Source organism: Brevibacillus sp. HB1.3 (assembly GCF_013186635.1).
GTDB lineage: Bacteria > Bacillota > Bacilli > Brevibacillales > Brevibacillaceae > Brevibacillus > Brevibacillus brevis_D.
Map to the genome: position 1 here is coordinate 403,700 of NZ_JABMIT010000002.1, position 57,671 is coordinate 461,370.

Below are 57,671 nucleotides of genomic sequence, written 5' to 3' on the forward strand. Positions count from 1 at the left end.
CGAGATTCGCTACCAACAGTCCAAGGAAGGTAATCGGTCCAACAAGCGCTGTCGCAATCGATACGAGAATGGCAATGATGACGAGGAAGCGTTTGATGACAAAATCGTACGGAATCCCCAAATTGATTGCCTGATCCCGACCGAGTGATAACACATCCAAGTACTTGATGTATCGCCAGAAGTAAATCATGATTCCGATGACTAGAACAAAGCTCGTAATCAACAGGTCTGTTTTTACATTGTTGAAGCTGGCGAACATTCGGTCTTGCACAACCAGAAACTCATTCGGATCAATCAACACTTGCATGAACGTGGACAAACTGCTGAACAATGTGCCCAAGATCAATCCGATGAGAAGCAGGAAGTAAATGTTTTGCCCTTCCCTCTTAAACAGGAATTTGTAGAGCAAGCCTGCGAAAAGCACCATCCCACCTGTCGAGATCAGAAAGTTCACGTTGTTGTTCATCAAGGTGAAATGGGTGGAGCCAAAAACAAAGATCACAAATGTTTGGATGAACATATAGAGCGAATCCAAGCCGATGATGCTAGGCGTCAAGATTCGGTTGTTCGTGATGGTCTGGAAGATCATCGTAGAGAAGGCGATGATGCAACCGGTTAAAATAATGGCAAGAATTTTTTTAGCCCGCCGAGGAAGGACGTAATCCCAGTTGCCACCGGCGTCAATCATCATAAAAATGGCTATCAAAGCAATGGCCACAATTGACAGGGCAGCTATCTTTGCTTTCATTGTTCATATGCCTTTCTTCTCATGAGTAAGTACACGAATATCCCGCTTCCTATGACTCCAACCATCAAGCCGATGGAAATCTCGTATGGGAAGATGATGAGGCGTCCCAGGATATCACACGCAAGTACAAACACCGCGCCAAGCAAAGCGGTATGAGATAAGCTTTTTTTCAGGTTATCTCCCAGGTAGATCGTAACCAGGTTAGGAATGATCAGCCCCAAAAACGGGATTGTCCCTACTGTGAGAATAACTACCGAAGTCACACAAGCGACAATGACCAGTCCAATGTTGACGACATGCTTGTAGTTCAACCCGAGGTTGATGGCAAACTCTTCACCCATTCCGGCAATAGTGAACTTGTTCGCATACAAGTAAGCGATAATCACCAGCGGAATGCTTATGTACAAAAGTTCGTAGCTGCCTTTCATAATGGTGGAGAAATCTCCATGCAACCAAGCAGACATGTTTTGCATCAGGTCATGCTTATAAGCGAAAAACGTCGTGATGGATCCGACGATGTTTCCAAACATCAGTCCCACTAACGGGATGAAAATGGAGTCTTTAAATTTGATTCTTTCGAGAATCTTCATAAAGACAAAGGTTCCCAAGAGAGCAAATGCAAAAGCAACGAGTAGCTTCACCCAAGAGCTCGCATCAGCGAATACCAAGAGTGAAACCAATATTCCGAAGCGAACGGAGTCCTCTGTCCCTGCTGTCGTCGGAGAAACGAACTTGTTTCGGGTCAGCTGCTGCATGATCAATCCGGCGATACTCATGCTGACCCCTGCGATGATAATACTAATCAAACGCGGAATTCGGCTAATCCACAGCACTTGCACTTTGTCATCTGTGAGATTAAACAGATCCCACGGAGATATATCTTTTACGCCAATAAAAAGTGAAACGAACGATAGCAAAATAAGTGCTACAACCAAATATCTCTTTTTCATCGCGTCCCTACTCTTCTTACTTTTTCATGGAGTAATGTTCCGTATTGACTCGAGCATTTACCGGAGAGAATAATTCTCATAATCATTAATAAAGAGATTCATTCTCAATTAGAACTACATTTGTTATAGTAGCACTTCTTTATCGGAAGGGAAAGCTTTTTTTCATTAGTCGGCTAATTTTTTCCTCAGCCTGTCAAAATACCGCCACAACAAGAAAACCGCCAGGGCAAAAACCCTGACGGTCCTGATTATTTGGATGTGTACGAGCCTGTTACGTTTTGAACGAACCGATCTCCGCTCCCGTCACTCTCAATCAGCACATTTCCTTCGATTGTATCAATGACGATATCACCGCTTTCGTCCGATATCGTAACATCACCTTTATGCTTTCTAATATACATATCACCGGATTGATCGTGAATCGCTACGTTTCCACCCGTATTTTCCATAACGATCTCACCTGAATCGTCTTCGATCAGTTTGATGGCTGACGCGTCCTTGATCTTGATATCACCGGACTGGTCACGAATCTCTACCTCTCCGTTCGTATTCGTTAATCGAATATCACCAGAATCATCCTCAATCGTGAGCTTTCCTGTTAGATTCGTCATGTCAATATCTCCTGATCCATCGGTAAGGGCTATCGGCAGCTTGGCAGGAACGATTACCGTTATCGTCATATCCACATAGTTAAAACCGATATCTGTGTTCACGTTGGATCGTAGTGTTGCGTTATTCCCTTCCTTCTCGAGTGTAAGGATGATTTCTTCGGGTTTGACATTTTTCGATTTGATTTCAGCCTCTACATGAATCGCGGTGGCTTTTTCATCACCTTTGACGACCAAATCGCCCGAATCCGTCACAATATTCAATGCCTCTATGGACTCCGCAGCCAATTCAAGCTGTCTTTTTTCTTCTTCAATCTTGATCACGTTATTGTTGATCGTGCAGCCGGCCACGCCGATTCCCACAGCAATTAGGCCAACCCCTATCCACCGCTTTATTTGTTTCATCTGTTTCCCCTCGATACTTGGTTATTTTTACAAGATAAGTTCTTTTAACATCGTAGCAAAACAGCGTAGAAGAGAAATCAGGCTACAGGGTTGTTCTCTCGTCAGTCCGCAGACGGATATTTCATTGTAGAGATCGCATCTTTTCCCTACACTACAAGTAAGCATATTTCTCTAATTGAGTTGTCGCGGAGGGTAAAACAATGGACTTGAATCGAATCCAACTTGTGACGGATGCTTTTCCGTGCTTTTCCCTTGTTCCGGAAACCGCATGGCGCCATCCTGACATAACAGTGGAACGCTTTTCTCCCCAGCTTACGATGCAGCAGGGTCATCTGTTTGCCCATGCCGCTTTTGTATTGTCAGGCAAGGTCCGCATCTATATCATCAGCGAGTCAGGACGTGAGGTTACGTTATATCGGGTACAACGCGGGGGAGTCTGCGTCCTCATGATGGCCAGTATTTTAGGTGAGACGGGCTATGAAGCATCCGCACAGCTAGAAGAGGAAACCGAGCTGCTGCTTTTGCCTGTAGATGTTTTCAAAGACTGGATGGATCACTATAAGGACTTGCGTCAGTTTATTTACCGGAACATGATCAACCGAATGGTCTCCGTCACATCTCTGGTCGAGGATATCGCGTTTAAACCGATCAACGCCCGCATCGCCGAATTATTGCTCTGTCGTACCACAGATTCTCACAATCATCTTTCCATCACCCATGAAGCGATTGCCATAGAACTCGGAACTGCCCGAGAGGTAATCAGTCGGTCACTCAAGGAGTTTGAAAAAGCCGGGTGGCTTCAGTTAGGCCGTGGCCGAATCACAGCTATTCGCCGAGATGCCCTCCAGGAAAAACTTTTTCCTAGTGATTGGTGAGATTGGTGAGCAAGTTACAGAAACAACCATTTTCTCTCTCTACAATAAAGTCGTAGTGACTACCCATGAAAAGGGAGAGGATGTTTCATGTCAAAAGCACGTTCGTATTATGAATCAGCAAATTTGTCACATATCCCAGAATTGATGAAATTGGCGCCTGACGCTGCCGCTTCTTATTTTTCTTTCGAGCGGCAAATCTACCAGCAATCCCACCAGCTTCCGGTCAAAACGAAAGAGTTGATTGCCATTGTGGTCGCTCACGTGACTGGCTGCCCTTATTGCATCGATGTTCACGTCAAAAAGTATAAAGAACTTGGCGGCACCATGGAGGAAATTATGGAGGCTCTACTCGTTGCCGCAGTGACACGTTCCGGTGCTATCTTAAGTCATGGGGTCAATGCCTTGCTCGCCTATCATGATGCTCCTGGCAAGCCAGATTGCTTTTGCTAACCGAATACATGACCCATCTGGAAAAGCTAAACAAACGAATCCAGTTTCATCAAAAGCTGGAATTCGTTTGTTTTTTTGTATGTTTGTACACTTTTTATGATCAAATGATTGCGACATTTTTCCTATAAGTGTTATGGTAAATGTAGACTGCTCACTTACTAAGGTTAACTAACCGTTTCGAAACAGGAGGCTTTATGGCTCGTATACTGATAGCAGACGACTCCCTTGTAGTACGAGATTACATGAAAATCATTTTGGAACGGGCGGGCCATCAAGTCATAGCAGAAGCGACGAATGGATTGGACGCCTATCAAAAATATACAGACCACCTCCCCGATGTGGTGACGATGGATATCAATATGCCAGGAATGAATGGCATAGAAACTGTCAAAAAAATCATCGGCACCTTCCCCGACGCCAACATCATTATGGTCAGCACCAACGGATTAAAGCCGCTCGTTTTTGAAGCAATCAACGCTGGAGCGCGCCATTACATTCTAAAACCGATCGATGAAGAACGGCTTTTGGCTTCCATTACGAATTCTCTTTAGTCGATCAAACAAAAAACTGAGGCACTGTCGCCTCAGTTTTTCTATGGATCTAGCGAATTTCTTCCAACGGGATTCGGAAGGTAAAGCGGGTCCCTTCTCCTTTCTGGGTATGAACCTGGAGGGTTCCTCCCAACTGCTCAACCTCTTGTTTGACAATGGACAGGCCAATTCCTCTGCCCGATACGAGACTTGCATGTTCTTGTACCGTGACATCCTCAGCCAATGCCAGCTTCAGCTTTTCCCTATCTCCGCCACGCCCATCATCACGAATCGTGACGCACAGGGAAGTATCCTCTTGCCAAATGCGGCATTGAATCTTGCCGCTGCGTTCTTTTCCGCATGCTAATCGTTCTTGCTCTTCTTCCATTCCATGATCAATGGCATTGTTGAATACGTGAACCAGGCTCCTCGCAAAATTCTCGAATCGCTCCGTATCGACCAGTACTTCTTCTGCATCCCATTCGACCGGATCGATGGTCTTATTCAGACGGATAGCGAGCGCGCTTACATAGTCTTCATAACGGGACAACATGTCCTTCATGGGACGATAACGCAGCTTGCGGATGCGGTGGAGCAGCTCCTGCTGAGCTTCCCCCTGTACCAGACTGGTAATCTCGTGCTCGAAGCTTTCCCATCGCTCTTTTGCAATGGTGTGCACATGCTCGTTATGATCCAGGAATCCGACCCCGAGCTTGTGCTGCATGATCGACAAATCCTGTTGCATCGCAGCCTGAACCTCTGCGAATGACTGCTGGGCACGCACATCCTCGTCGGACAGGCGTTCTTCGGACTTTGCCCATTGAATCAACCACGACTCCAAATCATGCAGCTTTTGTGGTGTATGAATCAGGTGTAATTGGCTGAAGTCACCTTTAAACTGATGAATCTGAGCGACCAATTTGAATAGCTTCTCGGATTCCGCCATCGCTCCTCCGAGGATCTGCTTCCACCCCTCCTCAAAGAAAGCGTTAAAAGCTCGCAGTACCTTTTGGAAGAGCGGGAGACTAATCGCTACCGTTACGACCATATTCAACCTTTGCCATTCTCGCTCCATCTTTGATTTGAGCGCCTGCTGCTCACTCATATCAGTAAGAATCAGCATCAAGCCCTCTGGCGAATCTCGCCGATCTTCATAAATCGGCTTACATGCCAGCTTCAACGGCATTTGATTGATCTGGACTTCCGTAGGAAAGAGGCTGAGATACAGCTCTTTTTGCCCTTGGTCTTTTGCTTCAAAGTACTTTTCCAAAAGAGATTCAATGAACACTCTGTCCTCTGGACGATCTGGGTATAGTAGCTCTGCAACCGATATTCCAGCTAGTTCTCTCCCAAAAATCCGCAGACATTCCCGACTGTATTCGGAATGGACCAGCAGGTTTTTAGAAAAAGAAAGGAAGCCTTGTCCCGCATTGTTTAACAGATTTTTATTCGCCTGCAAAAGTGCCTGAATCTCATTGGTACGCTCTGTCACAATCTTTTCCAAGGATTGATTCCATTGCTCCAATTGATGATACAGTCTCGCATTTTCAATAAAGATTGCAATTTGCGAGAAGATCAGTCTGAGCGGCTCTGAGCGCTTTTCGTTGAACACATGTGTCGTCTCGTTGTTCTCCAAATAAATGACACCGATCATTTTCCCTTGCTGCCATAGCGGGGAGCATAAAATCGATTTCGGCTGGTGCTTCGCAATGTACGTATCGCGGAAAAAGACGCCTTCAACCGAAGCGTTGTGGAGCACCAGCATCTCTTCTGTGCGAATCGTGTAATTCACGACAGCGACAGAGAGCATCCCACTATGCTCATACGGGACAGACTGCATGATCTCCACGTCCAAATCGACAGAGCCTGCTGCTTCTATGAGCCAGTCACCATCTTTTTTCAGCAGGAGAATTCCTTTCTCCGCACCTGCATTGCTCATCACCGTGCGCAGCATCGTCGCCAACAGCATTTCCAAGCGGAGCTCGCTAGCAATCGTTTGCGACGCTTTGATGACACTCATTAAATCGACGAGGTCTGCTGTCTGGTCAGTCGTGGCAATCTCAGCGGAAGCCCCCAAGCTTCTTACTCGTTGCAAAAGATAAGGGTACCGTTCCCCAATCTCTCGTGCCTTGGCGACCGCTCCCCATAGCATGTAAACCTCGTGCGCCTCCGTCATGTACGCCTTCGCAATCGTTTCCATTCCAAGTGCCAAGTAATGCTGGGCAGCCAATTCATTTGCCATTGCCTCGTTTTGCAAGAAAACATCCTTTTTGGCGAGTTGAACCGCCTGTTCATAAAAAGGACCCGCTTCTTGTTTATGCTCTGTGACACGGAGCCACTCAGCATGCATCAGCAACCACTTGTGCTGAAAATTTTCCGGGCATTCCTTTGCCCACACCTTCATCTTTTTGATATTTGCAGTGATTTTTTTCCCATACTTCGATTTTTCCTGTCGGTTGGCGTTCTCATAGAGCCCCGTCAATGCCAGTGTTTGCATAAAAACATGCTGGCTGACAAGCACTTGTCCGCTTACTGAATCCATCCATTGCTCCGCTTCAGCCAGCAGCTCGGCAGCCTCCAGGTGGTTCCCGTACATGAGATGAACCATCGATTTATAGTAGTGGTACATGTACCGCTTGTAGCTGTTTCCTTCTTTTTGCAGGTTGCTTACATAGGTGACTTCGTCAAAGCCATCTTGGCAAAACGCCGTTCGTTCATCGTCCGTCCACCGTGTAAAAGTATGCAGCGCCTGACGCAATAACAGGAGCCGATCATCGTGATCAACGACCTTGATTTGTTGAATCATATCGCTGTATTCCTCGATTTGCTGCTCCAATTCTTCTACTGGCACACCACAATAGAGCATGGCCTCCAAAAGCCCATGGGCATTGTAGGCAGCATATATGTTGCCTCCGCCGTCCAAGCCGAGCTGAATCGCTTTTTTCAGGAGAGGGATGTTCGTCCGCGCATGCTCGCACCAGTGATTGATCAGTAAGGCAAACGCGCCATACGCCTTCGTCATGGCAATCGGATCGGCGAAGCTATCTGCTACACGGCAAGCCAATTGTCCAAATTCATAAGCCTCTCGATATTTTCCGAATTGAGCAGCTTGTACGATCCCGTAACCGGTATAACCATTCGCCGAAGCTACTGCGTTTCCATGCACGAGTGATAGATGAAGGGCACGCAAAATCGTTAAAGCAAACCAATTGAGATTGACATAGTAAGCAGATGGCCCGGCATAGCTGATGATGCTCATCGCCATCTGATAATTTTCATCGGGAACATCCGGCAAATATAGCAACTCATCTATTTTTCTGCCTTTGAGGCGTCGCTTGATATGAAACATTTCCTTAATGATATCGAGCTTGCCAGGCTTTTTCGGAATCGGTACGCCCAATAACCCCAAGGCTTCGCTTGCGATCTCCATGACACGCGGAAATTCAGCCAGTCGTGTATACATGCGAATTTCCATTTCTAAAATGCGAACGCGTTCCCGGTCTGTTTTGGCATGCTGCATCCCGCGTTCAAACAATTGTTTTGCCTCATCCAATTGGTTACACAGGTACGTCGTCTCCGCAGACAACGCACACAACTCCATGGTCAGATCATGATTGTGCTGCCAGCCCTCTTCCCCCACCAGCTCGAGACCGCGTTGGAAATACTGCAAGGCCGACTCAAATGCCGCAGAGGATTTCGCTTTTTGTCCAGCGAGCAAATGACAATGCGCCACATGCATGCGCTCCGCTTGATCCTCCAGTATCTCTTTGCCCCGATACATATGATCGCAAATTTCGAACAGAGAGCCAGATTCGCTCCCTTGGGACATTTCCCACATCATTCTGCCCAGCTTGACGTGAGTCTGTCCGCGCTCTGCCTCTTCTAACAACGAATAGGCGGCCTGTTGAATTCGATCATGCACAAAACGGAAACGAATCCTCATCTGAGACGCCACTTCTTCTTCCACGAGCGCAGCGTATGTCAGATATTCCGCTCCTTCAATCGGATAAATGAGACCTTCCTCAATCGCAGGCGATATATGCTGAATGGCTTCTGACTCCGTTTGATTCCGTGACTTGGCTATCAAATGAAGCAAAAACGAATTGCCCAGACAAGCAGCATAAGCGAGCTGCTGCTGAGTAGAAACAGGCAGTCTTCTCATTTTTTCTACGAGAAGATCGGCCACATTTTCCGTTGTACCCAGCTTCTCGATTTCGGCCAAGTCCCATTGCCAGTTCCGTTCTTCTCTCCCATACCACACCAAGTTCCGATCATACAGCGTCTTAATGAATTCCCTTACATAAAACGGATTCCCGGCTGTTTTTTGCATGATAATCGTAACCAGCGGCTTCGTCATTTCCGTATCGCTATGCAATGTATCCGCTACTAACGCATTGAATTCATGTTCTCGAAGCGGCAATAACGTCAATTGGCGCAAAATGCGGCCCTTGATACCTGTCTCTGTCAAAATGGCAATCAACGGATTCATCATACTGCCATCATGCTCACGATAAGCGCAAATCAATAGAAAATGACTGATCTGCCTGTCTGCAATCAACTCTCGGATCAGGAAAAGCGAAGAAGAATCTGCCCACTGCAAATCATCCAGGAACAAGACGAGCGGATGCTCTGGACGCGCCCAAATCCGAATAAAGCGTTGCATCACCCATTGAAAGCGATTTTTAGCTTCTGCTGCAGGCAGCTCAGGTACGGCAGGCTGCTTGCCGATGACTGCCTCAAGCTGTGGAATGACATCCACGATCACTTGACCAAGACCTTGTACGGCGTCAAGGATCATCTCTCGCCAAGCGAGCAGCTCGCGTTCGTGGCCTGCCAATAACTGCTTGATCAAATCCTGAAAGATTTGAATGAGGGCCGAATACGGAACGGCCTGATTATATTGCTCGAACTTTCCTGAAACAAAACGTCCCCGGCCTCTCAAAAACGCTTTTTGCGCTTCCAGCACGAGAGCAGACTTACCCACCCCTGCAGATCCACTGAGGAGAACCATCCTCGTAGCGCCGTTCGTGACTTGCTCAAATGCATCGATGAGCATCTGGATTTCTTGCTCACGTCCATACAGCCTCTCTGGAATCCGCAAGTGATCAGCACGATCTTCTAAAGCAAGCGGAAAAGGCGTAATCAAACCGTTTTGTTCAAGCTGGTCATAGCAGCGCTGCAGGTCTGCCAGTAAGCCAGACATGCTAAAGTAGCGATCCTCTGTATTTTTAGACAGACACTTCATCACAATGTCCGATAGAATCTCTGGAACGGATGGTTTTACACTGGAGGGAGCGAGCGGCTTTCTCGCCATATGAGCATGTATGAGTTCAAGCATGTCCGAAGTTAAAAAGGGCAGCTTTCCCGTCAATAACTCGTAGAGCGTGACACCAAAAGAATAAATATCGGAACGGTAATCGACGGTTCGATTCATTCTCCCCGTCTGCTCCGGCGACACGTAGCGAAGATTTCCCTTCCATTCTTTTGGATTCATCACACTTTGGTATTCTTGGTGGGATTTCGTCGCCAACCCAAAGCTACCAAGCTTTACCTCATAGGTTTCAGGATGAACCAGGATATGGTCGGGATTTACATCCTTATGAATGATTCCGTGCTGATGGATTTCCTTCAAACAGGAAGCCATGCGGACTGCAAGGAAGAGCATCTCCTTCAGCGACAGTCCTTTCATTTTCATCAGCAAGGAGAGCGGCACTCCCCCGAAATCTTCCGTAATCATTACCGTCTCACGGTTGTGATTAACAAGTTCGATGATCGTTTCCACTGCATGGGATTCCAATGATTGAAGAATGCGATATTCATGCTTCAGTTTCCACAGAGATTCCTTATGGGAAGGCCCTTCCATCGGTACTTTGAATAAGACAGGGAGATTGTCGTTATTTCTGTAACCCCGATAAATTCCCAATTTTGAATGAGTGGAAAGAAACTCTGCCACCCTATAACCTGGAATCACGATCATGCCGCTCATACTATCCACTCCATCTTTAGGTAGAACATCCTATCTTTCTAATTGTTGACCCGGAACAAATAATCTATATTTAATCTATATTCTGTCTTAATGTAATCTCTTTTTACTATTTTTCAAGGAGGTATAGTTTTGTCAAATCTAAGTCGCAGTGTAAGCAACCCGCACAATAACGAAGTGGTCACCTTTTTAAAGACAACGGAAGAAACGAATGGCGAATATTTATTATTTCGTACCGATCTCCCACCGGATAATGGGATTTTTCTACACTATCATACAAAACTTGTCGAAACCTTTGAAGGTGTAATTGGAAATTTAGAGGTAACCATCGATGGAAAAAAAGTAATCCTGAAGCCGGGAGAGAAGCTAAACATACCGACGGACAAGGTTCATGGGTTCCACAATCCCTCTAACGAATTCGTCAGCTTCCATGTCGAAATCCGTCCGGCAGGTACTTTTGAAGCATTTGTCCGCTGTGGATACGGGCTCGACACAGACGGGCGCAGCTTTTATTTGCCGTTTATCAAACAAAATATCCCGAAAAATATTCTCCTTTTGGGAACGATCTTTCAGATGGGAGAGTTTTACCTCCCAATCATTCCGCGCTTCCTGCAAAAAGGCATGTTTGCTGTGCTCGCTGCATTCGCTCGTTGGACAGGTTCAGATAAATCGCTGGAGAAATACTACAAAACCTCTCCAGATGCACCAGCCTCCCATTCCGAGGTCGAGCAAACAGCGCAAAAGACGTTACAAGGATAAAATGAGAAAGACACCATAGGGATTACTCCAGCTCTGGTGTCCTCCACGCTTCTTATATCTACATATTCCAACCTAGATCAGTTGTTTTTAACGTGCAGGATTAGGTAACTACTTCACCGTAGCAGAGCATACAGCTGCTCTTGCACGTTGTTTTGACACATGCCTCCATGATAACAAATGATACTAGTAATTTCCAAGTTCTCGAACTTTTTTAATGAGTTTACTGCCAATTCCATATCGAGCGTGTTTTGCGGAATCGGTCCTCGCAGTGCTTCGTTCATGTACACCATAGCATCGCCTGCTATCAAGGTCTTGCTATCTTGTACATATAAGCTGATATGCCCCGGCGTATGTCCGGGAGTATGAATGATACGGATTCCCCCACAATACGGCAGAATCTCTGCGTCTGCCAGTGTCTTGTGCACCATTGCCTTGGGCGGATTTTCGCAAAGCCATTGCAAGTACTCGCGCTCTTTTTCAGGCAGCATCGCAAGTAAAGGAGCCATGGTTTTGGGGTTTGCTTTGAGGAGTGGGTGTTTGCCTTCGATGTACGGCTGATCTAGCTCATGCGCGTATATTTCAACCTGTCCGCCAAGCTCACGAACAATTTCTGGAAGACTGCCGATATGATCAAGGTCCTGATGTGTCAAAATGATAGCCTGTAAACGCTCAAGTGGTATGCCAGCGCGGCTCATCTCCTGACGAATGATCTCCCACGAACCCGGCATTCCTGTATCTACCAATACCGCTCGGTCATCATCCCAAAGCAAGGTGGGGTAGATCACTATCGGCTTGCCAAATGCCTCTCCTTGTAGCGGAATCATTTTCACACCTGTGTTCGCTTTCATACCCTATTCCTCCTCACACCTTTTTATCGCACAACTACTTTTTATCACGGAGCGAGGAGTTTTATCAACGGAAAAATATTTAATTATAACACAAATAAAAATATTTGTCAACAAATATTTTAGACATCTCTTTGACAGCAATTACACCTGAATGACGCGGTCGCTCCTACTAGGGCAGACCGCGTTGGCGTTATTATCACCTTAGGGTGTCGTTGTTTGAACAGGCTGCCCACCCGTGGGTGCATCTTGGCTTCGCTCCCCAAGAACACCATGGACAGGTTGGATGTCAGGCTCGTCCAACATCAACCGATAAGCCGGTACGAACACAGCCGGTGGGCGAGTCGGTTCTGGCTGTGCTTCAGGTGGCTGTACGTGCGTACTCGTACCTCCCCAGACCATATAGCCTCCCCACGCTCCGGCACCTAGCAAGACAACCGCGCTGGTTATCACCGTAGCTTTGTGCCGAAACAGCTTCACAAGCGGATTGGCTGTTGCGCTGCGTACCTCGTCCAAAAGCTTGCGGAAATCAGCATTTCGGATCGCATACCACCGTTTTCGCCATTCTTTATCCCGCAATCTCTTGCCTTTCTCTTCAAGGAAAAAGACATTCAATGCTTGTCTGTATGCAGGCAACAAATACTTCCCTTCGAAAAACATCCGCTGGCTCATTGTCCATTGGATAAACGACAATGTAACGGCTTCCCCACCATTTTGCTGAACATACCCTAGCAATTCTGCAAACTGGAATCCTTCCTGACCAAAATGATCTTCCCTGTAAAAGACCAGTGGAACCTGTGGGAACTCGTCTGCATGGAGCGGTTTACTCAACATATTCTGGATCATTCTTTGTTGCACAGAAATCGCTTCCCGATCCCATTTTCGGAAAAACTCTGCCGGATGTGTCGTGCTTCTCTCTTCATGCAGCTTCGCCAGATTCATGAGCATTTCTTGCTTGTGGCGACTCTCCATATCCAGCGTTCCGAAAAAGCTCTGTGGCTTCTCCTCTAAGAGGGCGATGAGAACCTGGAAATCATCCTTGGATAGCGTGTCTAGCGCGACGAGCTTCATCAAGGACTTGTCCAGCTCATCCAACAGCTCATCGGCATAGCCGCGTGCCCCATCGATGTTTTCAAAGAACTGGTGGATGGTAATGGCGGCAGCGAGCTTTTGACGTTCCCGCGCAAAGAGACGCAAAACTTTTTCTGTTGTCGTAGCAATGAAGACGGCATTGCGCATCGCTTGCGGTTCTGTTTCTGACCAAAACCGGATTTCCTTTAGCATCTGGTCCAAACCGGTCACGGCGGATACCCGCTCAGTCATATAATCCTCAAAAAGCGGCTTCACCAACTGCGGATAGCCGAAAATCGTCCGCATCATGAAGCCAAACAGCTCCCGGTTGCTGGACAAATGCTTGTACACCTCTGCCACGTAGCTGCTCTGTCTTGCGGTCTTGGCCTTCATCAACACGTCCATCAGGAAGCGGATCAAATCCATTTGCAAGCGTTCCTGCTTGGTGACCCGGTAGGATTCAATTATTTGCTTGATCGTCTCGCCGTCGGGCAGCCGTTTGGACGAAAGCGCCTCTATTTCGATCCGCATCAGCATTTCCTGAAGCTCGATCAGCCGTTTCTTGCGGGTCAAGCTACTGTGCCCCAAATAGCTGTTCAACGCCTGCCAAACGCCCGCCCGCTTGCTCTCATACACGGACGTTCGTCCCTTTTCAATCAAATACAGTGCGCACAGCTCATAGTACGTGCGAAGGTTCAAGGCTAGTGCATGGTCTGCTCCAGCCAGCACTTCCTCACAAAATTCGTGAAAGGCATCCAGATTCCGTGGCTCATTGACATACTCCCAGGCAAAGTCGAGGTATTCGTGTCCTCCGTCCTGCAAATCGACGTTTTGAGCGCGACCAAGGGAGAAGTCGAACAAAAAGTCTTTGTCGCTGTGCCCCCCGCCTGGGCGTATGCTTCCTTTTTCTACGAACGTGACGTGGATATGCTTCTTGCTCTGCGGCTCATTGCTAAAAGTGAGAAAACCAAAATGTCTGCGCATCTCATAAGGCAGACAACTGTACAGAATCTCCAACAAGTGAGCAGCGTTCTTGGATGAGGCACTAATATCCACATTCAGGCTGATGAACACCTTCTTTTTCGCTGAGAGCGAGGACATCACCGCAAAGAGGAGCTGTTTGAATAAACGCTCATCGACGCCCAACTGTCCAAGTAGCTGCTTTCGGTCTTGCGGCAAGCCTTTTTCTGAAGGGATGTCATCGACGGTAGGAAGCTCCTTGCCCGCTGCATCGTCGTGTCGATCTGCAAAAGTACGCACTCCGAAGATCTTGCTCGGATTCTTGATAAACTCATCTCGACGCTCTACCGGAATGACATAGTTGTGGCTGAAAAACGTATTGCGCTGCCCGGTAAAGTCCGCTCCGACAAATACACTTCTACCGAGAACCATCTCTCCTGATTCGGCTTGGAAGCTGACAAGTGCTTCCGGAAAGAGCGCCAGATTGCTTTCCGCCCGCTCTTGAAGCTGTCGCGGCGCGTCGTACACGCAAAACGGATGGAGCGTCTTCTTGATGAATTGGTTATCCAGCCCTGGCGTTTTGGCGACAGTATCGTATCCTTCGTTCGAACGGAAAACCCCTTGTCGCCCGCGGGTGTAGTACTGCTGCAAAATGGGCTGACGGTTGCTCACTACCGCTCCCTCCCCTCGATGTAATCAAGCTGGTGCATCAACCAAATAAACGGTTCGTCGACGCGAATCGGCGTCACTACACCGCTCACCCTTTGATTGACTGGATTGCTCCCCAGCGCAGATACAGCGAAATAGGCCGTATTCGTAAAGTAAACATCCAACGCGTCTTTAAACGGTCTATCCACCTTTTCGATGAATCGGCGGATTTCTCCATCGATGTTCTCAAATTCAGCCGTATTTAAATATTGTTCATGGACAAAATTGCGGAAAACATTGCTGTTCGACTTGATGTATTCACCATCGTCTTCCTTGATCAGATGCAGCATGTCGCTCTTCGTCAACACGACAGCGGTCGGAATATGGGTCTTGCTCTGCTCCTGATAGCCGATGAAGTTCTCAAACAGCGTAATGACAACTTCACGCGGCTCGTCGTATCTCGCCGTGAATTCCCCTGGCTCATCCCCAGCTTGCAGCATGACCCGATCGCGAATGGTCTTGATTTGTAGCGGATCGACCAGGAACAGGATGCCAGATGAGTTTTTCACATGCGCCGCATATAGCTCCAAATACTCACGGTCGACCATTCCCTCGCCTGCTACGTCGAAAAACACCAGGATCAATGGTGCCTTGTCGCTATCCTTGAAAATGAATTGGAAGATGAATGGCTCCTGACGCTTTTCTTTTTGCGTGGAATCAAGCAGCTGTCCGCGTTCAAACAAGGGTGCCTCATAGTTCTCCCGGAACTTGCGGCTAATCTGCGCATTGAGCGGCATACACGCGGCATCAAAGTGATTCGCTGTCGTGTTTTGCAAGGTATGGATCAGTGAGGTCATGTAAACCGACTTCCCGACCTGGGACGCCCCGACAATCGAAATAATGTTGCTCGGTGCTTTCCCCGCCGTAATCGGCAGCTCATTGTGGCATTTCGGGCAGAGTCTGCGCTTGGAAACCATGCCATACCGGTCGGTCACACCTGCGAGGACGTTATCGACGTACAAATGGTTTTCCGACGGTATGGATTCCGGATCGATCACCGCTTCCAGCTCGTCGATAGCATCCAGTCCAAATTTATCCCGATACGCATTGAGAATCTCATCCTCCTGCAACGCGTAGTCTTCGTCGTCCTGGCGATGATGCGTGGCACGAAAGACAACTTCGTCCGGTCCGTATTTGGCGAAGCAGTACGGGCAGACAATATCGTAAAAAGGAAGCCGTTCCTTGACCTGCGGCTTCTTCTCAAACATGTTTTTCAAAAACGACAGCATGGCGCATCCCCTCCTATTCAGGAATCAGTTCGTACATTTCTCCGTATTTTTTCCCGTCCGTAAAAAACAGGCGGACGACGTCTTTTTTCCTGACCTCGATCTCCGGCATCAGATTGACACCGGGCTCGAGATCACGAATGAAATTGTATCGGGTACCGTCATCCTTGTGGGCGGGAGGAGAGCCTTCTTTTTTTACGTAGCAGAGTACGTCCCGCTCGATCGGAATCTCTGAAAAAATGCGAATCTGCAACGATTGATACTTGCTGAACCAGCTTCCGCCCCGTTTGAATGAGTAGTAGATTTTGGCCTTTCCTGTGCTGACGTGGATCACATGGGCATCCCCGCCTGGCATGAGCAGTAGTGGCTTGCCATTTTCCAATCGGCAAGGAAAGATGCGGTATGTGTACCTGCCGATGCCGTCTGTTTTTTCCCGCAGCCCTTTGTGGACTTTGTATTCCTCTCGGGTATACAGCTTGAACTGACGATCATCCAGCTCGCTTATGTCAAAAGGGGCGCCAAACTGCGACTTGTGTACGTACACGCACGGAATATCCTGCGCCCAATGCCAATTGAGCACGTATTCGCTCCCTTGATGCTGGCAGGTGACGTCCTTGATGAAGGTTTCAGTTGTTTCCTCCCGATTAATCATGATTCATCATGCTCCCTTTACTCAAACCGCTTGCTGCTTTGGTTCCCGGCGTCCAACGCACGAGGGTTTTGTCTGTTGTTCAGTCTGCGCTTTGCAAAAGACGATCCGCCACTCGTGGAAGCTGGCACAAAGAGAGTGAACAATGTCAGGATGACGGCGAGCAAGGAGCACGCCAGCAAACGTACCACCATATCGAGCAAGTCGATCGACGACAGACCCATTTCCAAAACGAGTCCAGCTAACAGTCCTGATACCGCCCCGCCAATCGTGAAGCTTTTGGCCAGATGGCGATTGTCAAAAATCAGACCCAGCCCCAAGCCGAGCAAAGCACCGAGGATCAGAACACTGACCACACGGGTAATGGCGTAAAACATGCTATCTTCTGTCGCTCCTGTCCGCTCGGAAACTATATTGCGGTCTGTTCGGCTCATATCGTAAATCTGACCAAAGATTCCTGTCATTTGGTCAGCGTGTTCTACATTGAAGTAGCTACCGCCAGTCTCAGCAGCAATCTTTTGAAGCAGCGCCGTTCCGTCTGCATCGATTTGGCTCATGCCTACCGTATGGACAATCACTTGGTTTTGCTTGTAGGGTGCCAGTGCGGCAGGGATATCCAGATCACTATAGCCATCTGACATCAGCACGACCGTACTGTTCGCCATTTGATTGGCTTGCAGCTGGTCCAGCCCCGCTTGCAGTGCCAAATCGATCCGCGTGCCTCCATCCGTGCGCGGGAATTGGAGCAGCTTCTTCACAACCTCATCCTTCACAGACTGGCTACTTAGCTTGGTGAGGGGTTGCAGCACATTCGTTTGATCGTGAAACGTAACCACTGCTATGTTCATGTCACTGTCCATGCGCTGCACCATGTCGGCCGCTGCTTTAAACAATTGGTTATCCGGGTCAGACGACTGCATGCTGCCTGACGTATCCAGAACCATGACAATATTGTTGGCCCCACTGGCCTGTTGAAACGATGACCCGTACAGCAGCTGAAGCAAGAGCGCCGCTACTCCCACCATCAAAAATGTGCTGGGCACGAGCATTTTCCAAGAAAAGCCCAGATAGCGCTGCTTCCAGCCGACTCCATTCAATCGTGGCGAGATCATTTCCGCAATGAGGCACATCAATCCTACGAAAAAGGCATATTGACCAAAATAAAGTCCCATTAACAACCATTGCGGTATTTCTCCGGACAGCTTGCCGAGCATGACTTCCCCGACCAAAAATCCGATCACGCCACCTACCAGACTACACACCAGCATGAGTAAGCTTACTCTTCTCTGACTCATGACGACTCATCTCCTCCCACGCGGCGAAAGACAAACCCGCTATCCTCATAGGAAGCATGGTATTTCTTGTTATTGCGGTAAAACATCAACTCTTCCATGCCGAATCCACCCATCAGGTTCATTTTTTCTATCCCGCTTTTTTGTTCCTCGTGGATGCAGCCCAGCTTGTAGGTTCGTGTGTTCTCATCCTTGTGCAGCGCATACTGGACGAAGTCGTTGTGAATATCGGCAAACAAGTACTTCTCCTCATAGCGATGCTTTTGCAAGAAATGGAACACTTCGATGTGAACCGCTGCCCGCTCTTCCAGCACCAATGCCAGATCGAGGAATAAATCTTCCTTTGTTAGCACGGTTCGGTTACCATAAGCAGCCCCGACGTTGGCACGAGCCAGCAGCTCCGCCTCAAAAGATAAAGCAAATGGCGCACGGGTGAGAATCTCGTTCCGGCAAAACTGACACAGCCGCTCCACGAGTCCGGCGAGTCGATTCCCGCTGAGCAGAGCGCCGCTGCCAATATACCGTTGTTCCATGTAAAAATCACTGCCGCGTGAAGCTTCCAATGACCGGATCGTTTCATGGACGACCGATTCGTAATATTCATCCACGTTTTTACCCAAGTAATCAGTCGCTTCCCGAACGCTCGTCTGGGCGATTTCCCGCAGTTGCTTATGCAGAGCTCCCAACTGCTCGACTTGCTCACCTAACTGCCGGTGAATCTGCTCTGCCTGTTTCTCATAGCTCACAAGGATGGAGAGCATCATCTCCCAATCCAACAGCTCCAGCTTTTTGCCGTAAACAGCGTCCAGCAAATGGCGAATGAAGGTCCGCACACGCTCCTTATCCCGTGTGAAAAACCCTCCTACGCGAATGTCCTGCCGATCCACCCGCTCTTGGTAGAGGTCGACCAGCTCGGCTTTCAACTGTTCAACCTGTCGAGATGTCTCGCGAATGCCTGTGCGCAGTTCATCCAGCAGGTTTGCTCCATTGGCGTGTTCGGCTGTGAGATAGTAAGCCGCATACAGCCCAAGCCGTTCATCCTCGATAACTACTTTCTGAATCAAATCAGCCAAGGACTCCTGAGACAGCATGTGCTCCAGACGTTTACGCGCACCGGAAGCGACATTCGCCTCAAAAAAGGCTTGGCTGCTGCCGTCAAACAAAGCCAGCTCCGCTTCGCGCATATTCATACTGCAAAGCTCGCTGTAGCTGATGCCAGAGGTCATGAGCCCCGTCATTTCATCCAAGATGTGATCCTCAGGAAGAATACCAGCCAATTTTCGCTGCAAATCATGCGCAGTCAATCCGAGCTTCTCTCTTGCTTTTGTTTTCGGCAAAACCTCGCCGTCCTGGAGTCGCTCCCAATAGCGGTCAAATACTGCGGACAGCACCGTCAATGCAATCGCATGAGTCGGTCGCTTTACTTTGGATAGACCAGCAGACGCGAACTTGGTCTGCCCGTGTTCAACCGAGATGCTGCGCATAAATTGCAGCTTGTTATAGCCGTCATTGCTTTCATGGAACTCCGGCTCTACCTTTTTGTTGTTCAAAAGCACCAGCTTGCTGATCAGCTCGTAATTTTCTTGCATGCCGCCTTCGATAAACAAGCCATGCTCTGTCTTGTCACTCAATAGGTACGCCAGCGAAAATAAGGGAGCGTTCACATGCTCCACAGGCAGCTTCACGAGATCTTCTGTTACCAAAAGATTAGCTCGATAGCTGTAGTCACTCCGCTGATAGCCATTGACCTCTTCCAAAAAGCTGATCGAGAGCGCTGTCGAGAACCCGAATGCTTCCCCGTTGTTCTTTTCCTGTAACAGGACGTACAGGTCGACGGATACGTTTTTAAACAGCTCATTGAGGTAGCTCTTGAGTAGCAGCGTCAGCTCTGGCAAAAGGATCGTGGCAGGGTCGTCTGCCCTTGCCACGACGGCAATATTGACTTGCTGAAAAGCAGTGAACAACTTGCCCATTTCCGCTACCCGCACGCTTGCCAGCTTCATTACCTTGTTCAGTTCCATGGTGACAGCTTCATCGAGCAAAAAACGCTCGTGGATCGAGGTACGCATCTTTTTCTTGTCGTCATCTGCCTGCGGCAAGCGGCAGCCGATTACTTGCGGATGCTCCCACGTTTTATCCTGATACGCATGGACATAAAGCACACCGTGACCATTTTGCCAACTGCGTTCGTTGTGGGCACGAACAGCTTGCAGTGCCTCTACGCTCTTATCCCCGAGAAAAAGGAAGAGCACGGGGTTTTGAATACTTCGCTGTCCGTTTCCGCTATCCAGTTGTCTTTCCAATTCCGTAACGTATTGGGTCGCGAACTCTCCTATCAAATCCCGCATGCGTCCTCCTTGGTTATCAAACGATCCTGATTGTTTATTGCAGCGTCTTGCGCATATCGTTTACTTTTGACCAAACCTTTTTGTAGAACTGGAACAGCTCTTCACCATTTACGTATTCATCGCGGTCGTATTCCAGATCGTTTTTCGTTTCTTGGAAAGAAGTTGCGATTTCTTCGAGTTTTGCCAACAATTGCTGCGTATCCTCTGCGGAAGTCATCGCGTCACTGCGTTTTGCAGCCTTGCGCTGGATGGTTGCCATGCTCTTGTAATCCAATGCGCGGAATTTTTCATAGATAGCGAATTCGACGTGCTTGTTGACCTTCATCAGATTGATGAATGGCTCCCACGCATCTTCTTCCTCATCCTTGTCGTAGACGTACAGCGCACCGCGCTTGCAGATGGTGCCTGTGTAAAGGGCTTCGATAAATCGGGTCACCAGCTCTTCTTCGTCCTTGATGGCACCTACGATCTGCTCCAGCTCCTGGATTTTTGCCTCGATTTCTTCGTATTTGCGCACTTCTTGTTCGATCAGGCGAATCTGCTCTGGATAGCGAATCAGGTTTTCTTTTGCCATCTCTTCATTGATACTGCCGAACACGTCACGTGTAAATTCTTGCTCCAGACCCTCTCTCATGAAGCCTTTGAGCTCAACCAATACACGCTTGATCTCGCCAGGGCTCAGCTTGGTCGCGTCTCCTTGCGCTTGGTGCTTCGCCAGGAAGTTGGCAAGCAAGAACGGTTTCGTCACGATGGATTCATAACGGTTGCTGGTCTGGCTGTCACTGCCTTTTTCGCGGATGGCTCCGTAGCGCACAGCACGGTCAAACAGTTCGCGTACTTTGGCGTTATACGCTTTGATCCGCCCGTTTTGGTACGTATCTCCCCACGATTTTTCCGGAATAGGGGATGGGAGGTACGCCCAGTTGTTCTTTTCCGTTTGAACGAGGTGGCGTCCGATACCCTCTCTGTCCAGAATTGTACGTTCGTAGCTTTCCTCGTAGACCTTCAACGGTGTGTAAGCGAACAGTGGAACACCGTTTTTCGTATTCAGCCAGAAGATGCGGTTTTTGACTTCACTTTCTTTGACGGTGAAGCGCGATCCGCTAATCGCTGTATTTTGATAGTTTTTAATCCCCTTCAAGATCGATGGTGCTTTCAGTGGCACGGATACAAAGCCCCAGGAAGGGAAGTGCATATTGCCGAGATTGTTGCTCAGATGGAAGACCGGAATCGCCTCTTCATCCAGCTTGCTGGCAATCTTGCGCTCTACGATGCGATCAAGTGTCTCGTCCTGACCGTATTTGATCACGAGGAATTCTTCCATCGACTTGGTGATCACCTCACCGAACTTCTCCGAGAGGAATTCGGAAATCGAGCTGACGATATCCAGCTCCTGCTCTTTGACCCACTGATCGGAGTGTCGCAGCAGCTCGCTGGTGAAGTCGCGGATCAGGTCATCCGCATCCTTTTGCTCCAGGATGTTGCTGACGACCTTGGAGATATCCGGCACACTGACGATGTTCCAGTAGTACGTTTTGTTGCCAGTGCGGTCGCTCTCTTCTCCACCGTTGATCAGGATGTCGCCGTTTTGCTCGAAAATTTGATTGAGTGCGTTCAAAATCTCAGTAAATACGTTATAAATGCGGTTGTTTTCTGCATTCAACAAACGGTGCAGCTCTTCGTAGAATTCGATCATTTGCTCCAGCTTTTCCTGATCAGCCAGGAGCTGGTATTCGTTGATCTTTGCTTCGATGTAGCTGTTTTTCTTCTTCTCCTTGGAGATAAAAGCACTGCGGGCGTCACCCAGTTTTTCTTTCGCATTTTCGCGCGCACCCTCAATCTCAGGCGGGAAGCTCTCCAAATTCGCCTTGAGGCTCTCGATGTAGGAAAGGATCATTTTCATCAGGCAGTAGCCTTTATCCGAATGAATCAGACGGGACGCATAGAATGGTCCTTGCTGCGGGTGCAGGAATACACGCGTGATCATTTCGCCAAAAACAGAGATCATGTCGCCTGGCATCTGCTTTTTGGACTTGATGTACGCTTCCCGCGCTTTGGCGAGATAGCCTTGCTCCAGCTCGTGGTCGATGCTCACGACTTGCTGGGTAATGACGTTGCTGTAGTTCAAACGCTCGCTGTTTTCATAGCCTGGCAACGGTTCTGGAACGCGCTCCTCGAACTTGCGGGATATCGAGTCGATGTCGATTCCGAGCTTGCGGGCGAATTTCTCTGCATCTTCTTGCGTTGGTGCTACCGTGAACATTTTTTCCATCTTTTTAAACAAGCGATAGGCCAGGTACGTTGTCATCTCTTCGATCGGCAAGACAGCAGAGGAAGCACCGATGACGTTGTACTGGTAGTTGGCTGCGTAGGCTTTTGGCATCTGGTTGATGTTCGTACGGATGTTGCTGATATAGTCGTGGATTGCAAACTCTTCACCCGAGCGCTTTTCTTCGCTCGCCATGAAGTTCGTAATGTTCTCCGCGGTCACGTTCATGCAGTAATCGTAGGCGTTTTCCAATGCTTTGCCTTCCAGATTGGTCGCAGAAATCAAATGGCACAGGTTGAATGGCGGCATCGGCGATTGCACGGTGAGCACATTGCCGTATTGCTGGCGGAAACGCTCATTTCGCTCGTCCGCATTCATCCAGTAGTCCAGCTCTTTTAATGCCGCATAACCGTTTTTCATGATGTAGTCGCGAGTGTGCGAGCTGAGACTCTTGTTCGACAGGTTGACGTCAGGCGTGAACAGGTAGCCCAGCGTATTCACCTTGTCTACTCCCGCACTTCCGAAGTCGCGCTCTAAAATGCCGCGAACGATATAGGCAATGTCGAGGAAGCAACCGCTCCCCGTTCCCCCGGACAAACCACTCAAGAGGAATACAGTCAGCTTTTTGTTCGTACCCTCACACAGCATCTTGACCTTTTTCTCAATGGTTTGGACGACTTGTGTAATTTTCGTAAAGAGGAGAAGTCGCCCTGCCTGGCGTACACCGGATGCGCCGCTGATTCCGTCTGTAATTGTCAGCTCTGGTGAAAGCCAGTCCGTGATGTACGGCTCCAGAATGCTACGATTCTGCAACACACCGCCGATCTCAGGATTGGACAGGAGTACGAACTCCGTCACTGGATCGAGTCCGATGCCTTTGTACTTTTTGTTGCGGTCATGCTCATTCGTTTCAAACGCGATGAATTCAATATTGTCCGGCTTTTCCTTGCGCTTCTTGGAAAGCTGATCTACTGGCAGCTTGAAGCGTCTGTTCACTTGGTATTTCAGGCGCAAAAGCGCATCAATTCCTGTACCGCCTAGACCGATGACGAGCATCGGGTTATCAATGGTATCTACACGAATCTTGTCACTGACGATTCCCCCGCCGAGGGATACGTCCAATTGTTGAATGTGTTCTCTCACAACTGCTTTCATATTCGACTCACTCCTAGACGATGTAATCTACATATAAGGACTTGTTCACATTCGTTAACGAAATTTTGATGCGATCGTTTTTCTTCAGCTCTTTGCCTTTGCTTGCATCGAGGACACGTCCTGCCTTTTCGATTCGGCAGCTCGAACGGTTTTCGATGATCAGCGTATCGTTTTTTCCTGGTAAAAAGATGACCTTCTCTGTCTCCGCAAACTCAGGGGCGAGCTGCAAGAGCTGGTGCAGCTTTACTTTTCCTTTGAACGCGTTCAGTTTCTTGTACTGCGGATTGGACTTTTCCCCTGTATCCTCATCCACGATCTCGATGGCGATTTGGCCCGCGAAGCCCTTGTTCGCCTTGCGATAGATCGATAGTGCGTACAAGCCTGCACCGATCAACAGGAGGAGAACCACGGTACCTCCTACTACGGTCAGCCATGGAAATGGTTTCGATTCTGCCGCAGGATCAGTGGTTGTGCTCGGCTTGCTCGTTCCAGAGCCTGCCGTTTTCGCAGCATCTACAAGGAGCGGCTTTGTCTCCCGGTAAAAGCTGGTGTCTTCTGCCTTGATTTTTATTTCATAGGTATGGTCCGCCGGGATTGTGAAGCTGCCTTCGAACCCGCTGCCCGTATTGTTCAGGATGACCTCGTTTGTCTTATTGTCCGTCTTGTCATTGACGATCAGTGTCGCCTTCATTTGCTTGTACAGATCAGGACTCGCTACCTTCTGTCCGTTTGAAACAAGAGCAGCCTTGATCGGTACGACATCGCCAGCCTTGAAGCTCTTCGCTGTGACTGGCTCCATCTCCAATTGCAGATCGTAGTTGAAGATGAGGTTAATATCGATTTTTTCCTTCGGGACACCTTTTACCTGTAGCTTCCAATCGCCCTGCTGTGGCTTGACCAGCTTGATCATCGTGTACGCATTGGACTTCGACAGTCTGACCTGGTTGGAAGGGATTTTTACTTCCTTGCCTGCTGGGTCATACAGCTTCACTTCCACTGCTTTTTGCGACATGATCGAAATGTTGGCTTCCATGACGCTGCCATTCGGGATGGGGATCGGAATCTCCTGAGCTTGGCCGTTTGCGACGAAGCTTTTAACCGGGACAACCTTCAGCTTCAGGTGATTCGCAAAGATTTCGCTCAAGATTTGCGGGAGCTTGTCCGCTGTGCTCGTTTCAAAAAATTTACCATTTGTCTCCGCAGCAATCTGCTGAAGTGTCGTGCGATTAAGCTGACCGTCTGCGTTCAAGCCAATCGTGTAGACCGGATAGCCTTTGTCTTTGGCCTCTTTCACTGCTTGCTGCAGCTCTTGATCAGACTTTGCTTGGGTACGGTTTGATGCTTTGTTCAAATAGTTGTTTCCGTCTGCCAGCAGCACGATGATCGGCGCATTGTTTGGATTGCGTCCCGCATCAAGGATTTTTACTGCTTCCGTTACCCCGACAGCGATATCGGTGTAGGCTCCTTTTTGCAAGCTGTCGATGAAGGCTTTGATATCGTTTTTGTCTTCTTCGGAATTAATCTCAAGCAGTGCTTTTTCCCGCTCGATCTTGTCGGTATAGGCGACGACACCAACCTTGTTCGCTTGGATCGACGTCATGTCGACGAACATTTTCATTGCTTCGTTGCTGACTTTGTTCTTATCGCTTTGGGTCATGGAGTTGCTGACGTCCACGACCAGGACAGCGTCCATATTATTTCCACTCGTTTGCGCAAAACCTGGGTGAGTAACAGAGAGGACACTGACCAAGAGCAGGGCAAGACATGCTACGTATCGACATAACATTCGGAATCGTATTATTTGCATAAGAGCTCCTTTTCTTGTTCGTTACAAAGAATTTGTGAGGTGTTGCAAAGAAAGTAAGACTATGACACTATTACCACTAGATTCAAGCAGTAGAAGACAGATGATAAAAAAGTACTAGAATGATTGCCCCTTACTCGTAATACGATACGACATGATTCTTTGTTACAGATTTCGACAACTTCGTTAGGAGAAATTTTATGTTAACTTACTTTCTTTTGTTTGCGGCTTTTTTGCTGCTAGCGGTCCGATTCCTCAAGCTGCTGCGACTGAAACGGCGCAACCTCTCCAACGCCGAAATCGATCAGCATCTTCATGCCTTACTGAATGAGAAGAGGGATTCACCATGAGAAAACGAATCGGCGTACAATTTCGCAAAACCCGTAAAACCACTCATACGTACGAAAGAATTCAAGCGTGCACGCGATGCCATACGTACCACGTCCTGTGGGAGACGCATTGTGAGACCTGCGGGAGAGCCTACACACCAATCCGTCAGGTATCCCATACGGTGACACGCCGCTATGTGCAGACGCGATTTTTGCTCTTGGGCTTGTTCGTCTGTCTAGCTCTCCTTTCAGCAGAGACGCTTTTGCAATTGGCTCTCGCAGGAGGTATTGGCTGTGTGTTGTTCGTCTTGTTTTTCGTGATACAGAAAAAATACGGTACTTATCAAAGAGACGTACAATTCCAACACTTTTTAACCCGGGAAATGGAGACGCTCAAGAAGTCACTCCTCCGTCATTTGGAGGAAGTGGGCAACGACGTCAAAGAAGGGCATCTCAAGGAAGCTTATGAAAAAACGAGAGAGATCGGGCATTTCATCGATTCCGATACGATCAAGATACGCAAGATCATGTTCCTCAATCATTACGTCCTGCGCAAAGATATGGAGCTAGAGCTCGAAACGCTCATCCCGTCTATGTACGACAAGGACTTCATGGAATATGTGCGCGAGGTCATCAAGGTCCAGCCTTCACTCGTCAAAAAATCCGTCCTCACCTATGTTAGACGTTATAAAAATCAAATATTGTTGCTGGAAAACGGGGATCAGCTCATCGGTCAAGTGGCAGGTGCAGCGCTCCGCATGAAGTCTTATGTGGACGAATATCAGGATCTGATTATCGAATTCATCGATTTTTTGCCTCGCGAGCGCCTTCTGCGATTGGCAAAAATGGTACAAACCCATAAGGATGAAGGCTGGGAACAACTATATCATTCTACCAAAAACAGGGTGGATACGCATTACGCGTTTGACCCGGATTTCAAAGGCTTACTGTGAAGGAGGAGCCTTTTATGTTGCCTATCTCTCCCTATCATAGGTCCCTCTGGGTCCGTAATATTTTTCTCGGACTCTTTGCCTTGGGTTTGATCGCTGTTCTGTTCAAGCTTGGATTCGGGTACAAGCAGATTACGTTGTATAAACAAGCAAAGGCGTTTTATGAACAAAAGAACCTGCTGCAAGCCGAGGAAACCTTTTCGCGTGCGCATGATATGGCCGTCCTGTCCTACGGGGATGACGAATGGAACGCTATCATGTTCCAACTGACTTGTATCCGTACTGAGCTGGAGGGGCTTCAACAGCAATCGCGCGCGGCCATTTCGGAAAAGAAGGTCGCAGAAATCGGCGCGGTCTATGAACAATATCAAGCTGTCAAAAAGAATTACCAGAATCAAAAGGACGTACCAGCAATGTTTTTCCAGCAATTGTCCGCTCGCTTGGGTATGGATAAGAGCTTTTCCGATTATTACTTGAATGCCTTACAAACAGCCAAGGCTCAGGCACAATCGAATCTCGAAAAGGAAAACTACCAGGACGAATCTTTCATCGAAACACTCCTTGTCATTCCGGCTGAATACTACAGCGGCAAAAAGAAGAAGCAGGCTGAGCTCACAGCCTTGTTCCAGGACTACGAAAAGACGAAGCTGCGGAAATTGACCGCTTCTGCTCCTTTTGAAGAAGTCATCACCAAAACGGCTACTAGCATACGCCATTACGAAAAGCTGGGTATCGAGACAGATTGGTTAGTGGGTCAGTTGGAAAAGTATGCGCTAGCTGAAATCAAGGAAGTCATTCGTTCAAAGGATTTGAGTGCCTTCGTTGACATGGCAGCCGCCTATCGCAAAATCGAGGATGTGCTTTCCAGTGATTCACCTGTCCTCGATTCGATCACCCGCTATCTGGAAGGCAAGCTCAAGCAGGCAGAACAATACATCAAGTCATTTGAGTTCACCAAAGCGCGTGAATTATACGAACAGTTAAATCCGCTCCAGGATACGGCTACACTCCTTTCCGATCTGAATAAACTCTGGTTGGAATACGATCCAGCACGTTTATTGCAAGTGAGATATCCAGACAGAACGTTCACCGACATACTCTCCGGCACAGATCGCTGGGGAGCAAAGCTTTACGCATTTGGACTCTCTGGGGCAGATCAACGTCTTTACTTCGCAGCGGAAATGCCGAATGACTCGGTCCTCTATCTGGATCAGTCACTGGATGTGGACGTAAAAACGGCAAAGGCTAAGATCGACGATAAGCTCGGAAGTAAAGAAAAGCCTGTGATTATCGTAAGTGCTTCCGGCAAGGAGCGTGCTAACGCCTACGCGGCACTCTCTCCGAATTTGACAAAAGAGTCACTCGAGAAGCGTTTTTCGGTTGAGGCAGATGAATTCAGCGTAGAAGACTCCGAGCATGTGATCCTGAAAAATGCGGTGGGGAAAGGGGAAAACGAAATCGCTTTGTTCAAGCTCGAGGACAATGGCTTGGCTTACATCGAAAAGCTGGCTGACTTGGAGGAGAGCTCCGAAGAAACGACCGAGGGAACTGGGTCAGGAGAAGAGCCTTCCCCTGCTGACAGCTCAACAGAAGCGACGGATCAACCTTCCCCTGCCACTCAAAAAACCGATGTCTTTGCAGGTCCCGGTGAAGAATATGAGAAGATCGGTCAGGTAGCAGCAGATGGTTCCTTCCAAGTCATCGCAGATCTGAATGGCTGGTACCAGATTGTGTTTGATGGAAAAGAAGGCTGGATACGCGCTACCGAATCAACGCCGTAATCAGTCTGCTTGAATAATAGGCTCCTCTGGCGATCATGGCACACACCCTTGATCTGCGTCAGGAGCTTTTCCTCATTTTTCGCATTGCGCCAGCTGTCTGATTATTCTATAATTTATTGTTGGTTTATAGACAGATGAGGAGTGAGAAGAGATGTTTGGAATTGTTCATTATGAAGCATTTCTGATGACCGCAATCATGTTGAACCTGATACCCGGCTCAGACACAATGTACATCATCACCCGCAGCATTTCGCAAGGAAAACAGGCAGGTATTCTTTCGGTTCTCGGCATTTTGACAGGCTCACTCATTCACACGCTCTTGGCTGCTTTCGGCTTGTCGCTCCTTTTGGCGCAATCCATCGTGCTTTTTAACATCGTCAAAATATTGGGGGTCGCCTATCTTGTCTATTTGGGCATTCGCATGCTCATGACGAAGGAATCACCAGCTTTTGACTCAGCCGATTCCAAGAAGTTAAAGGGTGAAAAGGTCTATCTGCAAGCGATTCTGACAAGTGTCACGAATCCAAAGGTTGCTCTGTTTTTCATCGCCTTCCTCCCGCAATTTGTTAGCGCGACGGAAGCCGGACCACTCCCTTTCCTTATTCTCGGCCTTACTTTTACCGTTACAGGTGGCATCTGGTGTAGTCTCCTCGCCCTGTTTGCTTCCTTCGCTACGCAAAAATTGCGTAATAATCAGAAGTTCTCTGTCATTCTCAACAAGCTGACGGGGATTGTTTTTATCGGGATGGGGTTGAATCTGTTGCGGGCGAAAGCGAATCCTTAGGAGGTTGTCTATGAAAGAGATTATTTCTGTACTTGCACTCATTCTTTGCTTTGCTTTTTTCCCTGTTCAAATGATTGAGGCGCATCCAGGCAGAACAGATGCAAATGGTGGACACACCTGTAGAACAAACTGTGAAAAATGGGGATTACAGTATGGAGAATATCACTATCACAACGGCGGCGGTGGTTCTTCCAACAGCCAAGTGAAAAAATCGGCCCCTCCAAAACCAGCGGCCCCCCGTACACAACCGAAAATACTCCCTTCGAAAACAATTGTAGCCGTAGACAATGCTAACGTTTATTCTGCTCCATCCCTTGACTCTGTCGTTGCTGCAACCCTTTGGTATGGTTTTGAAATCAAAGCATCCGGTACACAGCCGGAGTTTATCTCCATCGATCAAGGTTACATTTCTAAAACAGTGGTCACCTCGTATACACCGATTACTCCTAAGACTGTCAAAATTCAAGGAGAGAAAGGCTACTTCTTCTCGACCTCTTCCGCAGAAAGTCCAGGCAGGGGCTACGCTGTCAGAGATGCACTTGTTCAAGTTGTCGGTGAACATGGAGATTGGTATTACGGCTCCACCATTGATGCAAACGGGAAGGTTTTAGTTGGATTTGTTTCGAAAAGCGTCGCCTATTAACCATAGAATGAAGACCGAAAAAGCCAGAAAGGAGATTCTTTCTCCTCTGGCTTTTTTCATGTTCAGAAATTGTATAGGTCGAAAGGTTACGATACCTCTAGGCATTTTTTCATAATTGGAACAGCAGGTGAATCTGTTGTTCTCGACTAGCAAGACTTGTACAACGAAGGATGCCCTTGCCGAACATAGTTAACGAAAAATTGGGACAAGGGGGGAAAGATGAATTGAGTTAACGGTGCGAAAAGGGAGTTGAAGAATGTGCGAGTGCTGTTAAGTGCCGGGTTTATCCTGGCAGGCTTATTCCTCCTTTTCTATCCTCAATGGGAAACGGCGGTATCTGCACAAAAGCAGGAACAGCTCATCGAAGCGTTCGAACAACTGAGCAACGTCAGCGAGCAAATAGAAACAGCTACATCAGAGGACCCACAAGCTCCTCAGATACAAGAGCCGCTCGCTATGTTGGAAGGTGCCAGAGGCGTGATTCGGATTCCCAAAATTGATCTGGAAATGATGATTTTTGAAGGCGCGGACAAGCATGCCTTGAGTAAAGGTGTTGGCCTGATCGAGCCAGACAAGGAATTCGGCGTGAACAATGTTGGACTGGCAGGTCATCGCGGGATTACTCACGGTAAGCAATTCAATCGCTTGGACGAACTAGCACCTAACGATGAGATTGAGATCAAGACGAAAACGGCAACCTACCAATTCGTTGTCGTGAAAGCCTTTATCGTAGATCGTACACAAGTAGAAGTTCTAGAGGATCAAAAGAAGCCCTTGATCACCTTGGTCACATGCACCCCTGTTGGAGCAAAGGATCCGAAGGACAGACTGATCGTTCAAGCTGAATGGAAACAAACGACTTCATCTCAGCCCTAACACGTCCTAGTGAAAGACGGAATGAGCTAGTTTTATTTAGTACAGGAGGAGCATATGCAAAGGAAATCTTGGATCGTTGTGGTGGCACTTTTGCTCATCATCCAAAACTTTTTCGGTTTCACGACAACCACGTATGCCCAAACACAAGGTGAGGTTGTCGTAGAGAATAGTGGGGAGCCGGGAACGGGCAACCCTACTGATCCGGGCACTGGGACTCCTACCGATCCGGGCACTGGGACCCCTACCGATCCGGGTACTGGAACTCCTACCGATCCGGGTACAGGGACTCCTACTGATCCCGGTACTGGGACTCCTACCGATCCGGGCACTGGGACTCCTACCGAACCGGGTACAGGTAACCCTACCGATCCGGGTACTGGAACTCCTACCAATCCGGGCACTGGAACTCCTACCGATCCGGGCACTGGAACTCCTACCGATCCGGGCACTGGGACTCCTACCGATCCGGGCACAGGGACTCCTACCGATCCGGGTACAGGGACTCCGACTACGCCGCCTGTTGAACAACCAGTTCCTCTACCAGATGTACCGGTACCAGTTCAAGACCCTGATGACAACATCGTCAAAGACAACATCGTCACTAGCGTAGTCATGAAGGACAAAGACGGAAACAACATTGAAGACATCCGCCCCGATCAGGGCTCGCGTGTTCAAGTTGATTTCACCTGGAAAATCCCTGCCGGACATCCTTACTCAGAAGGTGCCACCTTTACCTTCCCCCTCCCAGATAAGTTTCGAACCGATCGCGTTTTGACCGGAGATCTGGATGGAGGCTACGGCACCTATGAAGTGACAACCGACGGCACCGTCACCTTCACTTTTAGCGATACCATCAATGATGGCGCTGAGATCAATGACGGAACGTTCTATGTGTGGCGGGAATTCGATGAGAAAAAGTTTGAGGGCGGCACGAGACAGGAAATCGATTTCAAACTCGATGGCATCGCTCCTATCTCTGTCCATTTCAAAGGCAAAAACAACAATGAAATCGACAAGAACGGAAAAGCAAACAAGGGAATGAATCCTAGCTATCTCGACTGGACCGTCGATTTTAACTTAGGTGAAAATCCGATTAAAGGCGCTGTCTTTACGGATGAGCTTCCAAGCGGTCTGGATATCGACATGAGCTCGATTAAGGTTTTCCCATTAGACGTTCAGTTGAATGGCTCTGTTATTCCAAAGGCTGAGGTAACTACCTTCACTCCTGAGAAATTGACAGAAGGAAATGGGTTCAAAATGAACTTTGGCGACATCGACGGTGCTTATCGCGTCACGTACAAAGCCAACGTCACCGGTACGACAGATACAACCTACACAAATAAAGCCACTGTCACAGGAACGAACCTTCCAAAGGATTTAATCGATTCCGCAAATGTCTCTGTCCGATTCAGCCAGCCTCTGAACAAAAAAGCGATTAGCTATGATTACACCAAACAGACGATCACCTGGGCTATTCAGTACAACTACAATGAAAAACTAATCAAGCAAGGTGATGCATGGCTCGAGGATCGCTTTGATACCAGTCATCAAGAGCTCGTGAATAGTTCTTTTACCATTCATAAAATGACCATCGACGACAACGGAAACGGAACAAAAGACGGGGCTGCCATCACAGGGTACAACGTAACCGAGTCGACTGCCGGCTTCCGCTTGGAGTTTGATCATGACGTTTCGGCAGCTTACGAAATCACCTACCAAACCAAAGCTAAAAATCGGGTCCACCAAGATAGCTACCTCGTGAAAAATGAAGTAGAGATCTACGACGGAACCAAAAAAGATGCATCCAAAGAGATCACGCAAGCAATCTTCTGGAAAAACGCAAAGAAAGAAAAAGTTGATTACCTGAATAAAACGATTGAATGGACGCTGAGTCTAAACGAGGACAATCAGGTGATGGATGAAGTCGTCATTACCGACAGTTATGCAGGTCAAGGGCTGACACTTTTTCCTGACAAAGTAAACATCAACGATTGGACAAAGGATTTGGAAGAAGGTCCTGACAAAGACTACACCATCTCTCCGAATCCAAAGTACGAGGATGGATTCAAGATTACCTTCCACAAACCAGTCACAAAAGCCCTTGTAATTACGTACCAGACGAAGTTTGATCCTACTTCCAAGGATCGTCCATCCGCGTACAAAAACAAGGCTGAACTGAACTGGAAGGAAAACGGGAAACCACAAGACCCTATCACGAAATCCGCTACTGTTAAACCAGACAGCTACACCAGCAATAACGGCAACAAAACAGGTAAATACGACGCCCGCACAAAAGAAATCACGTGGACAATCGATGTGAACTATAACCTTCACAAGATTAACAACGCGATCATTCGGGATTTTTATACCGGGGAACAAACTTTTGTGAAGGACTCGTTACGCGTGCATAAGTTGCTGCTTACAGGCGGAGCAGACGGTGTGAAAGTGGTCGAAGGACCAGTTGTTCCTATCAAATTCGACCCATTAACCAACGGTTTTGAGCTGCATCTTGGCGAAATCGACTCGGCCTATCGCATCACGTACACAACCAGTTTGGCTGATCTGCCTGTCGTTGAAGTGTACGAAAACAATGCCACTATGCATGATAGTGACATAACTGGCACTCCACTCTATAAAGGCAAGACGACCGTCAGACCGACATACGGTGGGCAGTACGTCCTCAAAACAGGCGCACAAGGTACAGGAGCAGATTCAGAGTATGCAACGTGGACAGTAAAAATCAATCCGAGCCAGTCGTACATTTCGGCAGGTGCTGCATTGACCGATACGCTGTCCAGCAATCAAATTCTGATGAAAGACTCCTTCAAGCTCTTTACGACAAACGTCTCTGAATCCGGTGCCCTGACTATCGGAAAAGAAGTGACCTCTGAGGACTACACATTAGAAGTAGTCGGCAACACCTTTAAACTCACTTTCAAAAATGACCTGCACACTGCCTACATCCTGGAGTACCGCTCCTTTATCAATGCTGATCATGGAGACGTCATCAAAAACGAAGCCTCTTTTGCAGGGAAAACAGTTGTAGGTAAAGGGAAAGATGGACAAGAAGGTGTCAAAGTCAGCTTGTCCGGTGCTGGTGGCGGAGCCGGCACGCCTGGTAAAGGCGACTTGAAAATCATCAAAACAGACGCAGATACGAAAAAAGCATTGGCAGGCGCCACGTTTGGTCTGTACGACAAGGCAGGGAAAACCTTGCTAGAAACAGTCGTGACCGATGAAAATGGTATTGCTACCTTCAAAAGCTACAAATTTAAAGCGTACAAGTTAAAAGAATTATCCGCTCCTGTTGGCTACGTCATCGCAGACGAGTACAGAAACGGAAAAGACATTACGTTAAAAGCCCCTGCAGGTGCTGACCCTGCTATTCCAGTTACAATCGAAATGACCATCGCCAACAAGCTGCTCCGTCAAGGATTTGAGTTAACCAAAGTTGACGCGGAGAATGCTGGCAAAGCACTGGAAGGCGCTGTCTTCAATCTGCAGATTGAAAAGGGCGGAGCATTCGAAACGATCGCGGAGCTGACAACCGGCTCTGACGGAAAACTCTCCAAGGGCGATCTGGCAGAAGGAAACTATCAGCTAGTCGAAACGAAAGCTCCGAAGGGATACAAGCTGGATGCGACTCCGATTTCATTCAAAATCGCTTCCAACCAGACAGAAATTGTAACCCTTACGAAAAAGAACGCCAAAAATATCGGGTCGGTTCAATTGTTGAAAGTGGACCACTACACCAAAGAGCCACTTCCTGGCGTAACCTTTGAGCTTCAGGATGCTGACGGGAAAGTACTGCAAAGCGGACTCACAACGGATAAGAACGGTATCCTTCTCCTCGAAAACCTGAAAGCAGGATTCTACCAGCTCGTGGAAACAAAAGCCCTTGCTGATTATGAGCTTGCTGATCCACTGAAATTCGAAGTGACAGAGGAAGGCATTGCCTCTCTTACGTTGACCAACAGATTGAACCCAGGGTCTGTGAAACTGACCAAAGTAAGAACGGGATACCCAAATCATAAGCTCAAAGGAGCTGAATTTACGCTCCGCGATGAAAATGGTCAGGTAGCCAAAGATATGAACGGTCAGGAGCTTACCAAGCTGACAACAGATGGCAACGGAGAGCTGATTGTCGAAGGACTGAATCCGGGCAAATATGAGTTTATCGAGACGAAAGCACCTGCTGGTTATGTAAAAAGCAGCAAGCCAATCGAGTTCGAGATTAAAAGAAACCAAGTAGCTGGCGACCATGTGTTGGTCACTGTCGAAAATGACGCGACCTCCGGTGGTGGAGGTGGCGGTGGAGGCGGAACTCCTGAGCCAAAACCTGAACCGGAGCCCGAAAAGCCAGAGCCGAAGCCAGAGCCTGAACCAGAACCAAAACCAGAGCCCGAACCAAAACCAGAGCCCGAACCGGAAAAACCAGAGAAGCCAGAGAAGCCGGATAGACCAGACAAACCGGATAAACCGGATAAACCAGACAAACCAGGTAAACCTGACAAACCGGATCAACCTGGCAAACCAGACCAACCTAGCAACCCAGACCAACCTGGCAAACCAGACCAACCTAGCAACCCAGACCAACCTGGCAAACCAAACCAACCTGGCAACCCAGACCAGCCTGGTAACCCAGACCAATCCGAAAACCCAGACCAACCTGGTAACTCGGATCAACCTGGCACTCCTGATGCCAACAACAACACTTCAGGAGAGTCGAATCAAACAGGAAATACGACCAAACCGAACGATTCGGGAGCTGCTAATAACTCCAACGTTCTGGAAACCAGCAACGAATCTCCATCAACAGGTAAAGTATTGCCTCAAACGGGAGAGCAAGCTAACCCACTTCCTATCGTTGCAGGGATCGCTTCGATCTTGATCGGTATTTCGATCATGTATCGCAGAAATAAGAAGGCGTAGTTCATCTAAAGAAAGGACCGAGTCCAGGGATCTTCCCGGCTTGGTCCTCTTTTTTCCCCTACTCTAGCAATTGCCGGAGAAGCGGTTCACTTTTATACAAAATCTCCAGATGTGTAGCCTCTACGTAATAACGCTCCCCTTCTAGTGCAAATACACTGTTCGCCATGACACTCCCATCCCCAGCATCACTATTGATCGAGCCCACTACTCTTCCATCGACCCATTTATCGGGAGATAGCGAAGGGACTGTTCGCAAATAATGAATCGTTTCATGTCCGATACCAGCTACCAGTGTGACGCGAATATTACGAGCTGCGATAATCCCCATCGTTGCGTTTAAATTGTCCATGTATTGATTTTTTACGACCATCTGTTCATAAGGCACAAAGGCTTCTACTCCCTGTTTTTTCTCCAGCAAATAATCGCCATATGCTGCTGACGGAGTAAGGTCAAGGATGCTGGGAAAGTGCCTGTGAATAGCTTGTATGCGATGAAAAGGGATGCTTTGCTCCAAATAGGCCAGATATACACTCATGTATAGCTCCACGACATTTCTTTTGCCAGAAACGGAGCGCGGCAGCTTCCCTCCCGCCCAATAGCTGTAGGCAACAGGCGATCCTGCGTTAGGAGTCGCAAAGATGAGCAGCTGATCCACATCGTTTTGATAAAATTCACCCTGGACATAGGCTCTAGCAACAAGCCCCCCCATGCTATGGCAAATGAGATTGACACAAGGGGCACCAGTCGTTTGCTTCGCCCGCTCGATGACAGGCAGTAAAAAGCGCTCGGCTGAAATATCGATCTGCCTTCGCCAATCATAAAAAGCTACAAACAATTGTTCATTGAGGGGGTAACCCATTTTTCCAAGCAAACGGATAAATGGCTCGTAAGCCGTTCGAGCAAACCCGAAGCCCCAGTCACCAGTACCCGGAATAATTTGATCACTCATCGACCCAAACAGCCCCGGAACAAAAACAATCGGTGCCTTTGGCGCAAGAAAAGAACTCATGCTTGCACTCCTTTCCCTCTCTTTTGTCCCATGACTAGAAGGAAAACAACATATCCTTTTGCCTATGCCTGTGAAGCTTGGGAGGTTCCCTTGCTTCGATGAGTCTCATCATTTTTACCGAAATGGAACGAATCGTTACAATAATCTCCCACTTGAGCGTAACAAAGCGATATAATAAAGCGTCTAACGAATTGGCTAATGTAGTAAGCAAATCTATACTTGTCGGAGGATTGGCAAAAATGAAGGTACGCAAGTGGTTTATGCTTTTGCTAATGTTCGTACTATGTATTCCAACGATGGGGATATCCGTGCAGGCTGCGCAGACATCCTCTGGCATCAGCATCTATTTGGACGGGCAACAAATCAAAAGTGACGTCGCTCCGTACATTGTTCCAAAAGCAGATGTAACGATGGTTCCAATGCGGGTGATCGGTGAAAATCTGGGAGCCGAAGTAAATTGGGAGCCAAAGTCTCAAACCGCAACGATCAGTAAACAGGATACCTTGTTGTCGCTGACGGTTAATCAAAAGAACGCTCGCGTGAACAACAACAGCATCCCACTCGATGCTTCTGTTCAAAACAAACAAGGGAGAATTATGGTTCCGCTGCGTTTTGTCTCTGAGCAGTTGGGGCTTGCGGTAAACTGGGAAGACAAAACAAGAACCATTCGCCTGCAAAGCGGCAACGTCGCTACCATGACTCCGCCACCACAAGATATATTGAGTGAAAACGGCGCGATGGAGCCAGGCACACCTGTCGTGACAAATGGAAATTTGCGCGGGGTATGGATATCTACGGTCTACAACTTGGACTGGCCATCTTCCGGTTCATACGGAAATCCAGCAAAGCAGCAACAAGAATACATACAGCTTCTCGATGAGCTACAAGCCATGGGAATGAACGCTGCTTTCGTGCAAGTTCGCCCATCTGGAGATGCACTGTATCCTTCTACACTCACTCCATGGTCGAGATTTTTGACGGGAACTCCAGGGAAAGATCCTGGCTACGACCCGCTTGCCTTTATGGTACAAGAAACGCATAGACGCGGAATGCAATTCCATGCTTGGTTCAACCCGTTCCGTGCCACTACAGATGCAAAAACAGACCAATTGCCGGCGAACCACGTGATCAAGCAGCATCCTGACTGGATTGTAAATGCCAACAAAAAGCTGTACATCAATCCGGGTGTTCCGGCGGCACGTCAGCAAATTATTAATGAAGTAATGGAAGTCGTACAACGCTATGACATCGATGGTGTCCATCTGGATGATTATTTCTATCCTTCCAATGTCGCCTTTGCAGACGATGCAGCATTCAAGGCTTACAACAGCAAAAAAATCGTGTCCAAAGCAGACTGGCGCCGCGATAATATCAATCAGTTTGTTCAACAATTGAATCAGTCTATCAAGAGCGTCAAGCCTCACGTTCAGTTCGGGATCAGTCCATTCGGTGTATGGCGCAACAGCAACGTCGATCCGACCGGCTCCGATACAAAAGCTGGCGTTACTGCTTATGACCACATGTTTGCCGATGTGCGCACGTGGATTCAGCAAGGCTGGATTGATTATGTGACTCCGCAAATCTATTGGAGCTTTTCCTTCGCCCCTGCCCAATACGACAAGCTCGTTACTTGGTGGGCAAACGAAGTACAAGGCACGAACGTCAAGCTCTACATCGGTCATTCGCCATACAAGCTGGGAACGGCCGAAGCTGGCTGGCAGAGTGCCCAGGAGATTATCAACCAGTTGAATTTCAACGCGATGGTTCCTCAGGTTCAAGGCAGCATTTTCTTTAGTGCCAAGGACTTGCGGAAAAATCCATTGGGTCTGCTCCCAGCTCTTAGCAGCTATTACAACCCCTAAATAAATTACCCCCGAATACTCGTAGCCGAGCATACTTGCTACATGTGTTTCGGGGGTTTTTCTTCTACGTTGTTATTTTTTACTGCCGACAAGCCTTTTCTTCGCGGATTGACTTCTTACCGTATGGAATCACTACCGTTGGAGCTATTTTGGTAAACTGCTCGATATTCTGATCCCCTTCAAACACGATAAGTAAATCAAGGTTCATCGCCAGTACTTTTTACTAGTGATGTTCCGTCACAAAAAAATGCCGCGAAGCATGTTCGCGACATTAGTAGCTTTATTTTTTCGGCATCATGGCATTTACAAACTCGCTGATGTTTCCTTTGGTCAATACATCCCCAGTCGCGACTACTTCGTACTGCATCTTCTTGCCAGCATACTCCATCACCCAGACGATGCTCTTGTCAGTCCGGTCTTTTTTGACTTCCTCTGAATAGAGCACCTCGATTTGTCCTACTTTGACTACCTCTTTTTTCTGTTGATCCAGATTGGCTACATAGGTTGTACTTCCTTCTACTCCCTCATAATTTGTGATGTTCAAATTAATATAGCTTTCTCCAGATTTATATGTCGTATACAGATACTCCAATTCATTTGTCCACGCCAATGGCTGCATGACGTATTCTTTGTTCTCTTTTTCCGCCTGCTGATACAAAGTGGTTTTGTTATATTCGTTCTTGATGCCAAACTCGAGTCGGGCATCCAAAAAAGCATGGCGTCCCGGTAAAGTTTCTGGCAAGAATATCTGATCTCCCACTTTCTGTTGAACATCAGCCCAAGTCTTATAATCAAATGGAGCCGTCATCGTCACGATTTGTTTTTGAGGATTGTGAGGAACGATGTAGACAGCTGCGGCAGTTCCTGGCTCCATATTATCCTCGATTTCCCAACGTTTATTTAAGAAGGCATCCATTTCTTGATCTGGTTCTTTTACTGTTTTGGCGCCTGATTCTTTTACATCTTTCTCTTGATACAGCACCTCACCTTGCGGGCTCTTCAACTGATAGAATTGAACAGCAGCATACCCCGACGAAATACTTGCGATTAATCCGATCGCAACCAAAATGCTTACCTTGTACTTCACAAAAAATCTCTCCTTCTCTCGTTTGATTTTTGTCATTACTTGATGGCTAATATCAATCTCCTGCGGGATGCGCGGGTCGTTAAACAGGTCCTTAATACTCTCGTGCGATTTGTTTCGACTCATCGTGAGCTGACCCTCCCTTCCCTAAAGGAGAATAAGCGGATCGGAACTTCGATGCCGTACGCTCGAATTTTTTGCGCAGACTCGCAGCGTTTTTGTTCATGATCAAGGAAATTTCCTCGTACGTCTTTTCTTCCACGCCTCGCAGTAAGAGAAGCGTTCTTTCCTCTACCGAGAGTGTCTGCATGGCAAGAAATACATCCTCACTAAAATAAACATTTTCAATATGCCGCTCGATGTCTGATTGAGACTCTTTGTCCTGCATCAAAAATGGCAACAATTTTGTCCATTTCCTTTTTCTGATGAGATCGATGCAGTGGTGATAGGCTATTTTATAAAGCCAAGCAGCGAACGGCATAATTGGACTGTATTTTTTCAAGTTGCGATAAGCCTTGAAGAAGACCTCCTGTGTGGCATCTTCCGCTTCGCATCGATTCCCCAAGATGTGATAGCAGTAGTGAAATATCGGCGTTTGGTAGCTTTTCATAATGATAGCGTAGCGGTCATCCGCTCCCTGAATGATCTCATCCACGAGTTCTTCTATCTGTTTCGTGTCCACTCTCTCCCTCCTTCCAACTGGTATAACGCACCATAACACCCTGTATGTGACATCGCACGCAAAAAAATGCCGCGAAGCATGTTCGCGACATTTGAAGACCTTATTTTTTGCCGAGCTCCGGCTTGTCCTGGTAAAAGAAATTCGGCGTATGGATTGTGTTGTCGTATAGATTATGGAAAATGTGTGTAGCTGTTCCGGAGATCGGTGGAACCAGCCATGTCCAGTCACCCGTAACGGCTCGGCCACATTTCTCTTCTCTTTCCTCAAATCGCTTGAATTGCTGGCTCGCCGTATGGTGATCGACAATCGATACTCCTTTTTCCTTGAAGGAATGCAGGACGGCTACGTTCAGCTCGATAAGCGCCTTGTCTCTCCAAAGGGTAACTTCCCTACTCGTATCGAGCCCCATGACCTCTGCGACCTTTGGCAGCATGTTGTATCGCTCTTGATCGGCGAAATTGCGTGCACCGATCTCCGTTCCCATGTACCAACCGTTAAAAGGTGCGGCCAAATAGTCGATACCGCCAATCTCCAAGCGCATATTCGAAACAATCGGAACCCCGTACCATTGCAATTCCATATCAGCAAAGCCCGGCAAATCCGGATGCACGATCGGCACCTCCAAGACCAGCTCCTGAGGAATCTCAAAAAACTGCGGCTTCCGATCTCCAATTTGCACGACAAGCGGCAAAACGTCATAGTTTGTACCTTTCCCTTGCCATCCCAAGCTCTCACATAGCTTCGTCAGCGAAAGCGAAACTGAATCACCCACTACGCCGTGCTCTGTCTCATATCCCGCATAGCGAATCAATTGGTCATTCCAGATACGCATGGGAGCTCTGCCTGCGACAGTAGGTGCAAATACCGTAATGGTCGGGCGAATTTTCCCGCCATTGGTGGCAAAGTCGATATGTCGGAGCATAGCCTGGGCCATCTCCTCTTCTGTTTCGACATGCCGCTCATCTATCACCACTAGCGATTCCCAAAAGAACCGCCCAATACATCGATTGCTATTGCGCCAGGCCATTTTCGCTCCGTGACGAAGCTCCTCGGCCGTATGCTCATAGTATCCCTGCTGATGAATCAGCTGTCGTACTTCTTGTAGCCGTTGCTCGGTTTCGTCCGTTGTCTTGTCCAGCTCACGATAGCATGTCCGGATAAATTGCTCTGCCGCTTCCATCAGTTGAATTGGTTCCATATTACCCTCTTTTCACGCTGAAGGGTGTCACTTCGCTGCTATTTTCTTCATCGTAGAATTTTGTTACTTACATTATAAAATTACTCTTGTGTGATTACCAATCATGTAGGCATTTGGACACATATCTGTAAGAAACACGGATGGATAGCAAACCAGATAAAATGGTAGGCGGAAGGGCGTAATGATTTATTACATACAAAACGGTCATGACCGTTTTGTTGACCGCAAGCGGTTGCATCCACCTTTATGAAAAAAGACAGGTGCTTTCACACCTGCCCTTTCTCTTAAACAGTCATATGGTTCCACATCTCCGACTTACTCAACGAAACAGCATCTGCGCCACCCTTCAACGCTTCGTTGACCTGTTCCATATTCCAAATCAACCCGCCCAATATAATCGGCTGCGACAAATGCTCCTTGATATACGAAATAATAGACGGCGCTATCCCCGGCATGATTTCAATCGCATCCGGCTGGTTTTCCAAGACGTTTTTGATAGTCGTCGTGAGAGAGGTCGAATCGATCAAAAAGACTCGCTGGATCGTCAGCATCCCTTCCTTTTTGGCCGCGCGAATCATTGGACCTTTGGTAGTGACAATGCCTGTTGGTTGGATATAGGTGGACAAAAAACGAAAAGCCTCCTTGTCATTGGACAAGCCATTCATGAGGTCTGTGTGCAAAAAAATCGGCTTGCTCGACTGACGGATGGTTTCGGCTTCCTCCATTAGCTTGGTCAGCTTTCCGTACATCAAAAGAATCGCGCAAGCGCGGGACGCCATCGCCTCTCCCAATCTATCCTGTTCGGTTGCCGCAATAACCGGATTCGTTTTCAAAATCGTTTTCATGTCCATGTTATTTGCCTCCTGCCCTCAGTAGCCGTTCCACACTTACCTCAGCGCAGCCAAGCTGCTTTGTCTCTACAACCCAATGACCCGCAAAGCCATTGTCTTTTAAAAGTGACAGGATAGGCTCGAACGGGATCGTTCCTTCCCCCACTGCCAAATGATCGTCGAGCTTGCCAAAGTTATCACTCAGGTGCAGAGCGGACAAATCAGGAAGCACCTGCTGCAAGGCATCGGTCGCATAGCCCGGACGAATCAAATAGGCATGGCCCACGTCGTACACGATTCCCACGCGCGGGGAGTTTACATGACGGCATATACGCACGAGATCCTCAACGTTCCACCCCAGCACTTTTGGATAAGGGGGCACATTCTCGACCGTCAGAATGGTTCTACTCTCTGCGGACAGCTCGGAGGTCAACACGTGGAGTGCCTGACTCACATTTTCCACACCTCTGACACGCTCTGTTTCCGCGAGTCGATCTTCTACCTCCCCTGCATGCATCACGACGTGCGTGCAGTCGAGAAAGCTGGCAATCTCCAGGCAGCGCTTCATCGTGTCTAACGTTTGATCCCGGGTTGGTCCTGCATCCGCCGCCAGATTGCAGCCACGAATCGGTGCATGAATCGACCAGGCAATCCCTCTCTCGTTTCCCTGCTGCTTCAACTCTTTCAGCTGCTCCCAGGACCAGTCCAAGAGGTCGACATGATTCTCTTCACACATAATCTCGATGCCCTTCCAGTCTTTTTGCAAAAGCTGAACAATCGCATCACGCAAGGACAGATCAAATAACGCATAGGTGGATACGGCAAACGAGCCTTTGTCTCTCATGATTCATGACCCTCCCTCTTATTTCACGCCGGAGTGGATGAAGCTGTTGATAAACTGCCGCTGGAACAATAAAAATGCCAACAACAACGGAAAAATCACCATGACCGTTGCTGCACTTACCTCGGCCCACTGCGCCCCCGTCTCAAACGATTGAGCAAAAATCGCCAGACCGACCGTCAACGGACGATTTTCCACGGAATTCGTAATAATCAGCGGCCACATGAAGTTGTTCCAATGGTAGCTCACCGAGACCAAACCAAAAGCAATGTAGGTCGGCTTCGCTAGTGGAACGTACACCCGCCACAAAATCTGGAACCAGGAGCAGCCTTCCATCCGTGCCGCCTCCTCCAGTTCGTTCGGGATTGTCTTGAAGGTTTGTCGCAACAGAAAGACCCCGAAGGCCGAAGCGAAGTACGGCAGCATAATGCCGATTTTGGTATCCAGCAAAGACAAGTCACGCAGGACGTTGTAGTTGGGGAAAATCAAAATATCTGCTGGGACCATGAGCTGGACCAGGAACAGGACAAACAACACATCCTTTCCCCAAAATTGCAGCTTCGCAAAGGCATAGGCTGCCAATGTAGCCGTGATCATTTGCGCCACCAAAATACCGGTCACGATCAAAAAGGTATTGATGTAGTACTGGTCAAAGGGTGCTGCGTCCCACACCTTCGCAAAGTTATCGAGTGTAAAATCTGTACTGAACGACCACGAAGTCGCCAGCTCCCTCGGGCGAAAGGAAGTCCAGACCGCCCAGAGCAAAGGAAACAACCAGAGAACGGCCAAGCCGTACATTCCAACCGTTGTGATTTTGCGAAGCATCTGCCATCCCCCCTAGTTGTAATGAATCTTTTTATCCATACCAAAAAACTGAAAAGCAGCGACTAGCAAGAGCAGCACGACCATGACAATCGTCAATGCCGAAGCCATTCCTTGATCCCAGAAAGAAAACGCCGTCTCGTATATGTAGTACAGCAAGAGATTGCTGGCATTATCCGGTCCGCCTTTGGTCATGATCACCAAATGGTCTACCAGCTTGAAAGAGTTGGTGAAGGCGATAATGCTGACAAACATCGTCGTTGGCATAAGCAGTGGAAAGGTAATGCGGCGAAAAACCGTCCACGACGATGCTCCCTCCATGGAGGCGGATTCGTATAGCTCCTGTGAAATGTTTTGCAGCCCAGCCAAATAGAAGATCATGAAATAGCCCGCTTCCTTCCAAATGACCATGAAGATCATCGCCCACATCACATTTTTCTGATCGCCGAGCCAGTTCATGTCGCCTTTTCCGAACCACTCCATCACATGACTAAGCGCTCCGTACTCCGGTGTGTAAATAAATAGCCAGATGTTAGCCACAGCAATCATCGGAACAACTGTCGGGTAAAAATAAGCCGTGCGGATAAAGCTCTTCCCTCGTAATGCCTTGTTGGCGAACAGAGCCATAGCCAGCGCGAGAGCCACACTCGTCGGCACTGTTCCGATGGCGAACCAGATATTATTGGTCAACACCTTCCAAAACACTTCATCTTCCAGCATTTGTTTATAATTATCTATCCCGTTAAAAAACGGCTCTGGAGAACCCAGATCCGCTTGATGAAAACTGAGTATGAACGTTTGTATAACCGGATAGAAGGTAAACAGCAGCAGGAAGATGAGGGAGGGAAGGAGCAAGAGCCAGGCGTACATGTTCACTTTCCATTTTGCGCGTAGTTCCCCCATTGTCGCTCCCCCATTGCCTTGCTTGATTTATTTGTTGAACGGCGCCAGCATCTTGTCCGCTTCTTCCTGCGCTTTTTTCAATGCTTCCGCAGGCTCAGATTGACCAGTGATCACGGATTGCAGTGTGTCGTTCAAGAGCTTTGTCACTTTACCGTTATTGTGCGTAGACAGCTCAGCATGACCGTATTCCAGCTGGTCACGAGCTACTGCTGCTGCCGGGAAGTCCTTAACGTATTGCTTCATCGTCTCTTCTTCGTATGCAGATTTGCGTGTAGCGACATAGCCAGTATCGACACTCCACTGAGCAGCGCGCTTAGACTCGGTCATAAAGCGAATGAACTTCCATGCCGCTGCCTGTTTCTTTTCGTCCGTTCCTTTGAACATGTAGAAGTTGCCGCCACCTGTCGGGCTGCCGTAGTTCTTTTTCGCTGGCAAAAACGCTACGCCAAAATCAAACTTCGCGCTTTTCTTCACGTTCGTCAGATTCCCTGTCGTATGGAACATCATCGCCGTTTTGCCTTCCAAGAAATCAGAAGGCACAGTCGCCCACTCGTTGACGCCTTCAGGCATGACTTGATGCTTTTTGGACAAATCTACCCAAAATTGCAGAGCTTCTACATTTTCTGGCGTATCCAAGAACACTTTTTTCCCATCTTCGGACATCAAGTTCTTGCCGTTTTGTAGGGCCAGCGCCTGGAACATCCAATACGTAAAGCTCGAGGAAGGAATCTCGACGCCGTAGCGCCCGTCCTTTTTCAATTTGGCCGCGTACGAAACCAGCTCATCCCAGGATGTTGGTGGTTTTTCCGGATCAAGACCGACTTCCTTGAACGCGTCTTTGTTGTAATAGAGCACGATGGTGCTTCGCTGGAACGGAATGCTGTATGTCTTGCCATCTACTTGAGAATTCGCCAGGAAGCCTGGGAAGAAATCATTTACGTATTCGCTGCCGCCATCCTTGGCAATGAGGTCGTCCAACGGAAGGATGGCATCCATGTCCATCATCGTATGCAGCTCAGTAGAGAGCATCACTGCTACGTCGGGAGGAGTCTTACCCTGTACAGCCGCCTGCACTTTTGTCGTTGTGTCTTGATAACTGCCCGTATAGACTGGCTTGACTTTGATATCTGGATTTTCTTTGTTAAATTCTTCTGCCATTCCGTCCACGATCTTGGTCAAAGGACCGCCAACCGCAACTGGATAATAGAAGGACAGCTCTGTTTTGCCAGACGAATTGGCTCCTTGCGTCGCGTTGTTCGTAGACGAAGAATTGCCACTGGAGCAACCCGTGATCAAACTCATACTCATGACGACCGCAAACAAGCTTTTGACAACTTTACGCATCGCAGTACCTCTCCCTTTTCTTTTCTCAATTGGTCGTAACCGCTAGATTTTTTCCGGTTTCTCCATCAAACACGTTCACCTGAGCTGGATCAAAACGAACATGCATGGTTTCACCTCTTTTGCAGTGCCATTGCCCGTTCCATTTGGCCTTCCACAGCTTGTCTCCCACGGTGAATTCCACAATGGTCTCAGAACCGAGAATCTCTACTCCTTGTACGGTGACAGGGAACTGGAAGGTAACGTCGACAGATTGCCCTTCAAGGGCGGGTTGAAGTGACTCTGGACGCAGACCGAGAACGACCGGGGTCTGGTCCTTGATACCGTGAAACATAGGAAGTGGCAAAAAATGCTGACCTGCCAGCTCAATTCCTGCCTGATCGCCTGCTCGCCAAATAGCAGGGACCGTATTCATCGGGGGTGCCCCCGTAAACTCCGCCACGAACAAATTCGCTGGATGGTTGTAGACATCGAGCGGTTTTCCGACTTGCTGAACCTCGCCGTCGCGCAGGACCATCATGCGGTCTGCCATCGTCATCGCTTCCACCTGATCATGCGTAACGTAAATCATCGTGATGCCCAGCTCTTGCTGCAAGCGACGGATTTCCGTGCGCATGTGCCCGCGCAGCTTGGCATCCAGATTGGACAAAGGCTCGTCCATGAGGCAGATAGGGTGCTGACTGACGATGGCCCGTCCGAGTGCAACACGCTGTCGTTGCCCCCCGGATAATTCCTTCGGCTTGCGTTGTAATAGATGTGCGATACCCAGCATCTCCGCTACACGCTCCAACCGCTTGCCCTGCTCTACTTTGTCTACCTTTCGCACCTGCAAACCAAATAAAATATTATCTTTTACCGTCAAATGCGGATAAAGTGCGTAATTTTGAAAGACCATGGAGATGTTTCGCCCGCTCGGAGGGACTTGATTCATCGGCTTGCCGCCAATCAACAGCTCTCCCGTGCTGATCTCCTCCAGCCCGGCAATCATGCGCAGTGTGGTTGATTTCCCACAACCAGAAGGCCCTACCAGCACGAAAAACTCTCCTGGCAGAATACGAGCACTCACTTCATTGACTACCTTCTGGCCCCCATACATCTTGGAAATGCGCCGCAATTCCACTTCAGCCACGACTTTCCCCCCTGAATCTCTCGCTGTTTTTTACGTATCCCTCGACTATACCAATTGCTTACTAAGGTAATATTTGGGTATTGTAAAGTTTTTGTGCATAGTCGGTAATAATTCCCCCGACTCCCGCCTCGGTTGCCCGCTTCATATCTGCTTCCTCGTTGACTGTATACACGGTCAAAATGATTCCCCGATGCTTGGCGAATCGGATCAGCTCTGGCGTGACAATCTGATGGTTGATATAGTATTGAGCATTCAGTTGAACCGCGTCTGTTATCTGCTTTTCGGCGTACTGTTCCAGTTGTTCCTTCGGCTTGGTCCCACTCAAGGTAAAGCCGAGTCCCAGTTCCGGATTGAGCTTGGCGAAACGCTCCAATACTTCTGAGCTGAAGCTGCTGACAATCACATCTTCAACCGTGTCGTGCTCCTTGATGACCTTCGCCATTTCCTTTTCGTACCCAATCCCCTTTGCTTCCAGAATGACCACCGCTTTGCCCTTGGCCGCTTCCAGCAATTCATCCATGGTAGGAATGACAGCATCGGTAATTTCAGGCTGGTACCAGGAAGGATTTGCTGGATCGAGCTTGTTCGCATTCAATTCGCGCAGTTCCTTCAGTGTGAAATCCTTTACCTTCCCGGTCCCGTTAGTGGTACGCTCCAGATCAAAATCGTGGATTAGGACAAGGTGGCCATCCTTTGTCTTGTGGACGTCTGTCTCGATGATTTCTACACCCAGCTTCATTGCTTCTTCAAAGGCGTACATCGTGTTTTCCGGTTTTAAGGAAGGGATACCTCTATGCGCCATGACCAACGGAGGTTGTGTGATGCTTTTCTCTGGGTAAACAGCAAGCAGCTCATGCACCTCTTTTGGATCGTGTGAGACAACCCCCACCACTCCCATCTCGATCATTTCACTCGCTTGGCTCTTGTTCGCCCGATCAATTCCCCACACGGACAACCCGCGATTGCGGAAATAACGAATGACATCCTCCGTCATCGCAGTTTGCGAGAGAACGATCACATTCGAACGACTGCTCCTGGCTGAGCGTACGAGTTCCTTTTGCTTCTTTTCGTTCAGCTTGCCGTCGATATACACGAGAGCACCACGGTATTCATTGTTTTTCTCCCGCATCTCTTGAACAATTTCCGGTCGGGAAGACACAATGTGCACATCCGTGAGATTCTCTTTCTGGAGCAGACGATCAACCTCGGCTACCAATTTCTTGTCCTCGATATGAATCACCGGAATCGCCTTGCCCTTGATCTGCTCCAGTACCTCGTCCAGCGATGTGCCGTCCTGGGTGATGACTCCGTTCTTCCCGGATTTTTTCACCGGAATAAAAATGGAAGACGCTTCTGCATCCAGAATCGCATCGAGCTCGGACTTCTCGTCGTACATGGCAATCACCGTCGGCGGAAGGACAATGCCCGTCTTAGGTTCAGGGACAATCAGCACGTCGTCTTTTAAGTCAGAGACTGGAATCTTGTCTTTTTGGGCATTCGGTCCAAACAACAACTCACCAGGGGTTGGCTTGGGCTGATCAACAAAATCTTTGGAAGCATCATTCGTATCCTTTTCTGTCAGGCGTTCCATCGAGTGTCCACCAGCTACTCCCGGATGAGAGATGACTCCAGGAACCTTCGCATCCATATAAGCCATCGAATCCACCACATTGTACGCAGGATCCATCAGAATGACGTGGTCGCCGCCATTGGCCAAATAAATGCTGCCTGTCGCCCAATCCGTCGGCAATAGCTCAGGCACGTCTTCCATGGAATCGAACAATTCAAAATCTGGCGTGACGCCATGGCGTTCCACGATTCCGTCTGCATAGCGGGAAATAACAATCGTCTGGTAAGGCTCAATCATGGTGCCTTCTGGAAACGCATGCATCCCTTCATTTCCGCCACGCGTTTCCTCGTCGCCGATCATGTATCCACTCAAATCAATCGAATCGTTGGAGATATTAGTGATTTCGATAAACTCGCCTGTGCTTTCATCAAAAAGAGGATCATTGACAACTTCTGTGATGAGCAGGGTTTTGCTCACCGCGCTTTGCGCCATTACGGACGGCATACTGCCTGTCACCAGACTTGCTGCCATTAGTGACCACAACCACTTTTTGCTGCTTTTTCCCAACTCCATCTCCCTTGCCTCCTCGTTTTCCTAGTCGACTTGCACCATGGCTTCCATCGTCGGAAGGATGTAATCTGGCTGAATCTCTGTGGCTTCTAGTTCGCGGCTGGTCGTCACACCCGTCATGACCAGCGCCGTTTTCATGCCGCTGTTTTTCCCAAGTAAAATATCTGTCTCTAAACGATCGCCCACCATGACGCATCTTTCTGGCTGCACTTGAAGCTGTTGAAAAACCTGCTCGGCGTAGTACCGAGACGGCTTGCCAGTCATCGCCCAGATAGAGGCTCCACCAGCCGTTTCAATCGCTCTCGCCAACGCCCATGTATCAGGAATGGCCCCCCCTGGCACCGGACATACCGGATCGGGGTTCGCTACGATCAGGATGGCTCCCTTTCGTACAGCGTCAGCAGCCTGTTGCAGCTTTTCATACGTAAATCCACGGTCCATTCCAACCAATACATGCGTAGCTTCCTCCGCATCTTGCACCTGCTTTATATGAAAGCTCGCGATCTCTTCCTCCAATGCAGGCTCTCCAACGATCAGGACACGCGCTTGCTCCGCATTTTCTTGAAGATACAATCCCGCTGCGTAGGCAGCCGTCATGATTTCTTCCCGCCCGGCAGTTAATCCGAGCTTCTGGAGGCGAGTTTGACAAGCTGTTCTTGTCTGTACCGTCGTATTGGTCAAAAACATGATTTTCTTTTGCTTCTCCCGCAGCGTGGCAAGTGTCTTTTCCACCCCAGGAAGCAGTTCATTCCCAAGGAAAATCGTTCCATCCAAATCAAAAAAATACGCTTCGTACCTATCTGTATCTAGCAAATCCCCTGCTCGCTCCTTTCATTCGAAAACACAAAAAGCCCTCATACACGGCAATAGCACAAAGAAACAAACCGATCGAACGGTCTTTTTCAAATCTATTGCTGTATGAGGGCTTTCTCCACGTCTCGACCCACTTACAGACGTTATTCATTTAGTTGATAGGTCGATCATAACAGGTCATTGTTAAGGGATTGTTGAGCTATTTTTGGTTTTATGTGAACAACACCAAAACTAACCATTAGTAGTTAGCCAAAAAAAGATTGCAAACTGTCTAAGAAAGAGTAAAATTCTTTGTGGATGATAATGATATTCATTATCGAAATATAATCGTATAATTATACTCTTATATCATATGAAGGGATGTCTTTTCATGATCCAAAAATGGAGTTATCCACTCGCGGCAGTTGTTCTCGGCTCTTCCTTGCTCGCTGCTTGCGGAAACGCACAAACAAAGACCGAAGAGAAAAAACCAGAAGCCACGCAGCCTGACAAGCCTGCCGCTGCTGATCAGTCCGCGACAGCGAGCACTACTCCTTCTCCTGAGCTGCAAGCCTCTATTGATCAATACCGAAAATGGGTCGTTGACCAAACCGACCAATTCGTAAAAGCAACAGAGAGCTTTACCAACGCCGTCAAAGCAGGCGATATGGAGAAAGCGAAAAAGGAGTATGCTCCAGCCCGTGCTTACTTTGAGAAAATCGAGCCTATCGCTGAATCTCTCGGCGATTTTGACCCGTGGATCGATGCCCGCGAAGGCGATGTACCTGATAACGAATGGCGCGGCTATCACAAATTGGAGAAAGCTCTCTGGGAAACCAAATCGGTTGCTGACCAAGGTAAAGTGGCAGACCAACTGCTGCAAGATGTGAAGCAGCTCCGCGTGAAGGTAGAGAGCGTCGAAATCGATGTGCCTATGTTGGTAACGGGTTCGGTAGAGCTCTTGAATGAGGTATCGTCGAGCAAGGTGACTGGTGAGGAAGAACGCTATTCCCACACAGATTTGTACGATTTCGCAGCGAACGTAGAAGGCGCTCACGAAATTTACAAAGTATTGAAGCCTGCTGTTACGGAAAAAGACGCTGCTCTTGCAACTGAAATTGAAGCTCGCTTTGCTGATTTGGACAAAGCCCTCGCACCATACCGCAAAGGCGACGGCTATGTGCTATACACCGAATTGAAGGAAGACCAAGTGAAAAAGCTGAGTCAGTCCCTCGATGCATTGGCTGAGCCTTTATCCAAAATGGGTAAGATCGTAGGAGGCTAACAAGATGAATGACAAGCATCTCGAAAACACCACAGCGAATAAATTCACACGTCGAGAAGCTCTGAAGTTGGCTGGTGTCGGGGGGATTGGACTGCTGTTAGGAGCGACTGGGGTTAATACCCTTATGCCCTCCTCTCCTAAAAATGAGCAGACGAGTGCCACTCCGACCGGTGCAGATGAGGTCATTCCCTTTTATGGCAAGCATCAGTCCGGGATCATTACACCTATGCAGGATTTTATCTGCATGGGTGCTTTTGATTTGACGACGACCTCGCTAGGGGATGTCCGCAGCTTGTTTCAAAGCTGGACGCAGGCAGCAGCGCGCATGACTGCCGGCAAAAACGTTGACGAAGAGAGCGATCACGCCCTTCTTCCTCCTGTCGACACGGGAGAAGCCATGGGCCTGCGCCCAATGAAACTGACGATCACATTTGGGCTTGGCGCTTCTTTCTTTGACGAGCGCTTTGGTCTGGCATCTAAACGCCCAGCTCCTTTGGTTGATTTACCTCGCTTCAACAGCGATGAAATGCGAAAAGAATGGTCTGGTGGCGATATTGTCGTGCAGGTCTGTGCCAACGATCCACAGGTCGCCTTCCATGCCCTGCGGAATTTGGCCCGGATTGCTCGAGGCAAAGCTGTCCTCCACTGGCTCCAGGAAGGCTTCCAGCGTACCAGTGCATCTGACCCGACTGGCTCCACACCACGAAATCTGCTGGGCTTCAAGGATGGCACGAACAATCCGCCGGTGAACGATCCTGCTACCGCAAATGAAGTCGTCTGGGCTAACACGGCTGAAAGTCCCGCGTGGATGGCAGGCGGCAGCTACATGGTCATGCGTCGAATCCGCATGAGGATCGAAGTCTGGGATCGCTCCACCCTTACCGATCAGGAGAATACATTTGGTCGTCACCGTTTAACCGGCGCTCCTCTTGGCAAAGCAAATGAGTTCGACGAGCTGGAGCTGGATCGAAAGGATGCCAAGGGTAAACCCGTTATTCCTGTGAATTCCCATACCGCCCTGGCCCATATGGAGGGCAAAGTGAAGATTTTGCGGCGCGGATACTCTTATTCAAGTGGAATGGATCTTAAGACTGGTCAGCTCGATGCTGGGCTGTTGTTCATTTGCTTCAATCGTGATCCACGCAAGCAATTCATTCCGATGCAACAAAAGCTCGCATCTGTCGACCGACTCAATGAATATATCACCCATGTCGGCAGTGGTTTGTACGCCTGTCTACCTGGTGCAAGTGAGGGCGGATACATCGGGGACACGCTATTTTAACCAACTACCTGGGATGGAGTGAACACCTTGAAACGCTATCTGTTTATCCTTTGTACATGCATGCTGCTATGGACATCTGCTCTGTCTGCCGCTGTAGCCGCGCCGCTGGTGCCAGAGCAGCTCAAGCAAATGATCGCCCTCTCTAGCGATGCCTTGATTAGCAGTGGAGATAACAACTGGGAAGAAGCAGCGAAAGCCATCAGCGGTATGAAGAGCGTCTGGGAGGGCAATTCGGAAGAAACCTCGGCAGATGCACAAGCTTTGACGCAAGCAATCGCGGAAGCAGAAAAAGCCCTTGCTCAAGCAAAGGCGAATCCCGACACTGCAAAAGCAGCCATCTCCACTTTGGCAAAAGCAACAGATCGTTACGTTTCGTCCAAAGAAGAAGGCGGTCAGCCAAAAGAACGCGCACACAAGCAAATTGCGGCATTGCTACCGCTCTTGCAAAACAGCATGACAGCCATCACGGAAGGCGATCTGACAAAAGCCAAGCAATCGTACAACAGCTTCGTCGCCGGCTGGTACAAGGCAGAGGGTCTTGTTCGAGCGGAAAATACCGCCGTCTACGGGGATATGGAAATCAAAATCAGCGGTGCGCGTATTGCCCTGAACACAGAACCACCCGATCCTAAAAAGAGCGCAGAGAAAGTACAGGCACTCATTACTACCGTAGACAATTATTTGTCAGGAAAGGCAGTCCAACAGGCCGCTGCGAGTCCTTCTTCCGAGCAGCCCACCATCTCGTCTCTACTGGTACTCCTTGCATCGGTAGAAACAGATATCGCCAATCAGGACGCAAACGCAGCTTCGGATAAAATGGAGACCTTTATCACCTCTTGGCCCTCTGTAGAAGGCGTAGTCATGACCAAATCACCTGCTACCTACAGCAGTATCGAAGCCAAGATGGTCGCCGTCCCGACACTCATCCTGTCCAATCCCCCGCAATGGGAAAAGGCGTCGGCTAATCTTGCGGAAATGAAGACAGAGCTTACGCCATTTGCGACAGCGTCCTCATACACCGCGTGGGATGCGGGACTCATCTTGTTCCGCGAAGGACTAGAGGCTATCTTGATCATCGTCTCTCTCCTTACTGTTCTGAACAAGTCAGGCAATGCCGACAAGCGCAAATGGATCTGGTCTGGGTCAATTGCCGGGATCGTAGTTTCCGCCATTCTTGCCGTCATCCTCAGTGTCGTTTTCTCCAACCTGTCCACAGGCAACTCGCGAGAAACGATTGAGGGAGTAACCGGACTGATTGCCGTCTTCTTTATGGTGACGATCGGTGCCTGGTTGCATAAGAAGTCCAATCTGCAAGCATGGAATCAATTTGTCGAGAAATCTATCGGCTCTTCTTTGGCAACAGGAGCTCTGTGGTCACTCTCATTTACCGCCTTTCTCGCTGTCGCCCGCGAAGGGGCAGAAACGATTATCTTTTATATGGGAATGGCTGCTACGATCTCCATGACAGACCTAATGATCGGCATTTTGAGCGCGCTAGTCGTCTTGGCCGTGATTGGCTTTGTCATCATCAAGCTCAGTGCACGCATTCCAGTGCGTCCGTTCTTTTTTGTTGCCAGCCTATTGCTCTACTACATGGCATTTAAATTCGTCGGCGTCAGCATCCACGCTTTGCAGGTGACGGGAAGCTTATCTGCACACAGCAGCGATTACTTGTTGTACGCACCGACTCTCGGCATTTACGCGAGCTGGGAAACGACGATCCCGCAATTGATCGTACTCGTGATCGTTCTTTTCAATTTGTTCCTGTATTCTCGAAAAAAAGCCGCCACTCCTATTCCACGAGTGAACTAAAAAAGAAAAAACCTGAAAAACGCAGCTCCATCACGAGGGCTGCGTTTTCTTATAAACCCCGCTATTATTTTTGACAATCATTCTTTCTCGCAAGTTCACATTTTTTCTGTTATCCTTAAATTTTTATGGAGGAAGTTATGATACCATATTACAGGTGTAACCTTCTTTTTACATTTTCCGTCATTAGAAGGTACAAGATTCGATATTAGGATAGGGGTTAGATATGGGGGCAACATCAAATTCTGTTAAAGTTGACGTCAAAACAACGCCACGCGTTCGACAAAATATGGTCTACCTATTAGTGAAGCAGCTTCGCCCACATCAATGGACGAAAAACTTGCTTGTCTTTGCTGCCTTGCTATTTTCCTTGCACAAAGTAAGTCCGGATGTCATTGGAAAATCAGTGCTGGCCTTCCTGCTGTTTTGTTTTGTATCCGGCTGTGTGTACATCCTCAACGATTTTGTCGATATCAAAAATGACCGAAATCACCCGGAAAAACAGTTCCGGCCCATGGCTTCTGGTGCATTGCCGCCAGCCCTCGCATTAGCATTCGGTGTGTTTTTGTTACTAGGTTCCCTGTTTAGTGCTTATTACTTTGACCGATTATTCGCGCTCGTACTGCTGGTTTACTTTGTACTCAACGTCGCTTATTCGTTAAAGCTGAAGCATGTGGTCATTCTGGACGTCATGATTATCTCAGCCGGTTTTGTTTTGCGTGCCATCGGAGGAAGTCTGATGATCCAAACACCGTTCACGCCGTGGTTTTTGCTCTGTACGATGCTGCTCGCGCTGTTTTTGGCCATCAGCAAACGTCGCCACGAGTTGATCTTGTTGCAGCAAGATAAAGGAACGCATCGCAAAGTGCTCGACAGTTATTCGTCCGAGTTGTTGAATCAGTTGAATACGATTGTGACGACCATGACAATCATTAGCTATTCCTTGTTCACTTTTACATCGGGACGCACGATTCACTTGATGTGGACCATTCCGCTCGTGATCTTTGGTATTTTCCGTTACCTGTATTTGATCACCGTTGCAGGCCAGGGCGGCAGTCCGGAAAAAGTTTTGTTGCAGGACAAGCCGATTCTCATTACGGTGTTCCTGTATGTCGTCATGGTAGCCGGGATTATTTACGTATTTGAATTGAAATAAGTTACTTGCTCAGATAGGTTGTGGATCAGACTATGCCATCAATTGTTCTCATCATCATTTCTGTGATCCTCAGTGCGTGTGGACAAGTCGCGATGAAGATGGGCGCATCCTCGCTCACCAGCAACAATGACATGCTGCTACTGAAGTTCCTGCACTATTTCACGAACCTGCCGATTATGGTGGGACTTGCGCTTTACGGACTTTCTGCGTTTATCTGGATTGCTGCGCTCGAAAAGGTGCAGCTCTCCTATGCTTATCCCATGGCAGCACTCGGATACGTGTTGGTAGCTGTGCTGTCCTTCTTGATCTTCAACGAACCGTTGTCCCTTACACGTATTGCCGGTCTGGCGATTATCGTCGTAGGCGTCGTCGTCATTTCTCAATCGTAATCATCACGTAGAGGAGTTTTCTCATGTTATATGCGCTAGCGCCGTTTATCGGCTGGCTCGTGTCCGGAATAACCAAATTTTTGATTAATTACCTCCGTTTTGGGTCCCGGGCCAAAGAAATGGTCGGGAACGGCGGATTTCCCAGCACGCACACAACTGTCATGGTCACGACTGTGTTTTTGATTGGTTTGCAGGAGGGCTTTACTCATCCTGCATTCGGGCTGGGTGTGGCTGTGACATTTATTGTGATCATCGATGCGACTGGCTTGCGCAGAGCGGTAGGAAAACATGCAGAGGCACTTAACAAGCTCGCAAAGGAACATCCGGACGTGTTTCCCACCAAGCCTTTGCGTGAAAGCATGGGACATACCAGATGGGAAATCGCCGGGGGGCTGGTACTCGGGGTACTGCTTGCGACCGTATTGCATCTGCTGGCAGCGAACCTCCCTAACCTCATTGGCTAGTAGATTCGTAGACAGGAGATTATGTTGATGAATAACCGTACAGCTACGTACTCGTTCCTGCTCGGGACGGCTTTGCTATTGTTTATGGCTACGATTGTGCTTAGCACATCGGTTTTATTTTTGTTCGGCGTATCCGTGACGGCCGCCAGCTTTTGGATTGGCCTCTTTGCGGCTTTGGCTGCGATGGGTGCGATGGTGTCGGCCTTCGTAAGTTCACGTCGTCGGGCCTGGTTTTTCTCCGTGTTGGCTGGACTGGCGATTGTTTCAGGCATCAGCTACTTCATCAGCGCCAATACGTTTGATCTCTCTTTTGACGGACAAACGTATCATCAAGAAGCAATCGTGAAACTAACCAACGGCTGGAATCCGGTTCATGACCAGCCCATCCTCAAGCCTCCTGGTTCAAAAGAAGTGGATGAGATGGATAATCGGGAGGTTCTCTCAGCCTTTCACCTGTGGATCAATCATTACGCCAAAGGTCCATGGATGCTCGATGCGGTCATGTATAAACTTACTGGTCAGATTGAGGTTAGCAAAATATTCAACCTGTTGTTGATTGCATCGTCCTTTTTCCTGACACTCGCTGCCATCCGAACCGCTTTCCCGAAGAGAAAAGGGGCGGCAATTGCCTTCGCGCTTCTCGCAGCGTTCAATCCCACGGTGATTACGCAATCGACTTCCTTTTATATTGACGGACAGCTTGGTTCACTCGTGCTGATCCTC

At 48.4% G+C, this 57,671-nt stretch carries 44 protein-coding genes (2 of these 44 running past the window's edge); 19 read left to right on the forward strand and 25 right to left on the reverse strand.

All coding sequences use genetic code 11. From position 1 onward, the window contains the following. From HPY31_RS06525 to HPY31_RS06535, 3 genes are all read right to left on the reverse strand, one after another. Nucleotides 1-748, reverse strand: the 5' portion of a protein-coding gene (locus HPY31_RS06525; RefSeq protein WP_172139477.1) for an iron chelate uptake ABC transporter family permease subunit. Its footprint begins 194 nt before the window's first position; 748 of the gene's 942 nt are visible here — the first part of the coding sequence; the start codon lies at nt 746-748; its stop codon lies beyond the left edge, outside the window. Then, nucleotides 745-1,698 (reverse strand): ABC transporter permease, encoded by a 954-nt coding sequence (locus tag HPY31_RS06530; RefSeq protein WP_064200131.1) that lies wholly within the window; start codon nt 1,696-1,698, stop codon nt 745-747. Before HPY31_RS06530 ends, HPY31_RS06525 begins: the two co-directional genes overlap by 4 nt. 248 nt (nt 1,699-1,946) lie before the next feature. Beyond that, nucleotides 1,947-2,711 carry a DUF4097 family beta strand repeat-containing protein gene (locus tag HPY31_RS06535; protein ID WP_172139479.1) on the reverse strand — a complete coding sequence of 255 codons (765 nt, stop codon included), beginning with the start codon at nt 2,709-2,711 and terminating at the stop codon, nt 1,947-1,949. Between the two features lie 200 nt (nt 2,712-2,911). On the opposite strand from HPY31_RS06535, the gene HPY31_RS06540 reads away from it, so the two are divergent. From HPY31_RS06540 to HPY31_RS06550, 3 genes are all read left to right on the forward strand, one after another. Beyond that, entirely contained in the window at nt 2,912-3,586 is a 675-nt protein-coding gene (locus HPY31_RS06540; protein ID WP_172139481.1) for a Crp/Fnr family transcriptional regulator, read from the forward strand. An 87-nt stretch (nt 3,587-3,673) separates the two neighbouring features. Continuing rightward, on the forward strand, nt 3,674-4,036 hold the full coding sequence (locus HPY31_RS06545; RefSeq protein WP_015893867.1) for a carboxymuconolactone decarboxylase family protein: 363 nt from the start codon (nt 3,674-3,676) through the stop codon (nt 4,034-4,036). Between the two features lie 194 nt (nt 4,037-4,230). Next, nucleotides 4,231-4,587, forward strand: coding sequence for a response regulator (locus tag HPY31_RS06550; RefSeq protein WP_015893868.1), 357 nt, complete (start codon nt 4,231-4,233; stop codon nt 4,585-4,587). A 49-nt stretch (nt 4,588-4,636) separates the two neighbouring features. Here HPY31_RS06550 and HPY31_RS06555 read toward each other — a convergent pair whose 3' ends face one another. Next, entirely contained in the window at nt 4,637-10,552 is a 5,916-nt protein-coding gene (locus tag HPY31_RS06555; protein WP_172139483.1) for an AAA family ATPase, read from the reverse strand. Between the two features lie 129 nt (nt 10,553-10,681). Between HPY31_RS06555 and HPY31_RS06560 the strand changes: the two genes are divergently transcribed. Then, entirely contained in the window at nt 10,682-11,308 is a 627-nt protein-coding gene (locus HPY31_RS06560; RefSeq protein ID WP_172139485.1) for a cupin domain-containing protein, read from the forward strand. A gap of 113 nt (nt 11,309-11,421) precedes the next feature. Here HPY31_RS06560 and HPY31_RS06565 read toward each other — a convergent pair whose 3' ends face one another. The 8 genes from HPY31_RS06565 to HPY31_RS06600 form a co-directional block, all read right to left on the reverse strand. Next, nucleotides 11,422-12,156, reverse strand: a complete 735-nt coding sequence (locus HPY31_RS06565) for an MBL fold metallo-hydrolase (protein WP_172139487.1) — start codon at nt 12,154-12,156, stop codon at nt 11,422-11,424. Nucleotides 12,157-12,357: 201 nt separating this feature from the next. Next, on the reverse strand, nt 12,358-14,856 hold the full coding sequence (locus HPY31_RS06570; protein WP_172139489.1) for a GAP1-N2 domain-containing protein: 2,499 nt from the start codon (nt 14,854-14,856) through the stop codon (nt 12,358-12,360). Beyond that, nucleotides 14,856-16,121, reverse strand: coding sequence for a TRAFAC clade GTPase domain-containing protein (locus HPY31_RS06575; RefSeq protein WP_172139491.1), 1,266 nt, complete (start codon nt 16,119-16,121; stop codon nt 14,856-14,858). The genes HPY31_RS06570 and HPY31_RS06575 overlap by 1 nt, the downstream gene beginning before the upstream one ends. Nucleotides 16,122-16,134: 13 nt before the next feature. After that, nucleotides 16,135-16,770 (reverse strand): beta-mannanase, encoded by a 636-nt coding sequence (locus HPY31_RS06580; protein WP_172139493.1) that lies wholly within the window; start codon nt 16,768-16,770, stop codon nt 16,135-16,137. Between the two features lie 17 nt (nt 16,771-16,787). Continuing rightward, nucleotides 16,788-18,062, reverse strand: coding sequence for a vWA domain-containing protein (locus tag HPY31_RS06585; RefSeq protein WP_172139495.1), 1,275 nt, complete (start codon nt 18,060-18,062; stop codon nt 16,788-16,790). Next, nucleotides 18,059-20,407, reverse strand: a complete 2,349-nt coding sequence (locus HPY31_RS06590) for a hypothetical protein (RefSeq protein WP_172139497.1) — start codon at nt 20,405-20,407, stop codon at nt 18,059-18,061. The genes HPY31_RS06585 and HPY31_RS06590 overlap by 4 nt, the downstream gene beginning before the upstream one ends. Before the next feature lie 34 nt (nt 20,408-20,441). Continuing rightward, entirely contained in the window at nt 20,442-23,831 is a 3,390-nt protein-coding gene (locus tag HPY31_RS06595; protein ID WP_172139499.1) for a tubulin-like doman-containing protein, read from the reverse strand. Nucleotides 23,832-23,844: 13 nt separating this feature from the next. Then, nucleotides 23,845-25,638 carry a vWA domain-containing protein gene (locus HPY31_RS06600; RefSeq protein WP_172139501.1) on the reverse strand — a complete coding sequence of 598 codons (1,794 nt, stop codon included), beginning with the start codon at nt 25,636-25,638 and terminating at the stop codon, nt 23,845-23,847. 197 nt (nt 25,639-25,835) lie between these two features. Here HPY31_RS06600 and HPY31_RS06605 point away from each other — a divergent pair, with 197 nt between their 5' ends. The 7 genes from HPY31_RS06605 to HPY31_RS06635 all read left to right on the forward strand — a co-directional run bounded on the left by HPY31_RS06605 (nt 25,836) and on the right by HPY31_RS06635 (nt 35,930). Next, complete coding sequence (locus tag HPY31_RS06605; RefSeq protein WP_007724683.1) at nt 25,836-25,985, forward strand: hypothetical protein; 150 nt, start codon at nt 25,836-25,838, stop codon at nt 25,983-25,985. Continuing rightward, nucleotides 25,982-26,917, forward strand: coding sequence for a hypothetical protein (locus HPY31_RS06610; protein WP_172139503.1), 936 nt, complete (start codon nt 25,982-25,984; stop codon nt 26,915-26,917). The genes HPY31_RS06605 and HPY31_RS06610 overlap by 4 nt, the downstream gene beginning before the upstream one ends. Nucleotides 26,918-26,931: 14 nt before the next feature. Continuing rightward, entirely contained in the window at nt 26,932-28,695 is a 1,764-nt protein-coding gene (locus HPY31_RS06615) for an SH3 domain-containing protein (RefSeq protein WP_172139505.1), read from the forward strand. Nucleotides 28,696-28,846: 151 nt separating this feature from the next. Next, the gene (locus HPY31_RS06620; RefSeq protein WP_016739550.1) at nt 28,847-29,479 is read left to right on the forward strand and encodes a LysE family translocator; all 633 of its coding nucleotides are present in this window, start codon (nt 28,847-28,849) and stop codon (nt 29,477-29,479) included. A 10-nt stretch (nt 29,480-29,489) separates the two neighbouring features. Continuing rightward, the gene (locus tag HPY31_RS06625; RefSeq protein ID WP_172139507.1) at nt 29,490-30,122 is read left to right on the forward strand and encodes a YHYH domain-containing protein; all 633 of its coding nucleotides are present in this window, start codon (nt 29,490-29,492) and stop codon (nt 30,120-30,122) included. Between the two features lie 258 nt (nt 30,123-30,380). After that, nucleotides 30,381-30,998 carry a class D sortase gene (locus HPY31_RS06630; RefSeq protein ID WP_172139874.1) on the forward strand — a complete coding sequence of 206 codons (618 nt, stop codon included), beginning with the start codon at nt 30,381-30,383 and terminating at the stop codon, nt 30,996-30,998. Nucleotides 30,999-31,052: 54 nt separating this feature from the next. Next, entirely contained in the window at nt 31,053-35,930 is a 4,878-nt protein-coding gene (locus HPY31_RS06635; RefSeq protein WP_172139509.1) for a collagen binding domain-containing protein, read from the forward strand. Nucleotides 35,931-35,988: 58 nt separating this feature from the next. On the opposite strand, the gene HPY31_RS06640 is transcribed toward HPY31_RS06635, so the two are convergent. Beyond that, entirely contained in the window at nt 35,989-36,939 is a 951-nt protein-coding gene (locus tag HPY31_RS06640; protein ID WP_172139511.1) for a lipase/acyltransferase domain-containing protein, read from the reverse strand. A gap of 239 nt (nt 36,940-37,178) precedes the next feature. On the opposite strand from HPY31_RS06640, the gene HPY31_RS06645 reads away from it, so the two are divergent. Continuing rightward, a complete protein-coding gene (locus tag HPY31_RS06645; protein ID WP_172139876.1) occupies nt 37,179-38,801 on the forward strand; it encodes a family 10 glycosylhydrolase in 1,623 nt (540 codons plus the stop codon). Nucleotides 38,802-38,880: 79 nt separating this feature from the next. Here the strand turns inward: HPY31_RS06645 and HPY31_RS29000 are convergent, their stop codons facing one another. The 12 genes from HPY31_RS29000 to HPY31_RS06705 all read right to left on the reverse strand — a co-directional run bounded on the left by HPY31_RS29000 (nt 38,881) and on the right by HPY31_RS06705 (nt 50,584). Next, the gene (locus tag HPY31_RS29000) at nt 38,881-39,009 is read right to left on the reverse strand and encodes a hypothetical protein (RefSeq protein WP_256434394.1); all 129 of its coding nucleotides are present in this window, start codon (nt 39,007-39,009) and stop codon (nt 38,881-38,883) included. A gap of 72 nt (nt 39,010-39,081) precedes the next feature. Continuing rightward, complete coding sequence (locus tag HPY31_RS06655; RefSeq protein ID WP_253901700.1) at nt 39,082-40,011, reverse strand: hypothetical protein; 930 nt, start codon at nt 40,009-40,011, stop codon at nt 39,082-39,084. Continuing rightward, nucleotides 39,980-40,567: an RNA polymerase sigma factor gene (locus HPY31_RS06660; protein WP_015893889.1), complete on the reverse strand. Its 588-nt coding sequence runs from the start codon at nt 40,565-40,567 to the stop codon at nt 39,980-39,982. Before HPY31_RS06660 ends, HPY31_RS06655 begins: the two co-directional genes overlap by 32 nt. A gap of 100 nt (nt 40,568-40,667) precedes the next feature. After that, nucleotides 40,668-41,765 (reverse strand): nitric oxide synthase oxygenase, encoded by a 1,098-nt coding sequence (locus HPY31_RS06665; protein WP_172139513.1) that lies wholly within the window; start codon nt 41,763-41,765, stop codon nt 40,668-40,670. Nucleotides 41,766-42,049: 284 nt separating this feature from the next. Continuing rightward, entirely contained in the window at nt 42,050-42,616 is a 567-nt protein-coding gene (locus HPY31_RS06670; RefSeq protein WP_016739542.1) for a glycerol-3-phosphate responsive antiterminator, read from the reverse strand. A gap of 1 nt (nt 42,617) precedes the next feature. After that, on the reverse strand, nt 42,618-43,439 hold the full coding sequence (locus HPY31_RS06675; RefSeq protein WP_172139515.1) for a sugar phosphate isomerase/epimerase family protein: 822 nt from the start codon (nt 43,437-43,439) through the stop codon (nt 42,618-42,620). An 18-nt stretch (nt 43,440-43,457) separates the two neighbouring features. Further along, a complete protein-coding gene (locus HPY31_RS06680; RefSeq protein WP_016739540.1) occupies nt 43,458-44,261 on the reverse strand; it encodes a carbohydrate ABC transporter permease in 804 nt (267 codons plus the stop codon). 12 nt (nt 44,262-44,273) lie between these two features. After that, a complete protein-coding gene (locus tag HPY31_RS06685) occupies nt 44,274-45,161 on the reverse strand; it encodes a carbohydrate ABC transporter permease (RefSeq protein ID WP_015893894.1) in 888 nt (295 codons plus the stop codon). A gap of 27 nt (nt 45,162-45,188) precedes the next feature. Further along, entirely contained in the window at nt 45,189-46,505 is a 1,317-nt protein-coding gene (locus tag HPY31_RS06690) for an ABC transporter substrate-binding protein (protein ID WP_172139517.1), read from the reverse strand. Between the two features lie 25 nt (nt 46,506-46,530). After that, a complete protein-coding gene (locus tag HPY31_RS06695; RefSeq protein WP_016739536.1) occupies nt 46,531-47,631 on the reverse strand; it encodes an ABC transporter ATP-binding protein in 1,101 nt (366 codons plus the stop codon). 61 nt (nt 47,632-47,692) lie between these two features. Then, nucleotides 47,693-49,774 (reverse strand): glycerophosphodiester phosphodiesterase family protein, encoded by a 2,082-nt coding sequence (locus HPY31_RS06700; protein ID WP_172139519.1) that lies wholly within the window; start codon nt 49,772-49,774, stop codon nt 47,693-47,695. A gap of 21 nt (nt 49,775-49,795) precedes the next feature. After that, nucleotides 49,796-50,584, reverse strand: coding sequence for an HAD-IIA family hydrolase (locus HPY31_RS06705; protein WP_172139521.1), 789 nt, complete (start codon nt 50,582-50,584; stop codon nt 49,796-49,798). A 370-nt stretch (nt 50,585-50,954) separates the two neighbouring features. Here HPY31_RS06705 and efeO point away from each other — a divergent pair, with 370 nt between their 5' ends. The 7 genes from efeO to HPY31_RS06740 form a co-directional block, all read left to right on the forward strand. Further along, nucleotides 50,955-51,848, forward strand: coding sequence for an iron uptake system protein EfeO (gene efeO / locus HPY31_RS06710; RefSeq protein WP_172139523.1), 894 nt, complete (start codon nt 50,955-50,957; stop codon nt 51,846-51,848). 4 nt (nt 51,849-51,852) lie between these two features. Then, nucleotides 51,853-53,130 (forward strand): iron uptake transporter deferrochelatase/peroxidase subunit, encoded by a 1,278-nt coding sequence (efeB, locus tag HPY31_RS06715; RefSeq protein WP_172139525.1) that lies wholly within the window; start codon nt 51,853-51,855, stop codon nt 53,128-53,130. A 27-nt stretch (nt 53,131-53,157) separates the two neighbouring features. Continuing rightward, nucleotides 53,158-54,942 (forward strand): FTR1 family iron permease, encoded by a 1,785-nt coding sequence (locus HPY31_RS06720; protein ID WP_172139527.1) that lies wholly within the window; start codon nt 53,158-53,160, stop codon nt 54,940-54,942. Nucleotides 54,943-55,165: 223 nt separating this feature from the next. Beyond that, on the forward strand, nt 55,166-56,095 hold the full coding sequence (locus HPY31_RS06725; RefSeq protein WP_015893902.1) for a decaprenyl-phosphate phosphoribosyltransferase: 930 nt from the start codon (nt 55,166-55,168) through the stop codon (nt 56,093-56,095). Nucleotides 56,096-56,127: 32 nt separating this feature from the next. Further along, complete coding sequence (locus tag HPY31_RS06730; RefSeq protein WP_041749727.1) at nt 56,128-56,484, forward strand: SMR family transporter; 357 nt, start codon at nt 56,128-56,130, stop codon at nt 56,482-56,484. Nucleotides 56,485-56,507: 23 nt separating this feature from the next. Further along, nucleotides 56,508-56,948 (forward strand): divergent PAP2 family protein, encoded by a 441-nt coding sequence (locus tag HPY31_RS06735; protein ID WP_015893904.1) that lies wholly within the window; start codon nt 56,508-56,510, stop codon nt 56,946-56,948. 27 nt (nt 56,949-56,975) lie between these two features. Next, nucleotides 56,976-57,671: the 5' end (the start) of a spermidine synthase family protein gene (locus HPY31_RS06740; RefSeq protein WP_172139529.1), read on the forward strand. Its footprint extends 993 nt past the window's final position; only the first 696 of its 1,689 coding nucleotides appear in the window; the start codon lies at nt 56,976-56,978; its stop codon lies off the right edge, out of view.

Bases quoted from the DNA above. Each gene is read 5' to 3' on its own strand.
- HPY31_RS06700 (WP_172139519.1), bottom strand. From the start codon at position 49,774: ATGGAGTTGGGAAAAAGCAGCAAAAAGTGGTTGTGGTCACTAATGGCA.
- HPY31_RS06670 (WP_016739542.1), bottom strand. From the start codon at position 42,616: ATGGACATGAAAACGATTTTGAAAACGAATCCGGTTATTGCGGCAACC.
- HPY31_RS06590 (WP_172139497.1), bottom strand. From the start codon at position 20,407: ATGCGGGATTTGATAGGAGAGTTCGCGACCCAATACGTTACGGAATTG.
- HPY31_RS06680 (WP_016739540.1), bottom strand. From the start codon at position 44,261: ATGCTTCGCAAAATCACAACGGTTGGAATGTACGGCTTGGCCGTTCTC.
- HPY31_RS06565 (WP_172139487.1), bottom strand. From the start codon at position 12,156: ATGAAAGCGAACACAGGTGTGAAAATGATTCCGCTACAAGGAGAGGCA.
- HPY31_RS06620 (WP_016739550.1), top strand. From the start codon at position 28,847: ATGTTTGGAATTGTTCATTATGAAGCATTTCTGATGACCGCAATCATG.
- HPY31_RS06610 (WP_172139503.1), top strand. From the start codon at position 25,982: ATGAGAAAACGAATCGGCGTACAATTTCGCAAAACCCGTAAAACCACT.
- HPY31_RS06685 (WP_015893894.1), bottom strand. From the start codon at position 45,161: ATGGGGGAACTACGCGCAAAATGGAAAGTGAACATGTACGCCTGGCTC.
- HPY31_RS06595 (WP_172139499.1), bottom strand. From the start codon at position 23,831: ATGAAAGCAGTTGTGAGAGAACACATTCAACAATTGGACGTATCCCTC.
- HPY31_RS06655 (WP_253901700.1), bottom strand. From the start codon at position 40,011: ATGAGTCGAAACAAATCGCACGAGAGTATTAAGGACCTGTTTAACGAC.
- HPY31_RS06635 (WP_172139509.1), top strand. From the start codon at position 31,053: ATGCAAAGGAAATCTTGGATCGTTGTGGTGGCACTTTTGCTCATCATC.
- HPY31_RS06550 (WP_015893868.1), top strand. From the start codon at position 4,231: ATGGCTCGTATACTGATAGCAGACGACTCCCTTGTAGTACGAGATTAC.
- HPY31_RS06735 (WP_015893904.1), top strand. From the start codon at position 56,508: ATGTTATATGCGCTAGCGCCGTTTATCGGCTGGCTCGTGTCCGGAATA.
- HPY31_RS06555 (WP_172139483.1), bottom strand. From the start codon at position 10,552: ATGAGCGGCATGATCGTGATTCCAGGTTATAGGGTGGCAGAGTTTCTT.
- HPY31_RS06530 (WP_064200131.1), bottom strand. From the start codon at position 1,698: ATGAAAAAGAGATATTTGGTTGTAGCACTTATTTTGCTATCGTTCGTT.
- HPY31_RS06585 (WP_172139495.1), bottom strand. From the start codon at position 18,062: ATGAGTCAGAGAAGAGTAAGCTTACTCATGCTGGTGTGTAGTCTGGTA.
- HPY31_RS06665 (WP_172139513.1), bottom strand. From the start codon at position 41,765: ATGGAACCAATTCAACTGATGGAAGCGGCAGAGCAATTTATCCGGACA.
- HPY31_RS06600 (WP_172139501.1), bottom strand. From the start codon at position 25,638: ATGCAAATAATACGATTCCGAATGTTATGTCGATACGTAGCATGTCTT.
- HPY31_RS06625 (WP_172139507.1), top strand. From the start codon at position 29,490: ATGAAAGAGATTATTTCTGTACTTGCACTCATTCTTTGCTTTGCTTTT.
- HPY31_RS06725 (WP_015893902.1), top strand. From the start codon at position 55,166: ATGGGGGCAACATCAAATTCTGTTAAAGTTGACGTCAAAACAACGCCA.
- HPY31_RS06645 (WP_172139876.1), top strand. From the start codon at position 37,179: ATGAAGGTACGCAAGTGGTTTATGCTTTTGCTAATGTTCGTACTATGT.
- HPY31_RS06730 (WP_041749727.1), top strand. From the start codon at position 56,128: ATGCCATCAATTGTTCTCATCATCATTTCTGTGATCCTCAGTGCGTGT.
- HPY31_RS06535 (WP_172139479.1), bottom strand. From the start codon at position 2,711: ATGAAACAAATAAAGCGGTGGATAGGGGTTGGCCTAATTGCTGTGGGA.
- efeO (WP_172139523.1), top strand. From the start codon at position 50,955: ATGATCCAAAAATGGAGTTATCCACTCGCGGCAGTTGTTCTCGGCTCT.
- HPY31_RS06690 (WP_172139517.1), bottom strand. From the start codon at position 46,505: ATGCGTAAAGTTGTCAAAAGCTTGTTTGCGGTCGTCATGAGTATGAGT.
- HPY31_RS06545 (WP_015893867.1), top strand. From the start codon at position 3,674: ATGTCAAAAGCACGTTCGTATTATGAATCAGCAAATTTGTCACATATC.
- HPY31_RS29000 (WP_256434394.1), bottom strand. From the start codon at position 39,009: ATGAACCTTGATTTACTTATCGTGTTTGAAGGGGATCAGAATATCGAG.
- HPY31_RS06575 (WP_172139491.1), bottom strand. From the start codon at position 16,121: ATGCTGTCGTTTTTGAAAAACATGTTTGAGAAGAAGCCGCAGGTCAAG.
- HPY31_RS06540 (WP_172139481.1), top strand. From the start codon at position 2,912: ATGGACTTGAATCGAATCCAACTTGTGACGGATGCTTTTCCGTGCTTT.
- HPY31_RS06675 (WP_172139515.1), bottom strand. From the start codon at position 43,439: ATGAGAGACAAAGGCTCGTTTGCCGTATCCACCTATGCGTTATTTGAT.
- HPY31_RS06605 (WP_007724683.1), top strand. From the start codon at position 25,836: ATGTTAACTTACTTTCTTTTGTTTGCGGCTTTTTTGCTGCTAGCGGTC.
- HPY31_RS06580 (WP_172139493.1), bottom strand. From the start codon at position 16,770: ATGATTAATCGGGAGGAAACAACTGAAACCTTCATCAAGGACGTCACC.
- HPY31_RS06615 (WP_172139505.1), top strand. From the start codon at position 26,932: ATGTTGCCTATCTCTCCCTATCATAGGTCCCTCTGGGTCCGTAATATT.
- HPY31_RS06640 (WP_172139511.1), bottom strand. From the start codon at position 36,939: ATGAGTTCTTTTCTTGCGCCAAAGGCACCGATTGTTTTTGTTCCGGGG.
- efeB (WP_172139525.1), top strand. From the start codon at position 51,853: ATGAATGACAAGCATCTCGAAAACACCACAGCGAATAAATTCACACGT.